At 34.4% G+C, this 57671-nt stretch carries 56 protein-coding genes and 1 pseudogene (2 of these 57 cut by a window edge); 39 read left to right on the top strand and 18 right to left on the bottom strand.

Features of this window, described 5'->3' with window-relative positions:
* From ACEN2N_RS10240 to purD, 7 genes are all read left to right on the top strand, one after another.
* A protein-coding gene (locus ACEN2N_RS10240) for a polysialyltransferase family glycosyltransferase (RefSeq protein WP_441824230.1) crosses the window boundary here: on the top strand, window positions 1-900 show its 3' portion. It extends 66 nt beyond the left edge of the window; the window shows 900 of its 966 coding nt (coding positions 67-966); its start codon lies off the left edge, out of view; its stop codon occupies window positions 898-900.
* Complete coding sequence (locus ACEN2N_RS10235; RefSeq protein ID WP_441824229.1) at window positions 878-2101, top strand: hypothetical protein; 1224 nt, start codon at window positions 878-880, stop codon at window positions 2099-2101. Before ACEN2N_RS10240 ends, ACEN2N_RS10235 begins: the two co-directional genes overlap by 23 nt.
* Window positions 2098-3399 (top strand): O-antigen ligase family protein, encoded by a 1302-nt coding sequence (locus ACEN2N_RS10230; RefSeq protein WP_441824228.1) that lies wholly within the window; start codon window positions 2098-2100, stop codon window positions 3397-3399. The genes ACEN2N_RS10235 and ACEN2N_RS10230 overlap by 4 nt, the downstream gene beginning before the upstream one ends.
* A 258-nt stretch (window positions 3400-3657) precedes the next feature.
* Window positions 3658-4749, top strand: coding sequence for a glycosyltransferase (locus tag ACEN2N_RS10225; protein WP_441824227.1), 1092 nt, complete (start codon window positions 3658-3660; stop codon window positions 4747-4749).
* Window positions 4750-4815: 66 nt separating this feature from the next.
* Entirely contained in the window at window positions 4816-6174 is a 1359-nt protein-coding gene (locus ACEN2N_RS10220; RefSeq protein WP_441824226.1) for a sugar transferase, read from the top strand.
* An 8-nt stretch (window positions 6175-6182) separates the two neighbouring features.
* A complete protein-coding gene (locus ACEN2N_RS10215) occupies window positions 6183-7160 on the top strand; it encodes a UDP-glucuronic acid decarboxylase family protein (protein WP_441824225.1) in 978 nt (325 codons plus the stop codon).
* A gap of 42 nt (window positions 7161-7202) precedes the next feature.
* Window positions 7203-8474, top strand: a complete 1272-nt coding sequence (gene purD / locus ACEN2N_RS10210; RefSeq protein WP_441824224.1) for a phosphoribosylamine--glycine ligase — start codon at window positions 7203-7205, stop codon at window positions 8472-8474.
* A 57-nt stretch (window positions 8475-8531) separates the two neighbouring features.
* On the opposite strand, the gene ACEN2N_RS10205 is transcribed toward purD, so the two are convergent.
* Window positions 8532-8753 carry a DUF6341 family protein gene (locus ACEN2N_RS10205; protein ID WP_441824223.1) on the bottom strand — a complete coding sequence of 74 codons (222 nt, stop codon included), beginning with the start codon at window positions 8751-8753 and terminating at the stop codon, window positions 8532-8534.
* A gap of 148 nt (window positions 8754-8901) precedes the next feature.
* On the opposite strand from ACEN2N_RS10205, the gene ACEN2N_RS10200 reads away from it, so the two are divergent.
* From ACEN2N_RS10200 to ACEN2N_RS10190, 3 genes are read left to right on the top strand one after another with little or no spacing between them, the layout of a single operon-like run.
* Window positions 8902-9723, top strand: coding sequence for a hypothetical protein (locus ACEN2N_RS10200; RefSeq protein ID WP_441824222.1), 822 nt, complete (start codon window positions 8902-8904; stop codon window positions 9721-9723).
* Window positions 9724-9762: 39 nt separating this feature from the next.
* On the top strand, window positions 9763-10365 hold the full coding sequence (locus ACEN2N_RS10195) for a DUF4254 domain-containing protein (RefSeq protein ID WP_441824221.1): 603 nt from the start codon (window positions 9763-9765) through the stop codon (window positions 10363-10365).
* Window positions 10352-11404: a glycosyltransferase family 9 protein gene (locus ACEN2N_RS10190; RefSeq protein WP_441824220.1), complete on the top strand. Its 1053-nt coding sequence runs from the start codon at window positions 10352-10354 to the stop codon at window positions 11402-11404. Before ACEN2N_RS10195 ends, ACEN2N_RS10190 begins: the two co-directional genes overlap by 14 nt.
* On the opposite strand, the gene ACEN2N_RS10185 is transcribed toward ACEN2N_RS10190, so the two are convergent.
* The 8 genes and pseudogenes from ACEN2N_RS10185 to ACEN2N_RS10150 all read right to left on the bottom strand — a co-directional run bounded on the left by ACEN2N_RS10185 (window position 11401) and on the right by ACEN2N_RS10150 (window position 21482).
* Entirely contained in the window at window positions 11401-12018 is a 618-nt protein-coding gene (locus tag ACEN2N_RS10185) for a TetR/AcrR family transcriptional regulator (protein ID WP_441824219.1), read from the bottom strand. The genes ACEN2N_RS10190 and ACEN2N_RS10185 overlap by 4 nt on opposite strands.
* A 273-nt stretch (window positions 12019-12291) precedes the next feature.
* On the bottom strand, window positions 12292-13347 hold the full coding sequence (arsS, locus tag ACEN2N_RS10180; protein WP_441824218.1) for an arsenosugar biosynthesis radical SAM (seleno)protein ArsS: 1056 nt from the start codon (window positions 13345-13347) through the stop codon (window positions 12292-12294).
* A 182-nt stretch (window positions 13348-13529) separates the two neighbouring features.
* The gene (locus ACEN2N_RS10175; protein WP_081819435.1) at window positions 13530-13865 is read right to left on the bottom strand and encodes an arsenosugar biosynthesis-associated peroxidase-like protein; all 336 of its coding nucleotides are present in this window, start codon (window positions 13863-13865) and stop codon (window positions 13530-13532) included.
* A 240-nt stretch (window positions 13866-14105) separates the two neighbouring features.
* Window positions 14106-14735 (bottom strand): annotated as a pseudogene (locus ACEN2N_RS10170) (metallophosphoesterase family protein); the annotation flags it as partial.
* Entirely contained in the window at window positions 14720-16060 is a 1341-nt protein-coding gene (locus tag ACEN2N_RS10165; RefSeq protein WP_441824217.1) for a sodium:solute symporter, read from the bottom strand. The pseudogene ACEN2N_RS10170 and the gene ACEN2N_RS10165, both read right to left, overlap by 16 nt.
* Window positions 16061-16102: 42 nt before the next feature.
* A complete protein-coding gene (locus ACEN2N_RS10160) occupies window positions 16103-17527 on the bottom strand; it encodes a SusD/RagB family nutrient-binding outer membrane lipoprotein (protein WP_441824216.1) in 1425 nt (474 codons plus the stop codon).
* A gap of 10 nt (window positions 17528-17537) precedes the next feature.
* Window positions 17538-20741: a SusC/RagA family TonB-linked outer membrane protein gene (locus ACEN2N_RS10155; protein ID WP_441824215.1), complete on the bottom strand. Its 3204-nt coding sequence runs from the start codon at window positions 20739-20741 to the stop codon at window positions 17538-17540.
* Window positions 20742-20792: 51 nt separating this feature from the next.
* Window positions 20793-21482, bottom strand: coding sequence for a TIGR04282 family arsenosugar biosynthesis glycosyltransferase (locus tag ACEN2N_RS10150; protein ID WP_441824214.1), 690 nt, complete (start codon window positions 21480-21482; stop codon window positions 20793-20795).
* Between the two features lie 373 nt (window positions 21483-21855).
* On the opposite strand from ACEN2N_RS10150, the gene ACEN2N_RS10145 reads away from it, so the two are divergent.
* Together ACEN2N_RS10145 and ACEN2N_RS10140 are read left to right on the top strand one after the other, a co-directional pair.
* The gene (locus ACEN2N_RS10145) at window positions 21856-23370 is read left to right on the top strand and encodes a Do family serine endopeptidase (RefSeq protein ID WP_441824213.1); all 1515 of its coding nucleotides are present in this window, start codon (window positions 21856-21858) and stop codon (window positions 23368-23370) included.
* A gap of 78 nt (window positions 23371-23448) precedes the next feature.
* Window positions 23449-24222: a patatin-like phospholipase family protein gene (locus ACEN2N_RS10140; RefSeq protein ID WP_441824212.1), complete on the top strand. Its 774-nt coding sequence runs from the start codon at window positions 23449-23451 to the stop codon at window positions 24220-24222.
* 8 nt (window positions 24223-24230) lie between these two features.
* Here the strand turns inward: ACEN2N_RS10140 and ACEN2N_RS10135 are convergent, their stop codons facing one another.
* Both ACEN2N_RS10135 and ACEN2N_RS10130 read right to left on the bottom strand, forming a co-directional pair.
* On the bottom strand, window positions 24231-26078 hold the full coding sequence (locus tag ACEN2N_RS10135) for an SLC13 family permease (RefSeq protein WP_441824211.1): 1848 nt from the start codon (window positions 26076-26078) through the stop codon (window positions 24231-24233).
* Between the two features lie 272 nt (window positions 26079-26350).
* Entirely contained in the window at window positions 26351-27400 is a 1050-nt protein-coding gene (locus tag ACEN2N_RS10130) for a 2Fe-2S iron-sulfur cluster-binding protein (RefSeq protein WP_441824210.1), read from the bottom strand.
* Window positions 27401-27794: 394 nt separating this feature from the next.
* Between ACEN2N_RS10130 and ACEN2N_RS10125 the strand changes: the two genes are divergently transcribed.
* The 25 genes from ACEN2N_RS10125 (at window position 27795) to ACEN2N_RS10005 (ending at window position 49964) form a co-directional block, all read left to right on the top strand.
* The gene (locus tag ACEN2N_RS10125) at window positions 27795-29264 is read left to right on the top strand and encodes a DUF5687 family protein (RefSeq protein ID WP_441824209.1); all 1470 of its coding nucleotides are present in this window, start codon (window positions 27795-27797) and stop codon (window positions 29262-29264) included.
* A 54-nt stretch (window positions 29265-29318) separates the two neighbouring features.
* A complete protein-coding gene (locus tag ACEN2N_RS10120; RefSeq protein WP_441824208.1) occupies window positions 29319-30038 on the top strand; it encodes an ABC transporter ATP-binding protein in 720 nt (239 codons plus the stop codon).
* Window positions 30039-30077: 39 nt separating this feature from the next.
* Window positions 30078-30782, top strand: coding sequence for a hypothetical protein (locus ACEN2N_RS10115; protein ID WP_441824207.1), 705 nt, complete (start codon window positions 30078-30080; stop codon window positions 30780-30782).
* Between the two features lie 337 nt (window positions 30783-31119).
* The gene (gene porW, locus ACEN2N_RS10110) at window positions 31120-33630 is read left to right on the top strand and encodes a type IX secretion system periplasmic lipoprotein PorW/SprE (protein ID WP_441824376.1); all 2511 of its coding nucleotides are present in this window, start codon (window positions 31120-31122) and stop codon (window positions 33628-33630) included.
* Window positions 33631-33633: 3 nt separating this feature from the next.
* Window positions 33634-34053 carry a bactofilin family protein gene (locus ACEN2N_RS10105; protein WP_441824206.1) on the top strand — a complete coding sequence of 140 codons (420 nt, stop codon included), beginning with the start codon at window positions 33634-33636 and terminating at the stop codon, window positions 34051-34053.
* On the top strand, window positions 34031-34258 hold the full coding sequence (locus tag ACEN2N_RS10100; protein ID WP_036150997.1) for an AtpZ/AtpI family protein: 228 nt from the start codon (window positions 34031-34033) through the stop codon (window positions 34256-34258). Before ACEN2N_RS10105 ends, ACEN2N_RS10100 begins: the two co-directional genes overlap by 23 nt.
* 3 nt (window positions 34259-34261) lie before the next feature.
* Window positions 34262-34654, top strand: coding sequence for a DUF6168 family protein (locus tag ACEN2N_RS10095; RefSeq protein WP_441824205.1), 393 nt, complete (start codon window positions 34262-34264; stop codon window positions 34652-34654).
* Between the two features lie 90 nt (window positions 34655-34744).
* Window positions 34745-35923, top strand: coding sequence for a F0F1 ATP synthase subunit A (gene atpB, locus ACEN2N_RS10090; RefSeq protein ID WP_441824204.1), 1179 nt, complete (start codon window positions 34745-34747; stop codon window positions 35921-35923).
* Between the two features lie 38 nt (window positions 35924-35961).
* A complete protein-coding gene (gene atpE, locus ACEN2N_RS10085) occupies window positions 35962-36156 on the top strand; it encodes an ATP synthase F0 subunit C (protein ID WP_027065438.1) in 195 nt (64 codons plus the stop codon).
* 90 nt (window positions 36157-36246) lie between these two features.
* Window positions 36247-36747: a F0F1 ATP synthase subunit B gene (locus ACEN2N_RS10080; protein WP_424004111.1), complete on the top strand. Its 501-nt coding sequence runs from the start codon at window positions 36247-36249 to the stop codon at window positions 36745-36747.
* An 8-nt stretch (window positions 36748-36755) separates the two neighbouring features.
* Window positions 36756-37295, top strand: a complete 540-nt coding sequence (gene atpH, locus ACEN2N_RS10075) for an ATP synthase F1 subunit delta (protein ID WP_441824203.1) — start codon at window positions 36756-36758, stop codon at window positions 37293-37295.
* A gap of 60 nt (window positions 37296-37355) precedes the next feature.
* Window positions 37356-38936, top strand: a complete 1581-nt coding sequence (gene atpA / locus ACEN2N_RS10070) for a F0F1 ATP synthase subunit alpha (RefSeq protein WP_441824202.1) — start codon at window positions 37356-37358, stop codon at window positions 38934-38936.
* An 82-nt stretch (window positions 38937-39018) separates the two neighbouring features.
* Window positions 39019-39882 (top strand): ATP synthase F1 subunit gamma, encoded by an 864-nt coding sequence (atpG, locus tag ACEN2N_RS10065; RefSeq protein WP_441824201.1) that lies wholly within the window; start codon window positions 39019-39021, stop codon window positions 39880-39882.
* Between the two features lie 132 nt (window positions 39883-40014).
* Complete coding sequence (locus ACEN2N_RS10060; RefSeq protein ID WP_441824200.1) at window positions 40015-41235, top strand: TCR/Tet family MFS transporter; 1221 nt, start codon at window positions 40015-40017, stop codon at window positions 41233-41235.
* A gap of 76 nt (window positions 41236-41311) precedes the next feature.
* The gene (locus ACEN2N_RS10055) at window positions 41312-42154 is read left to right on the top strand and encodes an alpha/beta fold hydrolase (protein ID WP_441824199.1); all 843 of its coding nucleotides are present in this window, start codon (window positions 41312-41314) and stop codon (window positions 42152-42154) included.
* Window positions 42154-42648, top strand: a complete 495-nt coding sequence (locus ACEN2N_RS10050) for an RNA polymerase sigma factor (protein ID WP_441824198.1) — start codon at window positions 42154-42156, stop codon at window positions 42646-42648. Before ACEN2N_RS10055 ends, ACEN2N_RS10050 begins: the two co-directional genes overlap by 1 nt.
* The gene (locus ACEN2N_RS10045) at window positions 42641-43201 is read left to right on the top strand and encodes a hypothetical protein (protein WP_441824197.1); all 561 of its coding nucleotides are present in this window, start codon (window positions 42641-42643) and stop codon (window positions 43199-43201) included. Before ACEN2N_RS10050 ends, ACEN2N_RS10045 begins: the two co-directional genes overlap by 8 nt.
* Window positions 43202-43281: 80 nt before the next feature.
* The gene (locus ACEN2N_RS10040; protein WP_441824196.1) at window positions 43282-43722 is read left to right on the top strand and encodes a hypothetical protein; all 441 of its coding nucleotides are present in this window, start codon (window positions 43282-43284) and stop codon (window positions 43720-43722) included.
* Between the two features lie 51 nt (window positions 43723-43773).
* Entirely contained in the window at window positions 43774-45234 is a 1461-nt protein-coding gene (locus tag ACEN2N_RS10035) for a lipopolysaccharide biosynthesis protein (RefSeq protein ID WP_441824195.1), read from the top strand.
* A complete protein-coding gene (gene dut / locus ACEN2N_RS10030; protein ID WP_441824194.1) occupies window positions 45231-45665 on the top strand; it encodes a dUTP diphosphatase in 435 nt (144 codons plus the stop codon). Before ACEN2N_RS10035 ends, dut begins: the two co-directional genes overlap by 4 nt.
* Window positions 45666-45683: 18 nt before the next feature.
* Complete coding sequence (locus tag ACEN2N_RS10025) at window positions 45684-46616, top strand: tetratricopeptide repeat protein (RefSeq protein WP_441824193.1); 933 nt, start codon at window positions 45684-45686, stop codon at window positions 46614-46616.
* A gap of 27 nt (window positions 46617-46643) precedes the next feature.
* The gene (locus tag ACEN2N_RS10020) at window positions 46644-47411 is read left to right on the top strand and encodes a DUF4292 domain-containing protein (protein ID WP_441824192.1); all 768 of its coding nucleotides are present in this window, start codon (window positions 46644-46646) and stop codon (window positions 47409-47411) included.
* A 4-nt stretch (window positions 47412-47415) separates the two neighbouring features.
* Window positions 47416-48639, top strand: a complete 1224-nt coding sequence (locus ACEN2N_RS10015) for a murein hydrolase activator EnvC family protein (RefSeq protein WP_441824191.1) — start codon at window positions 47416-47418, stop codon at window positions 48637-48639.
* 11 nt (window positions 48640-48650) lie between these two features.
* Window positions 48651-49496, top strand: coding sequence for an aldo/keto reductase (locus ACEN2N_RS10010; protein ID WP_441824190.1), 846 nt, complete (start codon window positions 48651-48653; stop codon window positions 49494-49496).
* A 150-nt stretch (window positions 49497-49646) separates the two neighbouring features.
* Entirely contained in the window at window positions 49647-49964 is a 318-nt protein-coding gene (locus tag ACEN2N_RS10005; RefSeq protein ID WP_441824189.1) for a hypothetical protein, read from the top strand.
* Window positions 49965-50068: 104 nt separating this feature from the next.
* Here ACEN2N_RS10005 and ACEN2N_RS10000 read toward each other — a convergent pair whose 3' ends face one another.
* Window positions 50069-50581, bottom strand: coding sequence for an acyl-CoA thioesterase (locus ACEN2N_RS10000; RefSeq protein WP_324024675.1), 513 nt, complete (start codon window positions 50579-50581; stop codon window positions 50069-50071).
* Window positions 50582-50641: 60 nt separating this feature from the next.
* Complete coding sequence (locus ACEN2N_RS09995) at window positions 50642-51613, bottom strand: SPOR domain-containing protein (RefSeq protein WP_441824188.1); 972 nt, start codon at window positions 51611-51613, stop codon at window positions 50642-50644.
* Window positions 51614-51705: 92 nt separating this feature from the next.
* Here ACEN2N_RS09995 and dprA point away from each other — a divergent pair, with 92 nt between their 5' ends.
* Entirely contained in the window at window positions 51706-52824 is a 1119-nt protein-coding gene (gene dprA / locus ACEN2N_RS09990) for a DNA-processing protein DprA (protein WP_441824187.1), read from the top strand.
* Window positions 52825-53005: 181 nt separating this feature from the next.
* Here dprA and trpS read toward each other — a convergent pair whose 3' ends face one another.
* Window positions 53006-53974, bottom strand: coding sequence for a tryptophan--tRNA ligase (gene trpS / locus ACEN2N_RS09985; RefSeq protein WP_441824186.1), 969 nt, complete (start codon window positions 53972-53974; stop codon window positions 53006-53008).
* A 70-nt stretch (window positions 53975-54044) separates the two neighbouring features.
* On the opposite strand from trpS, the gene ACEN2N_RS09980 reads away from it, so the two are divergent.
* A complete protein-coding gene (locus ACEN2N_RS09980; protein ID WP_441824185.1) occupies window positions 54045-54779 on the top strand; it encodes a lysophospholipid acyltransferase family protein in 735 nt (244 codons plus the stop codon).
* Here the strand turns inward: ACEN2N_RS09980 and ACEN2N_RS09975 are convergent, their stop codons facing one another.
* The 4 genes in view from ACEN2N_RS09975 to ACEN2N_RS09960 are tightly spaced (at most 31 nt apart) and all read right to left on the bottom strand, a layout consistent with a single transcriptional unit that may run on beyond the window.
* On the bottom strand, window positions 54780-55334 hold the full coding sequence (locus ACEN2N_RS09975; protein ID WP_441824184.1) for a DUF3575 domain-containing protein: 555 nt from the start codon (window positions 55332-55334) through the stop codon (window positions 54780-54782).
* A gap of 9 nt (window positions 55335-55343) precedes the next feature.
* Complete coding sequence (locus tag ACEN2N_RS09970; protein ID WP_441824183.1) at window positions 55344-56846, bottom strand: outer membrane beta-barrel protein; 1503 nt, start codon at window positions 56844-56846, stop codon at window positions 55344-55346.
* Window positions 56847-56877: 31 nt separating this feature from the next.
* Window positions 56878-57444 carry an RNA polymerase sigma factor gene (locus ACEN2N_RS09965; RefSeq protein WP_441824182.1) on the bottom strand — a complete coding sequence of 189 codons (567 nt, stop codon included), beginning with the start codon at window positions 57442-57444 and terminating at the stop codon, window positions 56878-56880.
* Between the two features lie 15 nt (window positions 57445-57459).
* Window positions 57460-57671, bottom strand: partial view of a hypothetical protein gene (locus ACEN2N_RS09960; RefSeq protein WP_441824181.1) — the final stretch only. Its footprint extends 214 nt past the window's final position; 212 of the gene's 426 nt are visible here — the last part of the coding sequence; the start codon falls outside the window, past its right edge — the gene reads right to left on this strand; the stop codon is at window positions 57460-57462.

Here is a 57671-nt window from a genome sequence, read left to right as displayed (position 1 = left end):
GAAATACATGGTTTTACTTTGTATACTGTTGGACTAACCAATGATTGGAAGAATAGTTTCAAAGACAACTTAAAGATTCGCATAAATTCAAAAGAACTTCTGAATCAAAAAAGAGTTTTATTGATTCAGTTTTTAAAGAATAATGATTTTAAAAACATATATCTTTCTAATGCAGAAGGTTACATTAGCAAAAATTTTATTCCGGTAATACGAAAAGAGATTCTTAGTGCAAAAGTGATTGCATTCCAACATGGTCTTTTTCCACTGAAATATTCTGTTTATAAAGAGATATCAAGAAATTTAATTAATTCAATAGTTCATAAATTTACTGGTATATTTCCATTGGGTTCAGGTTTTGGAGGTATAACCTTAGATAGATACTATGTGTATTCAGAACGAGAGAAACAATTTCTGGTTTCCAAAAGAGGTTGGAGTCCTGATGCTATTACGGTAGATATTAAATTTATAAAACCAGAGGTATATCAACAATTTGTTTTTCTTAAAAAGAATAAAAACGAAGAGACTCTAACAGCTGTATTTTTATTACAAGGTTTATTCGTAGCTGGTCTTTGTTCTGAAGACTATGAGTTGAAGTTAATAGAGGAAACAATTAATTATTTGTCAAAAAAGTATAATAGAGTTTTAATAAAAGAACATCCAGCTTGTGAAGGAAGATTAAAGAAGATTAATCTTCCAGAAAATGTCAGTGAAGAGTCAAATTTATTTGAGTCGTTTTCAAAAGCAGATGACGCTTATAGTTTTTTTTCTACAGCATTAATCGACGCTAAAGTTTTTAATTTAAAGACTGTAGGAATTAGTTCTAAGAATATTAAAGTAGGCAAAGAAATATATGATAATTTTGATTTAAACATTGATTTTGAAAAAGATATCGCTTCCTAAATTATGTGTTGGTTTACTTTTACTTTCACTTCCTTTTAATTTTATTGCTTTTAGTGGTCTAGGAAATGTTTATTCATCAACATTAACAATTTTCAGTTTATTCCTTTTGCTTATTGGTGTTCTATTTAACAGAATATTTTCTAAGAGAGATATTATTCTAAGTATTTTAGTTTTTACAACACTCTTGTTATTCACTATTGTAAATGTTGTATTTGATGTTGGGCAGGGACTTAAAATGCAATTGATTTTTGCCGTAATATATTTTCAAAGTTTTCTGGTTTTCATAATCTCTTATTACGCCTTAGACAAGGTGAAATTGGATTATGTGTTTAAGCTTTATTTAATTGTTGGATTGTTGTTATTTATTAGAATGGCAATGGAGGAACCTCAAAATATTTTTGGATTTAGCGTTGTCAGGGGGCAAAGAATAGAGGCTAATTTTGCTGGTGCTGTTAATAATTTTGCCTTGTTAATTGGGTTGTGTGTTATTATAAGTTTTTTTTATATTAAAAATAAAACGCTTAAAGTGCTTTTTTCGATTTCTTCATTATTTGTCCTAATCCTTACAATGTCTAGAGGAGCATTATTAGGTACAATTATAACTTTCTTTATTGTTGCTTTATATGATACCGACTCTAAAACATTAAAAAATTTATTAAGAATCAGTGCTGCAATAACTTTTATAGCAATAATTGGATTGTTCTATTTTGATAAAATAGACTTAGTAGTGACAACTGTTCAAGAACGTTTCTTAGGTGTATTTAGTGGAAAGGCAAGTGTAAAGCAATTTTCATCTGGTAGAGGGATAATTCTTTCTGATATTTATAACAATCATTTTATTAATTCTAGCGTTTTTGAATTTTTATTTGGACATGGAATGGGTAGTATTGAATTCACTGTAAATGGTGCTCTTTATGAATCTTCACATAATATTTTTATGGATTTTGCCTATCGAAATGGTGTATTGTTTCTTTTGTTATATATGTTTTTTTTCCTTTATCTATTATATAAGTTTATTCAATTTAGAAGTAAGGAGAATTTAGCTCTTTTTGGAATATTTATTTTTTTACATTTTGAGCTTTTGGTAAATCCATATTTATTTGCAGTTCAAATGGGTTGGATATATTCCTTTTTTGTAGCTGGATTTTTGGTTAAGCTAAAGGGGAAAAATAACAAAACTTTGGAAAGTTCAGTAGTATGAAATTTATAGGAAAACATATTGATAGTCCAGATTGTACTAAAAATCTTAAGGGTAATATTTTACCATTTATTTTGGGGATAATGCCCATTCTATCTATAGTTTTTGACGAAAAATTTGTACCGCTCTATATATTATCACTTTTGATTGTTTATTTTTTTGAAAATGACAAAAAAAAAAGATATACCCAGAATAAGCTTTTTTTATTACCGTTCATTGTAATGATCAGTGTTTTTTTGATATACACAATAGTTTCAAGTGATATTCTGCTATCTTTAAAAGTTTTAGAAAGACAAATTTCGTTTATCCTAATACCATTTATTATTTGCACATCTAATTGGAACCGACAAAGACTTGTAGTGTTTTTTAAAGTTTTTACTTTTGGCTTATCATTTTTTTGTTTGGTCTCATTTATCATACTTTTTTGGTTCTATATCAATAATTTAGATTGGATCAATACAATGAATCAAGTGCAGAAAAACAATACTTATCTGCTGTTCAAGTACCCTCATTTGGTAGATACTCATCCAACCTATTGGAGCTATCTATTAATTTTTGGTAGTATTATTACATTGGGAAATTGGTTTTTTAGTTTTTACGACAAAAAGTATACTGGATTTATTATGTTATTGATTTTTAATGTAACAATCTTATTATTAGCATCAAGAACACCTATAATTATAAATATCTTAGTTTTTATATATGCTTCTTTTTTATTATTTAAGAATAAGAAAAAAAATATCTCCAAGAAAAAAATTCTTTTAACTTTTATATGCTCTTTAATTATTTTGGTTTTCATAATTCCTAGAATAAATCTTCTAATGGTTAAAACGGCAGACACTCTTAATGATGATAGATTCTATTTATGGCCAATTGCAATTGAACAAATCAAACAAAATTATTATGTATTAGGTGAAGGGTTAGGTATGGGAAATGTAATGCTTAAAGAGTTCATTATTGAAAATGGTGATGTTCGTAAAAACTATACTTCCTTTGATTTACACAATCAGTATTTAAGGCATTTTTTAGATATGGGAGCCTTAGGTTTTTTTGCTTTATTATACTTTATATTTTTTCCAATAACTATTTTAAAAGGGTCATTGATTCAACCAATGTATTTCCAGATAATTGCAATGATTCTCCTTCTTTGTTTAGCTTTAATTACTGAGGCCCCACTATACCGTTTAAAGGGGGTTATGGTTTTCTCTATATTTTATCCTGTTTTTTTAGTTGTAAGTAATCTTCAAATTATTACAGACAATATTGTTCGCAATGAAGAGTTGGGGTTTAAAATAGATTGATACTTTCGCTTGGATAGTGTTTTGTAAATGGAAGTACCAATACTATAGTTTAACTAATTACTTGTAGATATGTTTCTTTGAATTAGGAGTTTATTTAGAAATGTTAAAAGAATTTATTGGCTTTCTAAAAAAAAACTATAATTTCTCTAAATTTTTGGTTGTAGCTTATGTATTTTGAGGCATAACCTTAGATTTGAAGATGATGGTTGAATTAGTTATTTTAACCCTTTTTAAATTCAGTCGAAAAAATTATAAATTTTGAAAATACTTCAAGTAAATAAATATTATCAACCAGATATTGGGGGAGTAGAAACCGTTGTAAAACAATTTGCCGAGAATCTAGGCGAAGGATTTGATGTAACCGTACTTTGTGTTAAAAAAAATTTTTCATTAAAAAAAGACATAGAAATTATTAATGACGTTAAAGTTATTAGATGTGCTTCCTTCGGTACGTTTTGGTCAATGCCTGTGTCTATATCATTTTTTATAACTTTTTTCAAGCTTTATAGAAATTTTGATATTCTTCATTTTCATGAGCCTTTTCCTTTAGCGTCATTACTTTCTTTTTTTATAGGAAAAAGAAATAAGATTGCCGTTACATGGCACAGTGATATTATCAAACAAAAATCGTTAAAAAATATAGTAGAAATTTTCCAAAAAAATCTTTGTAAAAAAGCCACAATCATATTTACTACTTCACCAAATTTATTAGAATACTCTAATATTTTGAAAAAATTTAGAAATAAAGTTTTTATTCTACCTTTAAGTATACCGGTAAATAAATACGTTAGCGATATAGATGATAACTACATTTTGTACCTTGGTAGACTGGCATACTATAAGGGTATTGAAGTTTTATTAAATGCACATGAAATTGCTAAAACAGATTTAGAATTATTGATTGTAGGTAGTGGTGAAAAGGAAATAACTGATATTATTTTAGAACATTGCCATAAATCGAGTAAGAAAATAAGATTTATCAATAGATTTGTATCCGAAGAGGAAAAGGAAGTTTTTTTAAAAAATTGTTCCTTTTTTGTGCTTCCATCTATTGCCGCTAGTGAAGCATTCGCTATTATTCAATTAGAAGCTATGATACAAGGGAAAGCGGTTATAAATACCAACTTGCCAACAGGTGTACCTTTTGTTAGTCAAGACGGTAAAAGTGGCATCACAGTTTCACCAATGGACCATCAGGAATTGGCTGATGCTTTAGATAAATTAGCAGAGAATATTGGTTTAAGGCAAAATTTTGGAAGAAATGGACATAAAAGAGTTCATGAACATTTTTCGGATGACGTAATTATAGAAAAACTAAGAAAGAAATATTTAGAGATTTTCAACTTGTAAATAAATAAAAGTTTAAAACTATTAAGGGTTTTAAATACTTAAGGTAATTACTTAAAATAAGATAAAATGGCGAAACTCTCTATTTTGAATTCATTAGAGCGCAAATTCATATTGTTATTGGGAGACTTATTAATAATTATTTCAAGTTTGAATGTATTCGTTTATTATGCAATAGATTATGTTTCTTTGAAGTTGAAAATTGGTGTTTTTGGCTTTGGTATAATTAGTTATTTACTTCTTTCTTATATTTTGGATTCTTATAACCTTCAAAAGACCTTAAAGAGAAAAGTAGTTGTTTCTCAAGCTTTATATATCACTGGATTATTTGTTTTTATTGTTTTTATATTTTCCGTTATTTTTTTCGATACGAGTTTTTGGAGAATACCTTTGTTGGTTTTTTTAATACTTACTCCTATAGAAATTGCTTTATGGAGACTATTTTTTGTCAATGTCTTTCGAGTGTTACCTACAACTAAAAACGTTCTGCTTATATACGATAAGGCAACGGAAATTGATTTTAGAAAAGTAGTATCTTCTATTGACGGGGATGATTTGGAAACTTTTTATCGTGTGAAACTAACTTATAATCTTGGGCAAGATAATGATTTAAGAAAAAAATTTCTTCATGCTACTGAGAAAGTGGATTCATGGATAATTAATACCAAAAATTATAATGAGATACCGAAGGACTTAGAAAAAGTTTTACTAAAGTCTATTTTGAGAGGTAAAGATGTAATTTCTTACACATCGTTCTATGAAAACACCTATGAAGCACTACCAATTCAATCTCATAATGATAGTTTTTATGAAATATTGCAATTTAGAAACCGAAAAATAAGATATGTACATACAGTATTCAGTTTCCTTGTAAACCTAATTTTATCAATTGTTGTTGGTTTAATTTGTTTGTTTTTTATTCCGATTGTTTGGCTTTTAAATATTTTTCTAAATAAAGGTCCTTTGTTTTACACTCAGAGAAGGGTTGGTCTGCATGGTAATGAATTTAAAATTTATAAATTTAGGTCAATGGTTATTAATGCAGAAAAGGAAGGTGCTAAAATGGCAGTAAAGAATGATGCAAGAATAACTCCTTTTGGAAAAATCTTAAGAAAATTTAGAATTGATGAATTACCTCAAATATTAGCAGTAATTAAGGGGAGCATGCAGTTTATAGGACCTAGACCTGAACGTAAAGTTTTTGTTAATCAGTTAAATTCCCTTGTTCCTTTTTATGGCACACGTCATTTGATAAAACCGGGTATTACGGGCTGGGCCCAAGTAAAATATAAATATGGTGAAAATTTAGAAGATTCGATTAAGAAGCTAGAATACGATTTATATTATATTAAAAACCGTTCTATTACTTTAGATTTGCGAATAATATTTAAAACGGTAACAACAGTTCTTTTTTCAAGAGGAATATAATCAGTAACATGAAAAAAATATTAATTACAGGTGCCGCTGGTTTTTTGGGTTCTCACTTGTGCGACCGTTTTATTGCTGAAGGTTTCCACGTCATTGGAATGGATAATCTTATTACAGGAGATTTAAATAATATCTCGCATTTATTTTCTTTAGAACACTTCGAGTTTCATCATCATGATGTAACTAAGTTTGTTCATGTTTCTGGAAAGCTTGATTATATTCTGCATTTTGCCTCGCCCGCTAGTCCTATTGATTATTTAAAAATTCCAATTAAAACCTTAAAAGTTGGATCCTTGGGCACGCTAAACCTTCTAGGCTTGGCGAAAGAAAAGGGCGCTAGAATTTTGGTTGCTTCAACTTCCGAAGTTTATGGTGATCCATTAGTTCATCCTCAAAATGAGGAGTATTTTGGTAATGTTAACCCAATAGGTCCACGTGGAGTATATGACGAAGCTAAGCGCTTCATGGAATCCATTACAATGGCTTATCATAGACATCATGGGCTAGATACTCGCATCGTTCGTATATTTAATACCTATGGGTCTAGAATGCGTTTAAATGATGGTAGGGTAGTACCTGCATTTATGGGACAAGCGCTACGAGGAGAAGATTTAACCGTTTTTGGTGATGGCTCTCAGAGTAGATCATTCTGCTATATCGATGATCAAGTAGAAGGTATATACCGATTATTATTTAGTGATTATACAGATCCTGTTAATATTGGTAATCCGCATGAAACTACTATTAAAGAATTCGCTGAAGAGATAATTGCTCTAACTGGTACCAAGCAAAAAGTAATCTATAAACCACTTCCTCAAGATGATCCTACACAACGTCAACCCGATATTACAAAAGCAAAAGAAATTTTGGGTTGGGAACCAAAAGTACAACGGTCAGAAGGATTAAAAATCGTATACGATTATTTCAAATCGTTGTCTCCAGAGGACTTACAGAAGAAAGAGCATAGAGATTTCTCTACTAAATAGAAAATTAAAAGAGCAAGAGGTATTTTTGCAAAAATTGACAAAATGAATATTTTAATTCTAGGATCAGGTGGTCGTGAGCATACTTTTGCTTGGAAATTGGCACAAAGTAATAAACTATCAAAACTTTTCGTGGCACCAGGAAATGCCGGCACAGAAAATATTGCAACGAACATACCAATTGGTGTAAATGATTTTGAAGCTGTTAAGAAATTAGTTTTAAAGGAGAATATTCAACTTGTTATGGTGGGCCCAGAAGATCCTCTGGTAAACGGAATACATGATTTTTTTCTTGGTGACCAAGAATTAAAAAAAGTGGCAGTTATCGGTCCTGAGAAATTGGCGGCTACTTTGGAAGGTAGTAAAGAGTTTGCGAAAGAGTTTATGATGCGTCATGAAATACCTACCGCTCAGTATAAAAGTTTTACGGCTGAGACTGTTGAAGACGGATTTAAATTTTTGGAAGAATTAAATCCTCCCTTTGTTTTAAAAGCTGACGGATTGGCTGCTGGTAAAGGCGTAGTTATTCTCAATGACTTAAACGAAGCCAAGGTTGAGCTAAAATCAATGTTGGTTGATCAAAAGTTTGGTGCAGCTAGTGAAACTGTTGTTATTGAAGAGTTTCTTGATGGTATTGAACTAAGTGTTTTTGTGCTAACCGATGGTGATAGTTACAAAGTGCTACCAACAGCAAAAGATTATAAAAGAATAGGCGAGGGTGATACCGGACTCAATACTGGCGGTATGGGAGCTATTTCGCCCGTTCCTTTCGCAAGTAAGATCTTTATGGATAAGATTGAGCAGCGAATTGTAAAACCTACCGTAGAGGGTCTTAAAAAGGATAATATGCCTTATAAAGGTTTTATATTCATCGGATTGATTAAAGTAGGTGAAGATCCTAAGGTTATCGAGTATAATGTTAGAATGGGCGATCCAGAAACTGAAGTTGTACTTCCCCGTATTCAGAATGATATGGTTGAACTGCTACAAGCGGTAGCTAATCAAACATTATCTGATATTGATTTAAAGTTAGATGATAGAACGGCTACCACAGTAATGACTGTTTCTGGGGGTTATCCAGGATCTTATGAAAAAGGAAAAGAAATTACTGGAATTGATTCTATCACTGAATCATTGGTATTTCACGCAGGTACTACACTCAAAGATGGTAAAGTAGTAACTAACGGTGGTAGGGTAATGGCAATTACTTCTTTTGGTACTGATTTTAAATCGGCACTAGCGCAATCATATAAAAATGTAGAGAAGCTTTCCTTTGAAGGAATGAATTATAGAAAAGACCTAGGTTTTGATCTTTAACGAATAATCTCTTATCAGTTTTAAAGATTAAAAACTGACAAGAGATTTAATTTGATATTATAAGTAAGAGTGAGAAGTGCTCGACTTATCCTCTACACCACTATCGTTATATTTCTTCAATTGAAGCATCCAATACACAAATGCTACAGACCCTATCAACATAAATATCCAGTTTAAGATATTTGATAAAGCCCAACTATCTGTAAAACGTAAAAAATCTAACGGTGCAAATAGTACATTTACGAACAAATCTGCGATACCTTCAAAAAATGATTTCATCTTATTACTATATTTACCAGCAAAAATATAAAAAGCTTAGATGATTTCAAGCATTTTTGAGAAAACAAAACCGGTGAATTTCATCATTCTTCTGGTTTTTTTGTTTCTTTTCTACTGGTCTGTCCAATTTTACCTCTTTGATTTATCGATGAGCAATGTAGAAATTGCCCCATCAATAGGTGTTTTAGCCATTTTATTATTCAGTGTTTTTATTGTGGACTTTGTCGTTAAGCGTAACAAACTAACCAGTACAAATTCTTTTGCAATTTTATTTTTCACATTACTTTTTGTGGTTTTTCCTGAGACGCTAGGTGATAATAATGCCATTTTTACCAGTTTTTTTCTATTGCTGGCCAAGAGGAGGTTATTAAGTATTAAGTCTTTAAAGAATATTAAGCTTAAGATTTTTGACGCCTCACTTTGGATCTGCATTTCAAGTGTATTCTATGAATGGGCTTTACTTTATTTGCTTTTGGTTTTTGCAGCAATATATATTTATGAACCAAAAAATATACGAAACTGGTTGGTAATCATATCGGTTGGCGTCTGTTTTTTTATGATACTGTACGGTATATTAGTTTTACTTGACAAGCCTAATTTTATTCTTGAACATTATGATTTTGCAATCAATTATGACGCTATATTCCCCATTAAATGGTGGACTAGCTTAAAAATGACATTGTATGCCTTGTTCAACATAGCTCTTGCTTTTTCTGCTTTCGTTCATTTAAGTAAGTCGGGTGTAGGTAAGGTAATCGTCATGAGACTTATTGCATTTTCTTTTGTTATAGGGTTGGTGGTTAATGTATTGGTTACTTCAGCAAATAATAACGCCGTGATAATCACCTTTTTTCCTTCGGTAATTTTTATTGTTAATTATTTAGAATCTATTAAGAAACCTAAGTTTCTAGAATTAATTCTTGTTTCTAGTATTTTAATACCCATTATAGTTTTTGTTGTGAAACTTTAGGTTTACCCTTTAAACTTTATCTTTGTAAAAAAGGCTCATATGTTTAGCGAATTCGCATTTAATATATTTAATACCAGTATTGAAAAATATCATATTGAAGATGATGTGTATCAAAGTTTTCATAATCCTTATTCGAAAGAAGAAATAGAGCACTTGTTGTATCGCAAAAACTGGATTGACACCGTGCAATGGCATTATGAGGATATCATTAGAAATCCGGATATTAACCCTGACGACGCCTTAGTTTTGAAACGTAAAATTGATGCAAGTAATCAAGACAGAACTGACTTGGTGGAGTTTATTGACAGTTATTTTCTTAATAAATACCAATCGGTAGAAGTTAAGGCAGATGCAACTATTAATACAGAAAGCCCTGCTTGGGCAATTGATCGTTTATCTATTTTAGCACTGAAAATCTATCATATGAAAGAGGAAGCTACTAGAGCAGATGCTTCTTTAGAACATAGGGAAAAATGCCAAGTTAAACTCGAAATCTTGATAGAACAGAAAAATGACCTTTTTATAGCTATAGACCAATTACTTGCAGATATTGAAAGTGGCAACAAGTATATGAAGGTTTACAAGCAAATGAAGATGTATAATGATGAGGAACTAAACCCCATCCTTCGTGGCAACAAATAAAACTGTTCACATATTGGTAATACGACTTTCCGCTATGGGAGATGTCGCTATGACTGTTCCAGTTATTTTGGGGGTTTTAAAAAAATATCCTCAGGTAAAGATTACGGTCTTAACAAAAGGATTTACAGCACCTATATTTGAAAATTTACCAAATGTCTCAGTTTTTAAAGCTGATGTAAAAGGAAGACATAAAGGCTTTTCTGGACTTTGGAAATTATATAAAGAATTAAAGGCTTTACAGATCCATGCAGTTGCAGATTTGCATAATGTTCTACGTAGTTCTATTCTAAAACAATTTTTTAAACTATCTACAATTCCTTTTATTCAAGTTGATAAGGGAAGGGCATCTAAGAAAGCTTTGGTAAATCCAGAGCGAACATCTTTCATCCCTTTACCAACTACTTTTGAACGCTATGCTGAGGTCTTTAGTAAGCTTGCGTATCCTATTGCAATAAGTGAGATGGAAACCTTGTCTGAAAAGCCAATTACTGATTCAGCAAAAAGTTTGATTAATTTTGAAGGAAAGATGCTGATTGGTGTTGCCCCTTTTGCAGCTTTTAGCGGAAAAATGTATCCACTACCATTGATGGAAAGGGTAATAGCTGCGTTGAATTCTACAAATAAATATCAGATTGTTTTATTTGGAGGAGGGAAAAAAGAGGTAGAAGTTTTGACAACATGGGAAACGCAGTTTGAGAATTGCTCTAATGCAGCTGGAAAATTGTCTTTTTCAGATGAATTGGGTTTAATCTCTAACCTTCAGTTAATGTTGGCGATGGATAGTGGTAACGCCCATTTAGCTGCAATGTTCGGCGTGCCAACCGTTACAATTTGGGGTATTACGCATCCGTATGCCGGTTTTTCACCATTTAATCAATCTGAAAATAACGCCCTTTTATCCGATAGAAAAAAATATCCTGCAATACCAACTTCTATTTATGGTAATAAATACCCAGATGGTTATGATAAGGTCATGGAAACCATATTACCAGAAACAATCGTTCAGAAAATAAGTGATATTTTAAATACTACGGTTTAAGAATTTACGGGCTTAGCTTCTATACTTTTAAAGTATTGACGTAACTGAGACAAAAATCTATATTTTTTTGAAGCAGGTGCCGCGGTTGTCATTAAGGTTCTTACTCCGAAATAAGAGCTCATTAAAAATGTAGCCGATGCTTCGCAATCTACATGGCGATCTAAATAGCCATTGAATTTTCCTTTTTGTAATGAAGTTACCAAGTTTACTTCCCAAACAGTAACTATCTCATTTAAGTGACGCATAATCACTTCATTTTTACCATTAAATTCAGTTAAGAAATTACTCAATATACAGCCGTAATCCATTTCATTATGCACAGCAGTTTCCATAGCATTATCGAAACATTTTGTAATTAAGGTAATTGGATTGTCATGCCCTTCAATAGGCTCTATTAACGTACTATAAATTTTACGGGCAAGTAAGTTTTGAATTATTTGAATGAAGAAATCTTCTTTAGAATCGAAATGATAGTAAAAAGCCCCCTTAGAAAGTTCAAGTTTTTTAAGAATATCATCTACACTAGTATCGTAATACCCTTGGGCATAAAACAATTCTAATCCGGTGTTCTGTAAACGTTGCATGGTTGCCATGCGCTTAAGGCTTTTGTTCATAATATTTAGATTTGGGTAAATCCGACCATGTGGTCTTTTTATAGAACGCCTGATCGCCAAACAACCTCAGGATTTATAGATTAAATGCATTTTATTTCGATAAACGACCATTATATCGGTGTAGAACACCTTTTTTACACTACTAAACAGACTAGGCGGTCAGTTCTGTAGGTTATGTATTGGGTTAATTTATAGCATTATAAGGTATTCAAAAACAAAAAAACCGTTCAATGTAAATCATCAAACGGTTCTTAAATTTCATCCCGGATTGTATTATGCTACAGTCCCCTGGCAGCTGCTACCGGCACCTGCCGTACAACCATAACAATGTTGTGATATAATAATGTTTCTATCGTTTAATAAATCTTCATTATAATCTTTAATGTGTTTTACTTTACTAGCTACTTTTAGGTCTAGCATTTGGTTAAAATCACAATCATACAACCAACCGTCCCAACTAATGGAAATAGTGTTTGTACACATTACATTTGCTACTGCAGAGGGGTTATAGGCTTCTACTAGTGAATACATATAATCTTCGTAATTCTCAGACGCTATTAAATAGTCTAAGAAACGTGCAATTGGTAAATTGGTAATGGCAAACAGATTATGAAACTGAATATCAAAATCTTCTTTTAAGGCTTTTTTAAAATCCTTTTCCAACGCTGCTTGGTCGCCTGGCAAGTAAGCACCTGACGGATTATAAACTAAATCCAACCTTAAATCGCTACCAGGCATACCATAGCCTCTTTCATTCAATTCTTGCAATGCCTTTATCGACTTATCAAAAACTCCGTCTCCTCTTTGTTTATCTGTTTTACCACGGGTATAGTGTGGCATTGAAGAAATAACATGAACATTATGTTTTTTAAAGAAATCTGGTAAGTGATAGTATTTCTTGTTTGCCCTAATAATAGTTAAGTTAGAACGAACAATGAAATCTTTAATTCCAGCTTTAGCAGCTTCTTCAACAAACCACTCAAAATCAGGATTCATTTCTGGTGCACCACCTGTTAAATCTAAAGTGTGGGCTCCTGTATTTTTTATGACCTCTAAGCATTGTTGCATGGTTTCACGAGTCATAATCTCTTTACGATCAGGACCAGCATCTACGTGGCAATGTTCGCAAACTTGATTACACATATAACCTACATTAATTTGCAAAATTTCCAACTTTTTTGGACGTAAAGGAAAATGTCCTATCTCGGCAATTTTGTCCTTAAAATAAGGCAATTCGCCATCAGCAAAGATTCCTCCATTTAGTATTTCTAATTGCTTATTGGAAACTGCTAAATCGTTTCCTTTCGCTTTTAATGATTTTGTAGCCATTCTTTTTTTGTTGTTGGTTGATGGTTGTCTGTTGTTCGTTTTATTACGAACCTAAAAACAATTCAACCTATTTTAATTTCCTTTTAATAGATAGCAATTTCTATTTCTTCTTTAATATCAAAATTGTTCTAAGGCGATGTAGAAAATAACTAACAACCGACAACGAACAACTATCAACCAAACTACATTGACAATTTATTATACTTATTCATCATTTGTACACCATGAACCAATGTTGCTCCACTTTCAATTGCAGCCCCAACATGTACAGCCTCCATCATTTCTTCTTTTGTTATTCCCTTTTGTAATCCGTCTTTGGTATAGGCATCAATACAATACGGACATTTAACAACATGAGATACAGCTAGTGCAATTAGAGACTTTTCTCTAGCACTTAGTGCGCCTTCTTCGAAAACCTTACCATAATAATCGAAAAATTTTGTTCCCAGCTCTTCGCTCCACTCTGTGATTTTTCCGAATTTTCTTAAATCTGCTGGGTCGTAGTACGTATTTGCCATCTTTTTTTGTGTTTTAGGTTTTATTGAATCTTTTTGTTCTTGGTTAAAATGAATCGTAATTCCCTGCCCCATTTTTTCTATTTCTGGGAGAATTTCCATGTTATCCCAAATGCCAGAGGTAAGGGTGTCTCCATAGGCTTCAGGTAAATGATTTTTATACATTAATTTTTGTGCGGTTTCGGCATCGTATTCAAATGATTGATGTGTGTAGCTTACTTCGCCATCAATAACATCCAAAAGCATATACCAAACTCTAGTTGTACCATCATTTGCTGGCATACCAATTACGCCAGGGTTTAGCCATAGCTTATCTTTTATAGATTGATGAAAAGGTAGACCGCAATGACCTGCTATGATGATATCACTTTTAGTCTCATTAAAACAGCGTTCTTTACTTTCGGTGGCATTTGACTTGAATACGAATTCAGAAGTATTTCCATAGTTTCCATGGACTACGGTTACTTTTTTGCCAGCATAATCAAAACTGATGTACTCTGGTATTTGCTTCATCCAATCTAAAGACTGTTGCGATAAGTGCCCCTTGGTATATGGAAACCACATTTTTGAGAAATCGTCGCAACGGCTACCACTCTTAAAATCGCAACCACAATCTTCGCTATCATTTGCTAGTTGCAATTCTACATTGCCAGCAATACTAAGTGCTCCCCAGTTTTGAAACAATTGAATAGTTTCTTCAGGTTGCGCACAGTAACCGGTTAAATCGCCGGTACTTATACAGTTCTCTGGTTTTACCCCAGCCTCCTGAGCAATAGAAATTAATTTTTCCAATGCTTGTAGGTTGCTATAAACCCCTCCAAAAAGCAATAGCTTTCCTTCTTTTACACCAATATGTTTTATTTCTTTATCCATGTAGGTATTATATAAACGAATAGGCAACAGATGATGCCCCAAAAATTAATCCAGAGTAAACTGGCGTATTTGCCAGTAGTAAATATCATATTTTCTGGAAACCAATTAAAAATTAAAAGGAAGCCAAATAACAATCCGACAAAAACACTTAAATGAAAACTGATTTTAGGAGCTTTGTCTTTCCAAAATATAAAAATAGGGGTCAAGCCTATGACCATAGTTCCGCTAATGGTAGTAGCAGATAATATCTCTGCATCTAAAAAAACAGGAATTGTACCTAACACTGCAATAGCAACCATAGACCAACGTCCGAATTTTAAAGTGTTTCCTAAGTTTAAGTCAAGAGCCAATAGTTTAGAGAATGAGGAAAAAGTAGAATCTAATGTAGAGGCTGCGGAAGTAATCATAATAAAATTGATGACCAACAATATTATAGTTCCAAAGGCTTTCCCAACTTGTACAGCTGCCTGCCCTTGCATTCCTTGAGATTGTGCGTAAACACCAATAATACTGAATAGGATTATACAGATGGCACCCAGTACGCTTGCCCACAAAAAACTTTTCAGCGTAACTTTTGGACTACTGATAAATCCTCTATCCGTCAAAACAGGATCATGAAAAGGATAGCTGAAAGATTGTAGAAGCGCTGCGAACAGTAAATTAAGACCTGTTTCAAATGACCAAACCCCAGTATTTGCAACTTCAGTTACAGATAAATCTGTTTCCTTTCCAAAAATTGCGAACAATATTACCGCTAAAAGTATAGAAAATAGCCCCATTTGGATAACATCGGTAAAAATTGAACTACTCATACCTCCTTTTAGTACATATGCTAATGTTAGTGCTGTAAATACTAAAATGGACAAATAGTAGGCACCGGAACCAATTTCGCCAAAGTAAGAACCTATGACCATGGTGTTACTCCACACTTCATTGAATAACCGGAATGCTATTAGTATAGAAAAGATGGTAACTGCTGTTTTACCAAATTTTGAGGATAAGAAATGATGAATACTCGTGTATTTACCATTTAGCCTCATTTTATAAATAACGATACCCGCAACTGCAAAGGATAAATAATACCCAGCATAAGCTACCCCACCAACAATGCCGAAATCCAATCCTAAATTTGCAGCATTAGTAATGCTCTTTGCAAAAATCCAAGAGATGATTAAGCTACCCATCAACATAAATGTATTGGGCGCCTTCTTTTTTTGGACTGCCTTAAAAAACTGGTTAGTGTCTTTTGCCCATGGGGAAAGGAAAAACAACACCAAACTAGATGCTATTATTAATCCCCATTGCCAAATTTTTACTTCAGTCATTTTTTTGTTCTTTCTTAACTCCTAACTCCTAACTCCTAACTATTACTCATCCCACCAAACAGGTACATTTATACTATTACCTTCCGTATTGTTGGAAGCAGTGGTATAATTAACACTATTTAAAGCTTCTTCTTCAGAAGGATAGGGCATGCGAATCGGAATTAAATTGTTATTTAAACTAGCCGATATCATTTTCAATTGCGGGAAACCGGTTCTTCTATATTCTACCCAACCTTCATAACCGTTTATGCTATTGGCAATCCATTTCTGTGTGATGATATTTTCTAATGCGTTACCATCGTCCAGTGCAGCATCAACCGTTAAATAATCCGCAGGTAGGTCTACTTGCCAGTAATCAAAAGCTAGAGTAACTCCTGTGTTATACAACGTTTCTGTATCGGCTGTTATAAGTCCTTTTTGTGCAGCTTCAGCCAAAAGGAAATGTGTTTCCATGCTTGTCATGAAATTGGCGTCTAACAAGCCTGTATTCTCTCTAAAAATTGTTCCTAATAAGGAATAATCGGCTAAGGAAACTCCGGCAGATGCATCTATTCCATTTAAGAGTCCGATGTATCCGTTATCTGTACTATTTGCAAATGGGCGGTAGAAACGATTAATACGCGGGTCGTTTAAACCGGTCAATATTTCGCCCATAGTTTCAGAAAGCACATAATTGTTGAAATCACCTATTCTTAATCGTGCTAATCTAAAATTATTCGGCTCACCATCGGTAAAGTTGAAAATGGCATTTTCACTATTCTCGTCAATGAAATTTCCTTCGGCAACTATGATTTGTAATTGGGCGGCAACATCTATTTTGCCCGAAACTCGCATTAGATATTTAATCTTTAGCGAATTTGCAAAACGAATCCATCCCTCTAAATCTCCATTGAACAGAATATCACCTTCTAGCGCAATTGTACCGGTATAGTTTTCTATAGCAGCAATACCTTTATCAAGGTTATCAAAAACACCATTTTCATCCATGTAAATAGATTCTTGAGAATCGTAGACCGGAGTAACGGTTTTTGTATCACCTTTAAATGCTTCAGAATAAGGAACATCTCCAAATAAATCTGTTAACCCTGCTGCCATGTAGGCTTTCATTATTCTTGCAGGTCCTTCATATACCGCAAAGGCGGTATTTTTTTGAGATAAATTCAGTATGATTTCATTGTCTCTTAGATTTTGATAGAATATTGGCCAAGGATTACCTCCTAGTTGAGGTGATTTCAAATCATGTCTATCAAATAAATTGAAATCAAGAGCAGTACTATATTGCCCTAAAAGATTACCTGCTGTAAAACCTTCATAAGACATTTGTTCCCCATAATCATAGATTACTTGCCTAAGCAATAAACTTGGCTGTACACTTACTGGTGCGTTTGTATTCGTATTAATTTCCTCAAAGTCCTTTGTGCAGCTAATGACCAACATTAAGACTAGAACGGTATATATATATTTCATCTTCTTTTTCTTAAAAATTAAATCCTGCTTTAAAACCTATACTTCTTGTTGTTGCGTATGACATATCTTCTACGCCACTTATAAATCCTTGTCCTTGCACCGCTAATTGCTCTGGGTCAAAATGCGGATTCTCTGTAATGGCAAATAGGTTTCTACCGATTAGAGATAAACTTAAAGTTGCATTTTGATTGAATACACTAAGATTTTCAAAAGTGTAACCAATAGATACTTGACGTAGCTTTAAAAAGGATGCATCATACGTATTGTTTTCCTCATGGTTTCTATCATAAAATTGTCGGTAGTAACTTTCTGCAGAAACCGCTACTGTATTTGGTGTGTAAACAGGATTTTCTTGAGTACCTATATTTACAACGCCTTTGGGCACAATTCCTTCTTCTGGTCTGAAAGCTGTTTCTGCCAGCTGACCACCAACATTACCCAATGCCCTAGTTCTGGAAACTATGATTCCGCCTTGTCGCCAATCGAATAGAAAACCTAAATTCCAGTTTTTATAATTGAATTGATTATTAAAACCTAGCATAAAATCTGGATTGTAATTCCCTAATTTTTGTAGTTCATTATCTGGAATATATCTGCCTTCATCCGTCAGGATAAAATCACCATTTTCATTTTTTAGATATCCTGTTCCATACAAATCGCCTACACGACCACCTTCTTCTGCCTGTAAAAATACCGTTTGGTTTTGACTGTCGTATATTCTGGAATATGCCAGTGTTAATCGACCTTCATCTTGTGGTAAGCTTTCTACGGTAGACCTATTTGTGCTAAAATTTAAAGTACTATTCCATTTTAAATTCTGACTTATTACTGGTGAAATACCGAGAATAATCTCCACACCTTTTGAACGTACTTCACCACCATTAACTACTTGTTGGGTATACCCTGATGAAATGCCTATAGGCAATGAAATAATCTGGTCTTTCGTTAATGCGTTATAGTACGAGATATCAAAACGAAGCTGATCGCCAAACAATCTTACATCTGCACCTACTTCAAAAGAAGAGGTTGATTCTGGTTGAAGATTTGCATTCGCGATAGTATTTGAATTGCTGAAGGTAGGCTGACCATTAAAAGGTGTTTGAGCAACAAAAGCCCCTGTTGTTTGGTACGGATTTGTATCATTACCAACCTGTGCCCAACTTGCCCGTAATTTTGCAAAAGAAATTGTTTTAGGTAACTCAACTACTTCTGATAGAATAAAGCTACTGGATACCGATGGATAAAAGAATGATGTATTATCTACTGAAAATGGAGTTGCCAATGCGCTAGACCAATCGTTTCGTCCTGTAACATCTAAGAAAAGGAAATCTTTATATCCGAATTTTGCCAAGCCGTAAAAACTGTTGATTCGTTTATTTGATTCAAACTCGAATACTTCTATAGGGGATGCGGCATTAGATAATCTAAAAATACCTGGTTGTGCTAAACTTGTTGTCTGCGATTGTGAGGTAAATGCTTTTTGGTCTAAACGATTTCCACCAAGTGAAACATCTACACTAAAATCATTAAATTTATTTGCATAGTTTAATAGAAAATCTGTGTTTACCTCTCTGTAGAACACATCATGCTCAGCATAACCACCATTTGAGAATCGATTAGAACTATAGGCTCTTTTTAATTGACGTAGTTCCCTGGAGTAATCCATTCCTGTTCTAATAGACGCTGTTAAATTTTCTGTGATATCGTAGCTAGCTGAAATATTTCCAAAAACCCGATCCCGGTTGAAAGAGTTGGTGTTTTCATTAAGGATAAAATAAGGATTGTCAAAAAACGTATAGTTATAAGAATACTGTTGTATGCCTTCTAAGCCAGGTTGCCAATAGTTTTTTAAATTTTCAATATTCAAGGAACGTGGTCCCCATGCTACCAAAGAATAATTTGCGTTTTCTGATCCGTAGCCATTAGAGGGTCGGTTGTCGCTATTAGAATTGATATAACTTATGGATGAATTGATGCGGATCTTATCAATAGGTTGAAAACTCAATCGTGTACTAATAGTTTGTCTATCTAAATTAACTCCTGGAATAATTGACTCACTACGAAGATCAGTAAAAGAAAGGCGATAGTTGCCTTTGTCAAATCCGTTTGATATAGCAATATTATTAATCAGGGTAGTTCCCGTTTCATAAAAATTCTTCAGATTATCTGGGTTAGATCTAAATTCTGTTGGAGTAATGGGAATGCCATTATAAAGAGCTGTATCTCCACCGCGCACTACGGTTCCATCTGCCAATGTAACCGGACTATCATATTGGGGAATTAAGTTACCGACATCTAAACGAGGTCCCCAACTGTAGGTAATCAAGTCATTGGTGCCACCACCTAATCCGTCTACAAAAGCAAACTCACCAGAATTACCTTGTCCGTATTCATTTTGAAAATCTGGTAGTTGAAAAGCGGAATCCACAAAAAAGCTGGTGTTGTAGCTTACTCCCAATCCTTTCGTATTCTTCCCGCTTTTTGTTTCAATTATTATGACTCCGTTAGAAGCTCTTGTTCCGTATAGTGCCGCAGCACTTGGACCTTTTAAAACGGATACTTCGGCAATATCATCAGGGTTTACCTCCATAGCTCCGTTACCAAAATCGATTTCTTGAAATCCCGCAGCAGCTTCACTGGTAAAATTAAAAACCGAGTTATTATTTATCGGTACTCCATCTACAATAAACAAGGGATTGTTATTAGAGAAAGAAGCTTCACCACGAATAGTAATTTTTGAGGAAGAACCAACGCCAGTTGCGCCTTGGTTAATAGTTACACCTGCTAATTTCCCTGAAAGGTTATCTAAGAAATTTACAGATTTTACCTCCGTAACTCCCTTGGCATCTAAACTTTGTACAACGTAGCCTAGTTCTTTTGTTTCTCGTTTCAACCCTAATGCGGTCAATACTACTTCGTCTAAAACTTCAGAAGAATCATTTAAAGTTATATTAATGGTTCGTCTATTGTTTATCGAAACTACTCGAGTTTCAAATCCTAAAACGGAAAATTCAATTTCGCCTGATAGGTTGGGGACTTCTAAGGAATATATTCCGTCTTCATCGGTAGTTGATCCAGTAACGGTGCCAGACAATAGAATATTTACGTACGGTATTGTATTTCCATCGGTATCGGTAACAATACCTGTAATTGTTTCTTGAGCATTGACCATGTTTATTATAAACAATGTCAACACTAGTACTAAGTGTTTCATATATAGCTTTGAACTGAGTTTTCATTTATCCAACTATTGGATAAAGGGGGTCTAGATAAATGAAACTACAGGAGAGCCTTTATTATAAAGAAAGCTGTTAGGAAATACAGCAGAGAAGTTCTGTTTAGTGTGGTATAGAATTTTGCTTCTTTTTAATAAACCTATAATCAACAGTAATATGGTTGACGATAGATCAGTAGAAAACGATAGTATAGACTTTAAATCTCTTTCGTTATCCAAATCTTGTAGAACAGGTAATTTTATTAATTCAGACGATTCTTCTTGTAACCACAATGAAATTTGGTGGTATAAGCTGAATCGTTGCCATGGTAAATTTTGAAATTCAGCAACTTCAAAGTTAGATTTTTGTAAACCTAATAAATAGAAACCGCCATCAATAGAAGGACCAATTACAGTCTTACCTAAAGCTAATTGATTAGCAGTATGTTTAAGATGTTGTGTTTTTAAATGGGGAGTATCATTACCAATGGTAATTAAATTAGAAAATCCTTTATCAAAAACAGTAGCAATAGCATTTGTAAAACGTTCGCCAAAAGTAGCGCCAACTTGATCTTTATCTGAAAAATGAAAAACAGGTAAACCTGTGTTTTTTGCCTTTTTAAGAGTGGTTTTGGTTAGTACATCAAATAATTGCTCACCTTTGGGAATTGACTTATTCGCCAAGTCTTCTTTGGCGGAATTGGCAAATACCAAAATTGCAGTAGTACCGTTTGAATTCAATTAAATTTTCTTTCTCGTTGTTAAACTTACGTAAAAATAAAGCAAAGGTTTTCTAAGTATAACTAATTTGTATCATTATAATAGACGAAATATCTTACTTTAAGTCAAAATGTCAGTTTTAGACCATGTGGTCGGTTTTAAACAATAAGGTTCATTATCTAACTTATATAATCACCTATAAACATGATATATAATAGGATAAAGTACTTCTTTTTGAGTATTTGCCCATGCTAATTTTATGCTTACAGACCACTTAGTCTAAAAAATCCCTTAAAATTTCAAAAAATTTTAGATTTTTTTAGCATTGACAGGCATAAACATGGCATAGCTATTGCGATTAGGACATCAGAAGAATTATAAAAATTTAATATATATGAAATCAGACACAAATACCAAAGGAGCTTGGAAAGTTTACTTCTTCTCAGCGATTATTGCACTTGCAGTGAGTTACGGAGTACTACATTTTAACAAACAAGAGTTGAAAGAATCTACAGGAGTAACCGTTGTAGAATCTGTACCAGGTGCACAGGCTTTATATACGAGAGATAACGACGGAAACATTAAACCCTTAGATTTTACAGAAACATCTGAAAAAGTTTTAGATGCTGTAGTGCATATTAAATCAACCCAAACAGGGTCATCTAATCAAGGGCAAGGTGCACGCGAATTGCCAGATCCTTTTAAAGAATTTTTTGGTGATATGTTTAAAGGACAATCTCCAGAAGGTACGCGTTCGCAACCTAGGGTTGGTACGGGATCAGGAGTTATTATTAACGACAAAGGTTATATAGTAACCAATAATCATGTAATTGACAATGCTGATGAGGTTGAGGTTACCTTATATAATAACCAATCTTACAAGGCTACCGTAATAGGTACGGATCCAACTACAGATTTAGCACTTTTACAGATTAAAGCTGACAATCTTAAAACTATGTCATTGGTAAATTCAGATGATGTAGAGGTAGGTGAATGGGTATTGGCAGTTGGTAATCCGTTAGGGTTGAACTCTACCGTTACTGCAGGTATTGTAAGTGCAAAGGCAAGAAGTATTCATATTAATGCCGATAAATTTGCCGTAGAAAGTTTTATACAGACAGATGCTGCTATCAACCCAGGTAATAGTGGTGGTGCATTGGTGAATTTAGATGGTAATCTTGTAGGTATAAACACTGCGATTGCTAGCACAACCGGTACATATACAGGATACGGATTTGCAGTACCTAGTAATATTGTTACCAAAGTAGTTGAAGATTTACTGAAATTTGGTAATGTACAACGTGGTATGTTAGGTGTTACTATTAGAACTATGGATGGTAACCTAGCGAAGGAAAAGAATGTGGACTTTACCAAAGGAGTATGGGTAGAGCAAGTTGGCGAAGATAGTGGTGCAGATTTGGCAGGTATTGAATCTGGAGATATTATTGTTAGTGTTAATGGAAAAGAAACTGGAACCTCACCTAGACTTCAAGAAATTATTGCGGGTAAAAGACCTGGCGATATGGTTGCAATTGTTGTAAATAGAAATGGTAAAGAAAAAGAATTGGAAGTAGAACTTCAAAATTCTCAAGGTGGTACCAATATTATCAAAAAGGAAGATAAAGAAGTTTTTAATCTTCTTGGAGCCGATTTTGAAAATGTAAATAAAGAAATTGCTAAGAAGTTTGGTTTAGATGGCGGTGTTCAGGTTACCAAATTATATCCTGGAAAGATTAAAAGTGAAACTCAAATGAGAGAAGGGTTTATTATCACACATATTGATGGTAAACGTGTAAAGGATGTTGATGATGTAGCATCTGCGCTAGAGGGTAAAAAAGGTGGAGTTATGTTAGAAGGTATTTATGAAGATGGCACTAAATATTATTATGCCTTCGGATTAGATTCATAGTCCGCTTTAATGACTAATTTTATGCCGAGCGGATAATAGTATCTGCTCGGCATTTTTTTTGAAATTAATTCTAGATAGATGCAAATAGGTTCTAAGTCCGTAGGTTTGGTGCTTTCCGGTGGGGGCATTCGAGGTATGGCTCATATTGGGGTTATAAAGGCAATGCAAGAATTTGGTATTGAAGCTAACGTTGTTTCCGGAAGCAGTATTGGTGCTTTAGTAGGCGCTTTGTACGCAGCAGATAAACCGGTTATTGATATGCTCCGTTTTTTTAAGGAGACTCCGCTTTTTAAATACAATTATTTCGCGGTCGCAAAACCGGGTTTATTGAACAGCGAAAGTTATATATCTTCCTTTAAACAGTATTTTCCAGAAGATAGTTTTGAGGCTTTGAATAGAGAGCTACACGTTGTAGCTACCAATTTGCAAAGGGGAGAAGAGCTTTTTATTGATAAAGGAGAACTGATAAAACCTTTATTGGCCTCTGCCGCATTACCTCCTGTTTTTAGTCCGGTGGAATATAATGGTGAACTATACGCAGATGGCGGAATCATGAATAATTTTCCTTCAGAGCCGGTTTTATCTAGAGTAGAGTATGTAATTGGCAGTAATGTTTCGGTAGTTTCTAAACTTGAGAAGAAGCATTTGAACAACTCATTTCAATTAACAGGCAGGGTAACGGGGTTGATGATTTACGCTATTAACCGACAAAAAATTAATAATTGCCATCTTATCCTCGAATCGCAAGAATTGGAACATATCGGTTTACTTGATCGAAGAGGTATCGAAAAGGCCTATGCAATTGGGTATGAGACTGCGGTGAGAAAATTTGAAACGATGTTTCCAGAATAGTTCATTGTCTACAGCATGGCACTTAACAATAGGGTGCCAACAAACCATAGTACTATTGATATCGTTCCCCCAATGACTAGAAAGTGTTTGAACTTATATATTCCCATACTATAAATTAGGGCATTTGTTTGATAACCTAGGGGAGTGAAAAAACTAAAATTCGCAGCGAACATTACACAAAGTATAAATGGTTTTGGGTCAAGACTTAATCCGCTAGCAAGTGAAATTCCTATTGGTGCCATTATAATTGCGGTAGCATTATTAGATACGACACTACTTAGAACCATGGTAGTTAAAAATAACAAACCAATAATAAATAAGGGTTGCTGACCCGACATTAATGTCAATAGCTCTTCGGTGATCCAAGTATCTGCTTTGGCATTGCTCATGGCGATACCTAACGGAATCATACCTGCCAGTAAGAATATAATTTGCCAGTTTATCTTTTCATAAATACGGTTCAGCTCTACGCACTTAAAAAGCAGCATGGCTAAAGTACCGGTGATTACACTTGTCATCACCTCAAAAACTCCCGTAGCCGCCATGGCAATCGTTACTACCAGAATTAAGATGGATAGATTTCTTTTAAACGGAGTAGCAGGCGTTCGACCCTCGTATTGGTTTAACACTGCCAAACTATTGCTATTTTCAAAATTCGAAACATATTCGGGCTTTGTCTGTATCAATAAACGGTCGCCAACATGTAGCTTGGTAAATTCATGATTACTTTGATGTAACCGGTTTTGAAGAATACGTAGTTTCTTTCGCTTATTTACTGCCAGAGGTATTGCTCTTGGCATTAACATCGTTTTTAATTCGGTTAAATTTCTTCCTAAAAATTTAGATCCAGGTAATAATAAAAGTTCTAGCAATAAACTTTCATCATTCTTGTCAGTATTCTTTGCAGAATCATTTTCTGAGCTGCCGACCTTCTTAATTTGAGTGTTTTTGGTGGATTTAAATTGATCTTTTTCGGCTACATCAATATCAAAATATCCTTCTCCGCGCATTTTTTGGAGATTCTCTAAGCTGCAATGTAAAAGAATAACATCGTTTGGTTTTATCAGTAAATCATGATTTTCAAGGTTTTGGTCATAGCCATATCTAGATAAGCGTAATACCGTAATATCTACTTCCTTATACATAAAGCTTTCGCCAATGGGTTTATCGACTAAAGGAGAATCTTCTTCAATAGTCAATGTCAAAAGATAGCGATCAAGATCATAGTTGTCTGAAAGCTCGCCATTATCAATTGGTAAAAAACGATAGAAAAGAGCAATAATACCCACAGAAATGCCTAAAAAAGTGATTCCCATGAGCGAAAACTCAAAAAATCCGAGTTTTTCGCCTGTGTATCTAACAGCAATATTACTGACCAATAAGTTCGTTGAGGTTCCCATTAGGGTACAACTACCACCTAAAATACTGGCAAATGATATGGGTAATAATAATTTACCTGGTGGTAGTTGATACTTTTCTCGTAGCTCGGCAACTATCTTTATAAAAACAATTACTACAGCAGTTGAACTTACAAAGGCAGAAATACTACCTGCAATGAGCATAATAGCAACTGTGGCTAATACGACAGGCCAGTTCTTTAAAATTTTGAGTCCCTTTGCGAGATAAGAAATTGCGCCGTTTTCCTCCAATCCTATTGCTAAAATCATCAGACATAAAATGGTAATGACCGCTTTGTTAGAAAACCCGCTGACGGCTTCTTCGGGAGAAACCAAACCTGTTAATAATAAGGCGGCAATAATACAGAAGGATATTTTATCCATCGGAAAAATCTCAAACGCAAACAATATAATTACAGCTGCGATGATGATAAATACACCAATGATTTCGATGGTCATAGCTAGTGAGAATTGAAAATGTTTTCAAAGCTATTGCAACGCCCCAGAAAGGATGACTCAATCAAATTTTATTTTGACTTTGGGTAAGAGAATAATGCAAAAAAGAAAAACGTCTTTGTGAACTACGTGTAGTATCTGTTGAATAGTTGTTCCTAAATAACAGATTGCTTCGTACCTCGCAAAGACGATTATATAAATTTTTTAATAACCAGAATTGAGAACTGGCTGTAAAAGTAAATTTTTACTTGTTTCCCCTTTGGGGATTAAGTGGATTACACATCATCATAATCTACCTTAATAGTAGGTGTAGTCGGGTGTGCTTGGCAGGTTAGAATAAATCCGTCTGCGATTTCCTTATCCGTTAAAATTTGGTTCATGACCATTTCTGCTTTTCCTTCAGTTACCTTGGCAATACAGCTACTACATACTCCACCTTGACATGAGTATGGCGCATCAATATTTTCTTTTAAAACAGCATCAAGAATCACTGTTTTCTTATCCATGGTAAACTGAAATTCTTCATCATCAACAAGAACGGTAATCGAAGTTTGACCATCTGCCTGTACAGGTAATTCTTCTTTTATTTCGGTAGGCGTAAAAAGCTCAAAATGAATTCTATCTTTTTCAACTTCATTCTCTACCAAAGTGTCTTGCACCAAACGAATCATCTCTTCTGGTCCGCATAAATAGTAGCCATCAAAATCAACATCCTTATGCTTATTTAATAATGCATAGTTTACCGTTGAGGTATCTATTCTACCAAATAAAGCCTTGTCTTCACGTGTCTGACTGTTGGTGAAGTATACAAAAAATCGATTGGCATATTCTAGTTCTAGTTTCACCAAATCGGTGTAAAACATAGTCTCTTCGTAAGATTTGTTTCCGTAAACCAAAACAAACTTGTTCTTCGGGTTACTATCTAAAACAGATTTTGCAATACTCATTATAGGGGTAATACCACTACCTGCGGCAAAGGCTGCAATGTTTTGAATGTCTTTTGTTGTTTTAAAAACAAAACGACCGTCTGGTTCCATCACCTCTAAAGTATCACCAACTTTTAATTCTGAGTTGGCGTAGTTAGAGAATCCGCCATTATCTACCTTTTTGATACCAATGGTGATTCCGTCTTTTTCAGGAGAAGAACTAATTGAATAGGCTCTTCTTAGCTCTTTTCCTTTAATTTCTTTTTTAATGGTAATGTATTGACCTGCCGTAAAAGTGAAAGTCTGTGCCAATTCTTTCGGAATTGAAAATGTAACGGCAACTGAAGTTGGCGTTAATTTTTTAATATGTTTTACCGTTAATGGGTGAAAATGCGACATATGTTGGTTTCTTTAAATCGAATTACAAAATTAAGCATGCTTTTGCGATAAAATATGACATTTGTCAAAAAAGTCGGTATTACTGCTTTTTGTTTAATTTTTTTATATTAATAAATAAGCTTTTGAATTAGAAAAAAGAGGCTTTTTATGCTATGTTCGTTATACTAAAATAGAAAAGGCTAATTCTTTCTCTTTCTTTTTAGATTAAGCAGTTTCAGAAACTTCAAATACCTTGAAAAGGATTTTTTGACGGGGAAGAAGGAAGGATTAATCGGTTAATTTTTTCTGGATATATAGTAAGGTATAAAATAAGAGCTTAATGAATATTTTGAATTTTGTTTGTAACAAACTCAAGATTTTTCTTACTTATATTCAGAATACTAAAACCAACCGAATGTTTAAACGTTTTTCTTCATTACAATGGAAATCCTTTTTTAGATCCTCTAACCTTGGTAAAAGCCTTGGGATAAAAATTTTCATGGGCTTTATGGTGGTATATCTGCTTTTATCGCTTGCAGTAACTGGAGGCGGAATGTACTTTCTTTTAAAAGAAATATTCCCGGATCAGAGCCCAATGTGGAGCATTAGCCAGTATTTCATTTACTGGATTTTAATTGAATTATTACTTCGGTATTTCATGCAGAAATTACCGGTGATGGATATAAAACCATTCTTGACTACACCGGTTAAGAAAAGTACCATTGCACATTATATTTTAGGTAGATCGGCAGCATCTATCTATAATTTATTGACATTATTCTTTATAGTGCCCTTTGCAATTGTATTACTGTTTAATGGCTACCCTGCAGTAAATGTTCTGTTATGGATCGTAGGCGTAATGGCAATTGTTTTGTGTATTAATTATGTGAACCTACTTGTAAATAAGAATGATAAAGTTCTTATTGGGATAGGGAGTATTCTTGTTCTAGGGTACGCATTGGATTATTTCGGAGTGTTCTCTGTTAAAGAGTTTTTTGCACCTGTTTTTCATGCGCTCTATGCATATCCAATTACGGTATTGATTCCGATTGCTTTAGCAGGAATAATATATTATGTCAATTTTAAATACCTACGAGATAAGATTTATCTAGATGCTAAGCTTCAATCGAAATCGGTAGAAGCAAATACGTCAGATTTAGCTTGGACAAAGCGTTTTGGAGAAATGGGTTCATTCTTACAGCTTGATCTAAAAATGATTTGGCGAAATAAAAGAACTAAATCTCAAGTGTATATTTCCCTGCTTATGGTGTTCTACGGGTTGGTGTTTTATACGCAAGACATGTACAGTAGTATGATGCCAATGAAAGCATTTGTGGGCATATTTATGACAGGTATTTTCTTAAGTAATTTCGGTCAATTTATTCCTGCTTGGGATAGTAGTTACTATAGTATGATGATGTCGCAAAATATACCTATGCGAAAGTATTTAGAATCTAAAGTATCTTTAATTACAGTAAGTGTTGTATTTATGTTTTTATTGACCTTACCCTATGTTTACTTCGGTTGGGATGCTTTGGCAATCAATTTTGGTTGCGCATTATATAATTTAGGGGTAAATATACCGGTCATTTTATATTTTGGGTCATTCAACAAAAAAAGGATAGAATTAGATCAGAGTCCGTTTGGGAATATGCAAGGCGCAAGTGCTACTCAGTTTTTGGTAATGCTTCCGGTAATGGTGGTTCCAATAATTATATTTTCCATCTTTTATTACATCTTTAATTTAGAAGTTGCAGTGGGTGGATTATCAGTTTTAGGCGTCATTGGTTTTGCCATGAAGAACTACTTAATCAATTTAATCACCGAGCAGTACAAGAAAAAGAAATACGGAATGATTGCAGGTTTTAAAGAAAAGGCTAGTTAAGGTTTTTCATTTAGCGCATTTCATTTCATCCTAAAAAATTAGAATAATAAAATTATGATTACAATAGAAAATTTATCTAAAAAATACGGTTCACAACAAGTACTAAATATCGAATCTTTAAATATACCAACAGGACAAAGTTTCGGTTTGGTAGGTAATAACGGTGCGGGTAAAACAACACTTTTTAGTTTGTTGTTAGATTTGATACAACCAAGTACTGGTCATATTATTAATAATGATGTTCAGGTAAACACCAGTGAAGATTGGAAACCATTTACATCATCGTTTATAGATGAAACTTTTTTAATAGGCTACTTGACTCCCGAAGAGTATTTCTACTTTATCGGCGACCTTCGAGGTCAAAATAAAGCCGATGTTGATGCATTGTTAACACAGTATCAAGATTTCTTTCATGATGAAATTTTAGGTCAGAAAAAGTACTTAAGAGATTTATCGAAAGGAAATCAGAAGAAGGCTGGTATTGTAGCTTCTTTTATTGGTAATCCAAAAGTGGTGATATTAGATGAGCCTTTTGCAAATTTAGATCCAACGACTCAAATTCGTTTAAAGCAAATCATTAAAGAACTGGCAGAACAGAAAGACGTCACCGTTTTAGTATCTAGTCACGATTTAATTCATGTAACCGAAGTTTGCGAGCGTATTGTAGTATTGAATAAAGGTGTATTAGTTAAAGACATTGAAACATCTGCCGAAACATTGAAAGAATTAGAAGTGTTCTTTGGTGCAGAAAGTGGTAATGTGGTTGTTGAGTAAATTGATTTTTTTAAGATTATATATACTTAAACTAGTTAAATGGCTTCTGATTTAGATTCGTTAATTGATTTTTACCAGTGGGAAATAAAAAGGGTAAAGTCACAAATAGATGAGCTTCTTAGATTACAATTTTATAAAGAGGTTGAGTTTGATTATGATGCCTTAGCTAAATTACAGAGGGAGTTAGACGTCTTATTGACTTTGAAAGATTCGAAGTACGCAAATATTAAAAGATTAAAAGAAAATATAGAATTTTATAAAACTGGTATTGAGGAAATAGGTAAGCATAGGGGTTTTAAAGAAATTTTTAAGATTAGAATACGCGAAAAGGAAAGTGAACTAGAAGCATTATTAAAAGCTAAAAATAAGCCGATTTCGTTCGAAACTCAATATGTAGATGACGCTTTGTATAAGTTATATTCAAATGAGATTCTTGCTTTCAATTTATACCTCAATGATAATAAACAAATTTACTTAAGTCTTAATTTGGTAAATACTAATGAAATAAGAGTAGCAGTTTATCTTGAGAATAAGGATGATTATTCATGGTATAAAAAATACTCTTTAATTAAAGATTTAAAATTTCTTGATTTTGAAGACGGAGGAATGTATTTGACAAGGAAAATACATAACTCAAATACCTTATTAGAAGTCAAAGAACTTATATCTAGAATTGTGATAGGCTTAAAGAATATTGGAGATTTTAAGAATGAAATCTATCTAGAACTTATCAATAGTAAGTAATCATCAAAATTTCATAGTAAAAACACAAAACCGACCACTAGGTCGATTTTTCATTTCTATGTTTTAAGGAGATCTAACTAAAATCCGATGAAGATGTATTTGATCAGATTATCTGCGGTTTTTAGATAAATACCTATTCATTAAAATCAAAACAAACTACCTGGTCGGTAAAATTTGGTTGTAGTAGTCTAAAAATGTTCCGAATACTTAAAAATAAATATGTGGTTTACCGATGAACGGTATAATAATCTGGCTGTTTTTAAGTTAAACATACATACGTAGATCAACTATTTTGAATCTTAAAAACAAACTTATTTTATCGGGTCTTTTGGCGAGTATGCTTTTTAATGCATGTTCTGTTAAGAAAGACAAGTTCGTAAACCGTAACTGGCATGCGCTCAATACCAAATACAACACCTTGTATAATGGTAATATTGCTTTTGAGCAAGGTCGAGAAACTTTAAACGAAACCTATCAAGATGATTATTTTGAACTCTTGCCTATAGAACGTTTAGAGGTTAGCGGCGAAATTAAACTCGACTCAGAAGACAACAATCCTAATTTTCTTATTGCGGAAGAAAAAGCGACCAAAGCTGTTCAACGCCATAGTATGGATATTAAGGATGAAGAACGAAACCCACAAATAGATGAAGCTTTTCTTTTATTAGGCAAGGCAAGGTATTTTGATGAGCGTTATATACCGGCATTAGAGTCTTTCAATTATATTTTAAATAAATACTCTGAAAGCGATAAGCTGAACGAAGCTAGTATTTGGAGAGAGAAGGTAAACATCCGATTAGAAAACGATGATCTTGCCATTAAGAACCTAAAGCGCTTAATGAAATACGAGCGTTTAAAAGATCAAGAATATGCCGATGCAAGAGCAATGATGGCGCAAGCGTTCATTAACCTTAATGCACCAGATACTGCTGTTCAAAATCTTAAAATTGCATCGCACTACACCACTAAAAATCCTGAGAAAGGCAGGTACTACTATATTATAGGTCAGCTATACAATCAACTAGGGTATAAAGACAGTGCTAATTATGCATTTGACAAGGTAATTGACTTAAATAGAAAGTCGCCACGTGTGTATATGATCTATGCAAAAATTGAGAAATTAAAGAACACCGAGGTTACCGCTGAAAACAAAGAAGAGGTTTTAGAATATTTGACCAAATTGGAATTGAATAGGGAGAATAGACCTTTCTTAGATGACATTTACAGACAATTGGCAGAGTTTCATTTAAAACAAGAATCTGATAGCTTGGCATTGGTCTATTTCAACAAATCGTTACGTGCTTCGCAAAACAAGCCAAAATTGAATGCGCTTAACTATGAGAATTTAGCGGAGTATAATTTTGATAAAAGTGTTTACAAACCGGCTGGTGCGTATTTTGATAGTGTGCTTACCAACCTTAATGAGAACACCAAGAAATTTCGTGGTATTAAAAAGAAGCGCGATAATTTAGAAGATGTTATTAAATATGAAGACATTGTGCAATATGCCGATAGTGTAATTACACTATATCAAATGCCTAAAGAAGAGCAATTGGCTTATTTCGGTAAGCATATTGAAGAATTGCAAAAGGCAAAAGATGCTGCACAGAAAAAAGAGAAAGAAAGAATTACCGATGGTTTTGCTGCGTTTAGCAATAGTAAAGGTGGTAAAGAAAACAAGGGTAAATTCTATTTCTATAATATTACCAGTTTAGGTTACGGTCAAAATGATTTTAAGAATCGCTGGGGAAATAGAGAATTAACCGATGATTGGCGTTGGTCAGATAAATCGGTGATAAATAAAGAGAATGTAGCATTACAAGATGCCCAAGGAATTAATGATAGTTTAAGTGTTGTAAGTGAAGATGAGAAATTCTCATTAGACTTTTACATGGATCGTTTACCTACAGATGTTGCTGTTATTGATAGCCTAAAGACAGAGCGTAATTTCGCTAATTATCAATTAGGATTGATATATAAAGAGAAGTTCAACGAAAACCTTCTGGCTGCTGGTAAATTAGAAGATGTATTGGCATCTAATGCAGAAGAACGATTGATTCTTCCTTCAAAATACAATTTGTATAAGATTTACGAAGAAGTTGATAGTCCGCTGAAAGAGGCAATGAAGGCAGATATTATTGCCAACCATTCAGATTCTAGGTATGCAGAGATTCTATTAAATCCGCAAGCGGTATTAGCTGATAATTCTGATAGTCCAGAAAAGCGCTATGAGAATTTGTTCAAACAGTATAAAGACCAAAAGTATTTACAGGTAATTACAGGGTCAGAGGAAAATATCAATAGATTTACTGGTGATCCTATAGTTCCGAAATTTGAAATGCTGAAGGCAAATGCAATTGGTAGACTACAAGGTTTTGAGCCTTTTAAAGAAGCATTGAATTATGTGGCACTGACTTATCCTAATAATCCGGAAGGTAAAAAGGCCGAACAGATGATTGCAGAGCAGCTTCCGAAGTTAGAGCCAAAAGAATTTTCACCAGAGACAGATTCTAAGGGAACATCAAACTGGAAAGTAGTTTTTCCATTTAAAAGGAATAATACAGAGAAGGCTTTGAAGTTGATGGAATTATTAGAACAATCTATCGTAGAACTTAGGTATAAAAATATAGTTTCTAGAGATATTTATAATCTAGAAGACCAATTTATAGTGGTACACGGATTTAAATCTAAAGATTTTGCCCTTGGGTATGCTGAGCTACTAAAAAACAATAAGGATTATCTAGTTGCTGATGAGAATTTTGTAGTTTTATCGGAGAACTATAAGATTATTCAAGTACACAAGAATATTATCGAGTATAGAAATACGCTTTTAACCCCAAAACCGTGAACAATGTTTTCAGACAAACAAAAACCTAGAACTATGAATGAAGTAGGAGGTCAACCTAACAGAATAGAGAAGAATACCAAAATTAAAGGAGATATAATTTCAGAAGCTGATTTTCGCATAGATGGTAAGCTAGACGGTAATGTAAAAACTTCAGGAAAAGTTGTTATCGGTAAAGATGGTTACATTCATGGTAAAGTAGAATGTGTAAATGCAGATATAGAAGGTAGTTTTAACGGCGAACTTTTAGTGTCTGACTTATTATCTTTAAAATCATCTGCAGTAATAGAAGGTACCGTATCTGTAAATAAATTGGCGGTTGAGCCAGGTGCTACATTTAATGCTTCTTGTACAATGGGCGGTGGTAAAGGTGCTAGCAGTGCAGGTTTTAAATCATCTAATAATGGAGCCGCAAAAGCCTCGTAATGACAATTCTGAACTTTTAAGAAATGCCGCAAGCTTATCTGGTGTTGCCATACAAATGGGTGTCACTATATTCTTGGGCAATCTTTTAGGGGAATGGTTAGATCAAAAATTTGAAAAAACGTTTTTAGAAGACACATTTACTTTACTTGCTGTATTTTTGTCGATCTATTTAGTCATAAAAAAAGTTATGGCGTTAAATAAATAAACGTTGTTAAAAAATATCATTTTATATATAGTCGTGTTCACTGTTGTGGGCGCGACTTCTTATTTTTTACAAGATTTGGCTATATCGGTCGCACCAACCTACTTTGGTTCGGTTTTGATAAAAGCCTACACTTTTCATTACTTGTTTTCATTAACCTTGGTCATCGTATTCTTAATTGCATCAAAAAACAATTCCTTTTTCGATCAGTTGGGTTTTATGTATATGGGTTTACTGGTTTTTAAGATTATGGTCTTCGCGATAGTATTTTATCCATACTTGTTGGGTGAACTCATTATGCCTCAATTATATAGAGCTTTACTGCTTATGCCGGTGCTGATTTTTTTATTTCTAGAAGTGTTTTTTATTTCGAAAATTATGCAAGAAAAAAGACTCTAAATTTTAAAGCTTTAAAATTGGGTGGTTTATGCAATAATTGACTACTTTTGCGCAAAATTTCTAGGAGCTAAATTTTTTGATAAAGAACTAATGATGCAAGTTTCAAATACGATTAAAACCTTATTACAACTTCTAATACTTTGTTTTTCATTGCAAAGTTTCGCTATATCTGATACCGAACAAGAAGGTACAGTTAGTACTAAGGAACAGGTAGATGAGTATATTTTACATCACCTTAAAGATTCTCACGATTTTCATTTATTCTCGTATTCTAATGATGCAGGCGAAAGAAAGCACGTAGGTTTTCCGCTTCCTGTAATTCTTTGGTCAAACAATGGTTTGGCAACTTTCATGTCATCAGAATTTCATCATGACGATAATGGGCAGGTTGTAGTTGAAAGAAACGGTTCTAAATTCGTAAAACTTCACAGTAAAATATATGAGTTAGATAATGGTGCAACATCAGTTAGTTTTGATGAAGAGCACCATGCAACAAACGCTCATAAAGTATTAGATTTCTCTATTACAAAAAGTGTTGTTGGTGTGTTGTTAGTGGGTTTACTTATGTTATTGGCCTTTTCTTCTTTAGCAAAACAATACGGAAAGAAAAAAATACCTACAGGTTTTGGTAGAGTGTTAGAGCCTTTAGTGCTTTATGTAAGAGATGAGATCGCAAGACCTAATATTGGCGAAAAGCATTACAGAAAATTTACAGGGTACCTATTAACCGTATTCTTCTTTATTTGGATACTAAACTTAATGGGGCTTACGCCATTCGGATTTAATGTAACTGGTCAAATTGCAGTAACAGCTTGTTTGGCAATATTTACTTTAATTATCTATACAGTTAGTGGAAATAAAGATTACTGGATGCACATCTTGTGGATGCCGGGTGTACCTGTTTTTGTAAAGCCTATTTTGGCTATTATAGAATTAGCTGGTGCATTTATAATTAAACCATTCTCTTTATTAGTTCGTTTATTTGCAAACATATCTGCAGGGCATATTGTAGTAATGAGCTTAATTGCCATCATGTTTACACTTAAGAAAAGTTTAGGTGTTGTTGGTGCAACTGGTCTATCTTTAGTTTTATCATTTTTCATCACCCTTATTGAGGTGTTGGTGGCCTTTTTACAGGCATATATTTTCACTGCGCTTTCTGCACTATTTATTGGTATGGCGGTAGCAGAACATGATCACGAACACGAGCATGATTCTCATGGTCATGAAGTGATAGATGCAGAAGATGTAAGAGGAGATTTTATTTAACAAGAGTTTTTTTAATTTAATTATATAAATCAATTAGTATGGTAACTTACAATTTAATTGGAGCAGGTTTAATCGTTATCGGAGCAGGTTTAGGTCTTGGTCAAATCGGTGGTAAAGCAATGGAAGGTATTGCTCGTCAACCAGAAGCGGCAGGAAAAATTCAAACAGCGATGATTATTGTTGCAGCACTTTTAGAAGGTTTAGCATTCGGTGCTTTGTTCTTAGGAAAATAAGAACACGAAAACCCAAAGACATCTTCCTGTAACGGTTGGTTACAGGAAATGTTTTTTTTAATTATTGATTTAGATTTTAAAGATTAAGATATGGAAGTTTTATTGAACGATTTTTCACCAGGTTTATTTGTTGTTCAAACAATATTATTATTAGCATTAATTTTCTTAATGGTAAAATTTGCTTGGAAACCAATTTTGAATTCGTTGAACGAAAGAGAAGCTGGTATAGAAGAAGCATTGGCTGCTGCTGATAAAGCACGTACCGATATGCAGAACTTACAAGCTGATAATGAGAAAATGTTACAAGAAGCTCGTGCTGAACGTGAGGGGATGTTGAAAGAAGCGCGCGAAATCAAAGAAAAAATGATTTCTGACTCTAAAGAGCAAGCAAAGATAGAAGGTGATAAAATGTTGAAGCAAGCGCAAGCTGCCATCGAAAGCGAGAAAAAAGCTGCTGTTGCCGATATTAAAAGTCAGGTTGCAGAATTATCTGTAGCTATAGCAGAAAAAGTTATAAAAGGAGAGTTATCTAACAACGACAAGCAATTGAAATTGGTAGATGCAATGTTGAGCGATATAAAACTTAACTAAAAGAAATAATGAGCGAATCTAGAGCTGCATTACGTTACGCAAAGGCAATATTGGACATGGCCAAGGAAAACAAAGCCTTGGATGCTGTTGAGAAAGATATGCGTTCAATCGCCGCTACTATTTCAGATAGTAAAGAATTAAGAGACGTATTGGCTAGTCCGGTTGTTTCGGGTACGATGAAGAAGAATGCCTTACTTGAAATTTTTAAGGGTTGTCATTCTATTACAGAGGGTACTATTAATATGTTGGTAGACAACAAGCGCTTAGGAATGCTAAACGAAGTTGCCTTAAAATACATTATCATTAATGAGCAATTAAAGGGTAAAGATGTAGCGTTTGTTACAACTGCTGTACCTTTAGATGCTGATATGGAGAAAAAAATATTGAAGAAAGTTACAGCACTTACTGGTAATGAAGTTACCATTGAGAGTAAAATTGACGAAAGTATTATTGGAGGTTTCATCTTAAGAGTAGGAGATTTACAATATGACGCTAGTATCGCCAATAAGCTGAATAATATTAAAAGAGAATTTTCAAATAGTCTATAATAACTATATATGGTAGTAGATGTTTACATCTATCACCTAATATCTTATATCTAATTAAAAATGGCAGGAGTAAAAGCCGCTGAAGTATCAGCAATTTTAAAGAAACAATTATCAGGATTTGATGCTACCGCTACTTTAGACGAAGTAGGTACTGTTTTAACTGTAGGTGATGGTATCGCAAGAATCTACGGATTAGCTAATGCTCAATACGGAGAATTAGTTGAGTTCGAAGGCGGACTTGAAGGTATCGTTTTGAACCTTGAAGAAGACAACGTTGGTGTGGTTCTTTTAGGACCTTCTAAATCAGTTGGGGAAGGTGATACGGTTAAACGTACTCAACGTATTGCTTCTGTAAAAGTTGGTGAAGGTATTGTTGGTCGTGTAGTTGATACTTTAGGTACACCTATCGATGGTAAAGGACCTATTGCCGGTGAAACTTACGAGATGCCATTAGAGCGTAAAGCTCCGGGTGTAATCTACAGAGAGCCTGTAACTGAGCCAATGCAATCTGGTATTAAAGCAATTGATGCTATGATTCCGGTTGGTAGAGGTCAAAGAGAACTTGTTATTGGTGACCGTCAAACTGGTAAGACTACAGTTTGTATCGATACCATTTTGAACCAAAAAGAATTTTACGATGCTGGTAAGCCTGTTTATTGTATCTATGTTGCCATAGGTCAGAAAGCATCCACTGTTGCCGGTATCGCTCAAGTATTGGAAGATAAAGGAGCAATGGCTTATACTACTATCGTAGCTGCTAATGCATCTGATCCTGCACCAATGCAAGTTTATGCACCGTTTACTGGAGCATCTATTGGAGAGTATTTCCGTGATACAGGTCGTCCTGCATTAATTATATATGATGATTTATCAAAACAAGCGGTTGCATATCGTGAGGTGTCTCTTTTATTAAGAAGACCACCAGGACGTGAGGCTTACCCAGGTGATGTTTTCTACCTACACTCTAGATTGTTAGAGCGTGCTGCAAAAATTATCAATGATGATGATATCGCAAAAGAAATGAACGATTTACCAGAGGTATTAAAGCCAATGGTAAAAGGTGGTGGTTCATTGACGGCTTTGCCAATTATTGAAACACAAGCGGGTGATGTTTCTGCTTATATCCCAACAAACGTAATTTCTATTACTGACGGTCAGATATTCTTAGAACAAGATTTATTCAACCAAGGTGTAAGACCGGCAATTAACGTAGGTATTTCTGTATCTCGTGTTGGTGGTAACGCTCAGATTAAATCAATGAAGAAAGTTGCAGGTACATTGAAACTGGATCAAGCTCAGTTTCGTGAACTAGAAGCATTCGCGAAATTTGGTTCAGATTTAGATGCTGCTACGTTGAACGTGATTGAAAAAGGACGTAGAAACGTAGAAATATTAAAGCAAGCACAAAACGACCCTTATACTGTTGAAGATCAAGTAGCTATTATTTATGCAGGTTCTAAGAACTTGTTAAGAGACGTACCTGTTGATAAAATAAAAGAATTCGAACGTGATTACTTAGAGTTTTTGAACGCTAAGCACAGAGATGTTCTTGATACGTTGAAGGCTGGTAAACTTACAGATGAGGTTACAGATACCTTGACTGCTGTTTGTAAAGACCTTTCGGCGAAATATAAGAAATAAAATAAGTACTGAGTACCGAGTGGTAAGCACAAAGTAATTGGGTAACACGTTACTTTGTGCTACTTACTAAATACTGAATAAAATGGCAAATTTAAAGGAGATACGTAATAGAATTTCATCGGTTTCTTCAACGATGCAGATTACCAGTGCCATGAAAATGGTATCTGCTGCGAAATTGAAGAAGGCACAAGACGCAATTACCGCGATGAGACCTTATGCCGATAAACTAACCGAATTACTTCAAAATTTAAGCGCAAGTTTAGAAGGTGATTCTGGTAGTGTTTATGCCGATAATCGTATGGTAAACAAGGTTTTAATTGTTTCCGTTACTTCTAACAGAGGTCTTTGTGGAGCTTTTAATACTAATATTCTAAAGCAATCGGTTAATCTAGCAGATAATGTTTACGCTGGTAAATCAGTTGATTTTATTGCTATTGGTAAAAAAGCAAATGACTTTTTAGGAAAACGCTTCAATGTTATCGCTAATCACAGTGGTGTTTATGATGACTTAACTTTTGATAATGTCGCTGATATTGCTGAGAGTTTAATGGCTCTTTTTACTGCTGGTACATATGACCGTATTGAAATTGTGTATAACAAATTCAAAAACGCGGCAACTCAAATTGTAATGACAGAGCAATTTTTACCTATTGTTCCGTTAGAAGAAGTTGAAGTAACTGCAAGTGCAGATTATACTTTTGAACCTACGAAATTAGAAATCATTGAACAATTGATTCCTAAATCTTTAAAGACACAATTGTATAAAGGTATTAGAGATTCATTCGCTAGTGAACACGGTGCACGTATGACCGCAATGCACAAAGCAACCGATAACGCAACAGAAATGCGTGATCAATTGAAATTAACATACAACAAAGCAAGACAGGCTTCTATTACTAACGAGATTTTAGAAATTGTTGGTGGTGCAGAGGCATTAAATAACTAGAACTTCATTTGTATTTGATGAATTGCATTTTGAATTCATTAAAAGCTTGAAAATATATTGATTTGAAAACCCCATCTAAAAGTGGGGTTTTTGCTTTTAGTTTACTTTTTTTACCCGACTTTTGTCTTGACCATGAAATCAAACAAAACCGCTTTACTTTTTATTTTCATTACCATCTTAGTTGATGTAATTGGCATCGGTATTATTCTTCCTATTATTCCAGATTTGATTATGGAGTTAACAGGTGAGGGTAATCACATGGCTATTATATACGGTATGTGGCTGACTACGGCTTTTGCAGGTATGCAATTTTTGTTTTCACCGGTGTTAGGCGAAATATCCGATAGATTTGGAAGAAGACCTATATTACTTCTTGCGCTTTTAGGATTAAGTGTAGATTACATGATTCACGCATGGGCGCCAACAATTACCTGGTTGTTTTTAGGGCGATTTTTGGCGGGAATAACGGGTGCAAGTTTTACGGTGGCGTCTGCATATATAGCTGATGTAAGTACGAAAGAAAATAAGGCAAAGAACTTCGGATTAATAGGTGCTGCATTCGGAATCGGATTTATAATCGGTCCAGGTATTGGTGGGTTTTTCGGGGAGATCAATATCCGACTTCCATTTTACATAGCTGCAGGCTTAACATTTGCCAACTTCCTTTTTGGGTATTTCTTTGTTCCAGAATCTTTAGCTCCTGAAAATAGAAGGCAGATTAATTTTTCAAAAATGATTCCGGGAGTTTCTTTGTTTGCATTACGAAATTATAAAGGCATCTTGTTATTGATATCTGCTTTCTTCTTGGCAAATCTTGCCGGCCAGGCCTTGCCATCAACATGGTCATATTATGGTATTGAGCGATATGATTGGACTCCGAAACAAATTGGTCTTTCACTTATGGTGGTAGGTTTACTTGTGGCCATTGTACAAGGGTTTTTAGTGGGTAAGATTGTAAAGAAGTTCGGAAAACGTAAGGTGATAATTTTTGGGTTTTTATTATGGACCGTAGGTATGTTCTTATTCTCATTCGCCAAAGAACCATGGATGTTATATGCATTCTTAATTCCGTATGCGTTAGGTGGTATTGCCGGTCCGACCGTGCAAGGGGTAATTTCAAATCTGGTATCTGAAAAAGAACAGGGTATTTTACAGGGATCCATAACAGGTTTGGTAAGTATTACCGCTATTCTCGGTCAATTTATCTTTGCACCGGTATTTTACTATTTTATACGTCCTGAAGGGACTATCTATTTTCCTGGCGCACCATATGCTTTAGCTGCAGTATTTCTTTTAGCGGCGTTTATATTAGCATCCACAGCTATAAAAAGGATGGATGTAGAGCCTGAATAAAACTTTTTTCAGTTTAAAATGTAACATTTTTTAATTTTTGAATCTAAAGGGGGAATATCATAAAAAAACTCTTACGATGAAAACAATTAAAAATTTACTATTCACATTACTCATTTTTTTTTCACTTTCCATTGCTGCACAAGACAAACCTTTTGATGTTAAAGTAACAGGTGAAGGAGACCCAATTTTATTGTTTCCAGGATTTGCCTGTACTGGTGATGTGTGGAATGAAACCGTAAAAGAGCTAGCTAAAACTTACGAATGCCATGTATTCACTTTTGCCGGCTTTGGAGATGTACCTGCTATTGAAAAGCCATGGTTGCCGAAAATTAAAGACGGAATTATAGAATACATTATTGAAAAGAAATTAGATAACCCAACTTTAATCGGTCATAGTTTAGGTGGAGCATTAGCATTGTGGATGGCTGCAGATGGCAATTCATATAAAGAATTAATTATCGTAGATGCCTTACCATCAACGGGTGCTTTAATGATGCCAGATTTTAAGAGTGAAGATATGGTATACGATTCCCCATATAATAAACAACTAGTAGCTATGGGCGATGCTGATTTTGAAGCTATGGCACAGCAAATGGCGAATAGTATGGCCAAAGAAAAATCAAACCAAGAATCCATTAAAAAGTGGATGGTTCAGGCCGATCGAGAAACCTATGTCTATGGGTATACCGATTTATTAAAGTTAGATTTACGTGAAGATTTGGCTAAAATTAGTTCGCCGGTTACGATACTGGCGGCAACCGAGCCTTATGGTATAGACATGGCGAAATCTACTTATGACGTACAGTATAAAGCGCTTGCAGAATATTCCATTGAATTTGCTAATGGTTCATCGCACTTTATCATGTACGACCAACCACAATGGTTTATCGAGAATCTTAAAAAGGCATTGAATAACTAATGGGCTCTAAAGAGAATACATACAAGAAAATTTATCAACAGAACTACCCTAAGGTCATTCGTTTGTGTTTAGGGTATACTGTCGGTAATGATGCACTTGCCAAAGATTTAGCTCAAGAAACTTTTATTAAGGTTTGGCAGAATTTAGACGGATTTAGAAATGAAAGCGGACTTTCAACTTGGATCTACCGAATTTGTGTGAATACCTGTTTGGCGGAAATACGACTGGAGCGTAAGAAGGATAAAAACCTGCAAATTGATAATCTTCAGGTTAGCGCTTCTAATGATTACTCGGCTGAAAAAGAAGATATGCTGGTTCAGCTTTATAAATGTATCGATAAATTAAGCAGCATTAATAAAGCCATTATTTTACTAGAATTGGAAGGATTGCCTCAGTTAGAGATTTCAGATATAATGGGTATCAAGCATGAAGCCATCCGTACTAGAATACATAGAATAAAACAACAACTTACAAAATGTGTCCATAATGAATAATTTTGAAGATTTACAGAATAAATGGCAGAGCCAATCGGCGGTTAATGCCACCGAAGACGGATTTCAAGCGCTTTTAAAAAGTGTAAAATCCATAGAACAAAAACAACGAACAGGTAATATTGTTCAAACCATTACAATCATCATCTTAATTGCATTTCTAATCTACGTTTCAGGTTACAAAAGCGCGTCGTTTATGCTTGGTATAGGTTTAATGATCGGTAGTTTAGTGGTTAGAATTGCTATTGAGATGTATAGCTTAAAAAAGCTGAGAAGTATAAGTTTCAGTAAAGAATCAAATACTTTTCGGAACGATTTAACCAGTTATTATAGTTTTAGAAAATATACTCATTACCTAATTACGCCATTGGCTATAATTATTTATACCGTTGGGTTTATTATTTTATTACCGTTGTTTAAAGCTACGTTGTCACATGGGTTTTATCTATATATTTTATGTTCATCTGTAGTGTTTTTAGTGGTGTTTTCGGTGTTTATCTACAAGCAGATACAAAAAGAACTATCTAAATTGAAAGAATTACAAATGAAAGATTGATCGCCAAATTGTGATAGCGATGTTAAATGAGTCGTTAAACCCATATTACTTGCTATCTTTATATGGATAATATGGGTCTAATGAAATATGTAACTAATTCTTTTTTACTTTTCTGTCTTTGTCTTACCAGCTGTACTTCGCAAAAAAAATTACAGACAGAAACTCCATTTGAAATTGGTGACGCCAGTTGCCAACAATACGTTGGCGGACGTGAAGAAAGCGGTTCAGGCACCGAATTAAGAATTCCGGTTGCTAGTTTTCAGAAAGATACTATAGAACTTGATGAAGTTTATTTTCGTGGTAAGCAAGTCAAAGCATTTGTAAATACAATTGATGATCAAGATATGATTGTTGTTAGAATTTCTAATGAAATGTCAGATTCATCTGAAACGATGAGTTTGAATTTAAATTCAGATGAGGCGGTTATTAGTTATATTGAAAATGGTGAAACAAAATTTACCAAGATTACAGGTATAAAACAAAAGCAACCGTTAATTTATAATGGTATCCCTAAAAACTAACTTTGTAACTAGGCTTTTAATAGGTACTTTTATCCTCTGAATTTATAGTGTTTGAATCCACTCAAAAAACTTTTTAAACAAACGGCAATCTATGGCTTGGCAACTGTCTTGCCAAGGATGATTTCGTTTATTCTTGTGCCAATTTATACTGATGTAATGGCGCCAGGTAAGTATGGCGAGGTTACACTTATTTTTTCTTGGTTTGCGATTTTCAATGTTTTTTTGGCGTACGGAATGGAAACTGCTTTTTTCAGATTTTACAAGGATTCTGAAAACAGAAAGAAAGTAGTAAGTACTTCATTAATTTCAATAATGGGCTCCACAGCATTATTGGTTTTAATAGGTGTATTTTTTAAAGAGAAACTATCTGCAGCATTAAACATAAACCTTCCTTTCATGAATTATGTGTTGGGAATTTTGGCACTAGATGCCTTAGCTATCATACCTTTTGCTTGGTTAAGAGCGAATGAAAAACCCATGCGATATGCCTTTGTAAAAATTTTAAACGTATCACTTAACTTAGGTCTTACTTTGTTTTTCTTGATTCTATTGCCAAAAATATCGGATGGAACTTCTGAAGGATTTTTACAATCCCTCTATAAGCCAGATAATGAGATTCAATATATTTTAATTGCAAATCTCATTGCAAGCGGAGTTACGTTATTGTTGATGATTCGAGTGTATATTCGTAGACCTTATGTGTTTGATAAGGAACTGTGGAAAAGAATGGTTGGTTACGCAATGCCCGTTATGGTTGCCGGTGTAGCTTTTACTATTAATGAGGTATTTGATAGGTACTTACTTTCTGAGTTATTACCTGTAGAAATAGCGAAAAGTGAAATGGGAAAATACTCCGCATGTTATAAACTGGCGCTATTTATGACACTTTATGCAACTGCTTTTCGAATGGGTATTGAGCCTTTTTTCTTTAGCCATTCAGATACGAAGAATCCGCAAAAAGCATACGCTCAAATTACCAATTATTTCGTAGTGATAGGAAGTGTAATATTATTGACAGTTGTCGTTTTTTCTGATGTTCTAAAACAATTTTTGGTCTTGAATGATGCTTATTGGGAAGCTATGCCAATTGTTCCGATAATTGTATTAGCAAGTTTCTTTCTAGGTATTTACCATAATCTTTCCGTTTGGTATAAGGTGACCGACCGAACAAAATTCGGAGCATATATTTCATTAATAGGTGCGGTTTTGACCATAATCGTAAACTTAATTTTTATTCCTCATTTTGGGTATATGGCATCTGCCGTGGCAACTTTATTGGCTTATGGTACCATGATGTTGCTTTCGTTTTATTTCGGACAGATGTATTATCCTATTCCGTATAACTTCAGAAAAATTAGTTTTTATTTAGTAATCTCCATCTTGTTTTCTATTCTTTCATTTTACATATTTGATAGAAACCTCTTTGTAGGTATACCACTGTTAATTGTATTCTTAGGTTTAGTGTATAAACTAGAATTTGAGAATCTTAAAAAATTATATTTAAATAGATGAACATAAAAATCATAAATAAGTCGAATCACGACTTGCCGCATTACGAAACAAATGCATCTGCAGGTATGGATCTAAGAGCAAATCTTACCGATCCTGTTACGTTACAACCTTTAGGCAGAGCCATTATACCAACTGGTCTTTTCATTGAATTGCCTGTAGGTATTGAGGCGCAAGTTCGCCCTAGAAGTGGTCTTGCTGCAAAAAAAGGAGTAACTGTACTTAATGCTCCTGGTACAATAGATGCTGATTATAGAGGCGAAGTCGGGGTGATATTGATAAATCTTGGTAGTGAAGATTTTATCGTTAAAAATGGAGAACGTATCGCGCAAATGGTCATTGCAAAACATGAACGCGCAGAGTGGAGTGTTGTCGATAGCTTGTCTGAAACCGTTAGAGGCGAAGGCGGATTTGGTAGTACTGGTGTAAAGTAATTCCTAATTACGGTAGATATGAAGAACTTGATTTTAATGGGCTTGCTTGTCGGTGTTTGTAACACACCCATGCAATCTTATGCCCAAGAAAATCAAGAATTGGATGTAGAACAAAGCGCAGAGGTCTTTTTAGAGGAATACTCAGATACTTTTCAAGAGAATTTTTTCGAAGGGTTAAAGCAAATGGGAATACGTAATTATGACCGAGCTATAACTTACTTCTTAGAATGTAAACGTCTACAACCTCAGAATACGGTCGTCTCTTTTGAGTTGGCTAAATTTCATTTGTATGATAAGCAATTTGTAGTTGCTCAAGAATATGCGATAGAGGCGCTTAACGGTGAACCAGAAAATTACTGGTATGCAGAAACCTTGGTAAATGTTGTCGATGCAAGAAAATCTGTATTAGAAGAGGTAAAAGAAGAGTTACCCTGGGACAATGTTGTGCTTCGAGGTAATTTAGCTGAAATCTATTTTCTAAAAGAAGATTATGTAACTGCAAAATCTATTTTAAAAAGTGTAAAGAATTCTAAAAAATATCAATACCTAGAGCATAAGATAACAGATTCAATCGCTAAACAACAAGAAAAACCAACCACGGTTATTGTATCTAAAAAAGCAGAGAATACAATTGATTTAAGCAGTACTGACGGGTATAAAGTAAAAATAGAAGGCTTATTAGCTTCAGCTGGCAATCATGATGAATTATTACATTTGACCGAAGATGCAATAGAACGTTTTCCATCTCAGCCGTACTTTTATTACGCCAATGGTGTCGCTTTAAATCTATTAAACGAACATACCGATGCTATCGATATTTTAGAGACGGCATTAGATTATCTTATAGATGATATTCCGCTTGAGAATAATATCTACAAAGAGTTGGCTACCTCATATATGGCGACCGATAATACCTCGAAGGCAAATATGTACCTTAGTAAAATTAAATAAGGATTTTAGATGATGAAGTTTTTGAATATGATGAAATCAAGGCAGGCCATTGTAATTATTATGATTGCATTAATGGCTTCTTGTAAGAGCACTAAAGTAATTACTGGTGGTACCGTAGATGAAAAAATGACATCTAAGTCGGTTATAAAAGCGCACTATCAAAACGAAGCGGGTTTTAAGACATTAGCTGGTAGGGTTAAAATAGCCTATTCAGATGGTGAATCTTCTCAGAGTGTTTCGGTAAGCTTACGAATGGAAAAAGACAAAGCCATTTGGATGAGTGCACCTCTAGGTATTGTAAAGGCATATATTACGCCTGATAGAGTGTCTTTTTATAATAAATTGGAGAACGAATATTTTGACGGGGATTTTTCTTATTTAAGTAATTTATTAGGCACCGAAGTAGATTTTTCAATTTTACAGAACCTACTAACTGGGCAAGCAATAGTAGACTTAAGAAAAGAAAAGTTTGATATCGATATTTCTGAAGAAGCATATCGACTTACGCCAAAATTGCAAGCATCGTTGTATAAAATGTTATTCAGAATCGAACCTAAAAATTATAAGATGGATTTGCAGCAAATCTCTCAACCTCAAGAGAAGCGTCTGTTAGAAATCACCTATAAAAATTACCAGAGTTTAGATAAAGAAATTTTGCCTAATGAAATAATGATAAGAGCAATTAGTAAGGACAAGGTGAATACTATAGAACTAGAATTCAAGAACTTAGAATTAAATAGTCCTGTAAATTTCCCATATTCCATACCTAAAGGTTTTAAAGAAATTGAACTGTAAACATATGTTGTTCAAAATAAGATATTGTCTTTTTTTAATAGTGCTATTCAGCTCTGTGTCTATATTTCCACAAACGAGTGAGCAAAAAGCATTAGAGGAAAAGCGTGAGCAACTTCAGTCAGAAATACGAAACATTAACCGCCTGCTTTTTGCCGAGAAAAAAGAGAAAGGTAATGTCTTAGATCAAATGGAGGCGTTAGATAAAAAAATTACAGTACGTCAGCAACTTATACGAGTTACCAATCAGCAATCTAACTTATTGAACAGGCAGATCAATACTAACATTAGAAATATAGGAAAGTTAAAGAACGAGCTGCAAGAGGTAAAAGACGAGTACGCGAAAATGATTCAGAAATCATATCAGAATAAATCGAAACAAAATAGATTAATGTTCTTGTTGTCTTCTGAAAGCTTCTTTCAAGCGTTTAAAAGGCTTCAATATATGAAGCAGTATACAGACTATAGAAAAGAGCAAGGAGCTCAGATATTGACCAAAACAGAAGAGCTTTCACGTTTAAATTCAGATTTGAACGAAGAGCGAAAAGTAAAAGAGGTTTTATTGGCTCAGAATAAAAAGGCGAAGGATCAATTATTTGGTGAAATACAGACTCAAAAAGCATTATTGGGTACTATTCGTAAGAACGAAAGTAAATATGCCAGTGCAATCGAAACGAAAAAGAAAGAATCTAGAAAAATAGATCAGCAAATTGAAAATCTGATTAGAAGTGCTATTGCTGCCTCGAATAAAAAATCGGGCAGTACTACAAAAAACTCAAGTAAGTTCGTGTTAACTCCAGAAGCGACCGTTATTGCCAATAACTTTTCTGCCAATAAAGGACAACTGATTTGGCCCGTAGAAAAGGGAATAAAGAGCCAGGGATTCGGAGTGTACGCTGATCCTGTCTACCCGGGGATTAAGCACCAAAGTAACGGAGTAATTATTGCGACGGATGAAGGCTCAAAAGCACGTGCCATCTTTGAAGGAGAAGTAATCGCTATTTTGGCTGTGCCTGGCGGTAATAAAGGGGTGCAAATTAAACACGGTAATTTCATTAGTACATACTACAACCTTTCTGAGCTGTATGTGAAAAAAGGTGATAAAGTTGCCAGTAAAGAAGAACTTGGTGTGGTATATACCAATAAGAATAATGGTCAAACAAGACTTAAATTTTATCTTTACCAAGACACCTCTCGTCTTAACCCAGAAGAATGGGTGTATAGACTTTAAAAGATAATCCTATGAAAAATCTACCTGTTATTACAGATATTAAAGGGAGTTTTGAACTGCGTAATGGAGTTAAAATGCCGTATTTGGGTTTAGGAACGTACCAATCAGATAATGAAGAAGAAGTTGTAGAGGCTATTAAAAGCGCACTTCAATTGGGGTATCGTCATATTGATACTGCAGCTGCCTATAAGAATGAAGAGGGTGTAGGTAAAGGTATTCGTGAAAGCGGAATAGATAGAGATGAGATATTTTTGGTGACCAAGGTTTGGAATAGCGATCAAGGGTATGAAGAAACACTGAAAGCTTTTGACGCAAGTTTAGAACGTTTGGGTGTTGACTATATAGATTTATACCTTATTCATTGGCCAGTAGCAGGTAAATACAAGGAAACTTGGAGAGCTTTAGAGTATTTATACGCTCAAAAGAAGGTTAGAGCTATTGGAGTTAGTAATTTTTTAAAACATCATTTAGAAGATGTAATGAACAATTGTACGGTGGTACCTATGGTAAACCAAATGGAATTTCATCCGTTCTTGGTACAGCAAGACCTTATTGATTTTTGTTCTGATAATGGAATTCAATACGAGTCTTGGTCTCCTTTTATGCAGGGCAGGGTTTTTGAGTTGGATATTTGTTCTGATTTAGCCAAAAAGTACAATAAGAGTGTAGCTCAGATTATTCTGCGTTATAATCTTCAAAAAGGTGTTGTTGCTATCCCGAAATCTGTACATGCCAAACGAATAGCATCTAATGCCGATATATTTGATTTTGAGTTGTCTACCACCGATATTACTTATCTAGATGGTTTGGAAACAGGAGAACGCTCTGGTCCCGATCCTGATAACTTTAATTTTTAGCAGTTAATTTTGTCAATATTATTTTTCTGATATTCAAATAATATGATTTCTTTAATTCTTCGTTATCATATTGATTTTCATTATATTATGTAAGTGCGTGTGCTTTTTTTTGTCGAATTTTACTGTGTTAATCAGTCAAACAGAGCCATTATGCATAACACAATTACGTTAAATTCGGAGTCTACTCAAAATCAATTAGAGAAGAATACTTCTCCTAAATCACCAAGTTTTAATCTAAACTGGTCGCTTAAACCAATAGTCGTTTATGTTGCATTCTTAGCTACATGTTTGACTTTAGCCTACGGCGGATTAGTAGTTTATGCCATCGCCTTTTTCATAATAGGAAGCATTGGTCTGGCTGCACTTTATATTTGGAATAATGCAAACAAAATTGAAATGGACCTTTCTTTTAAGGTTGATATAGAACAGTCGGAATTGGAAAAGGATTTGTACCGAGAAGTGGTTTAATATAATTACGAATTAGATATGCTAAAATATAGACAGAGCTCTTGGCTGACATATTTTAGCATAAAAAAATAATACGAAATCGATTAGTATTTTGGCAAACTATCTTACTTCGTAAACAAAGCTTTAAGTTCCGTTGCATTATCAGGTGTCATTTTACCCGCCAATACTAAACTCAATTGTTTTCTTCGTAGTGCACCTTCAAAGCGGGTAATTTCTAGGGGAGTTTCAGGCGTTAATTCAGGTACTTCAGTTGGTGTACCTGTTTCATCAACGGCAACAAAGGTATAAATAGCTTCATTTGCCTTAGTGCTCTTGCCGCTGTAGCGGTCTTCTATCCAAACATCTATATAGACCTCCATAGAGGTGTTGTATGCCCTAGAAACGGCTGCTTCGACGGTAACAACACTACCAAGTGGTATTGCCAAGTTAAAAGCTACATGATTTACAGAAGCGGTAACGGTAATTCTGCGGCTGTGTCTACCGGCAGCAATACTAGCTGCACGATCCATACGTGCCAATAATTCGCCACCAAATAAATTTTGAAGTGCGTTGGTCTCACTTGGGAGAACCAAATCGGTCATTGTTGTACGAGATGCTGCAGGAGTCTTTGCTTCCATTAAATAGAAATTTTGCGCAAAGATACGGGCATCAAGGGTACTTATAAAATGTGTGTAGGTTTATTTTTCGGTTAATAGCCAAGCATCTTTAGACTGCGTACGTTTAATTTCACGTAAAGCATTCAAAGCATCGTTTGCATTGGTATAACTATCGAAGGTTACCATGTGCAGGCCATAAGCATTCGTGCCATAATAACCGGCATTAAATCCGTTAGCTTTTAGCTCCTCGATTTTTCTATCGGCATTACCCTTAACTCTAAAAGCACCTGCAACGATAAAATGAGTTGCAGCTCCTTTTTCAACAGTTGCTTTTGCTGTAGAAATTGTAGTGGCTTCAACAGTAACTGTTGGTAATTCTAATGGCGATAGATCAAAGAAGGTTGCTTCTTGTATTTGCTTGTTTACAAACTCTTCAGCATTTTGTCTAGCAACTTGCTCGTTTGTATTTTTTTGTTGGTATGCACGATAACCGGTTACGCCTGTAGAAAATGCTAGCATTAGAATGGCAGCATATTTTAAATAAGGTCTAAAACCACTAGTTTCTCTACGTTCAGGACTAATTACGAACGGTATTTTTTCTTCTAATTGTACAACTTCTTCCTTTAATACCTCTCTAGTAACAGGTATAGAGTTAAAATTTGAAAGTCCGAATGAAGAGGTTAAATAGTTTGTTTCATTTGCAGGTTGAAACAATATTTTATCTTCATGGTTTCTAGCTAAAGAACCAATATTTTTTAACTGTAATGATGTTTCTTGAATCAAAACTTCTTGCCAAGTTTTTACTTGGTTTTCAATTTCGACCAATGCAGTTTCATAAGAAACTTTCTCTGCATTTGATACATAAGAAACCAAAAGCCCATCGTTCGAGATTAGCTGTCTATTAAAAACAATAGATTTATTTGGTGCGCTAAACGTATTGGTAACCACGTTTATTTTGGCAGAATTTTTTTGGGTAAGGAATGCTCCAAATCCTGGGACAACAACACAGTTGTACCTATAAAGTAAATCGCTTATATAGTGTTCTAAAACCATCTGATCACAAATATGAAGAAAATAAAGAGGTATAAAAACTCCTTTCGTAACTTTTTATTAACATATTTTTTTCCCTTATTTGTGAATAAGAAATGAGAACTACACAACATACTGCTGATGAACTTGTTGCAATACTACGGTTACAACATGTTCCAAATATTGGAGATATCCTCGCGAAGAAATTAATTTCCCATTGTGGGAGTCCATCCGCGATTTTCGAAGATAAAAAGCAAAATCTTTTGAAAATCGATGGTATCGGTACCCATACGATTAAACATTTATTCGACTTAGAGCATTTGGAAGCTGCCGAGTCAGAATACAATTATGTACTCAAAAACGATATCAGCTGCACGTATTTCTTAGATGAAGATTATCCTAAATATTTAAAGCATTGTATTGACGGACCTATACTTCTATTTCAGAAAGGAAATATTGATTTGCAGAATCGTAAATTAATTAGCGTAGTCGGTACTCGTAAAATTACGAGCTACGGAATGGCTTTTTGCGAGCAGTTTATTGAGGAAGTAGCTCCTTTAGATCCAGTTATAATTAGTGGTTTTGCTTACGGAGTTGATATTTGTATTCAGCGGGAAGCTATAAAACATGGTTTACAGACCATAGGATGCTTAGCGCACGGACTAAATCAAATCTACCCAAAGGTGCATGCAAAGTATCAAGCTGATGTTTTAAAGAATGGCGGATTCTACACTGAATTCTGGAGTACCAGTAACCCCGAACGTGAAAATTTTTTAAAACGAAACCGAATTATTGCTGGTGTAAGTGAAGCTACGGTTGTTGTTGAATCTGCTGAGAAAGGTGGTAGTCTAGTAACAGCTGATATCGCCAATAGCTATAATAGAGATGTTTTTGCAGTACCAGGTAGAACCACTGATAAATATAGCGTTGGCTGTAACAACCTAATTAAACAGCAAAAAGCACATGTAATGACATCGGCGGCAGATTTAATTTATTTGTTAGATTGGGATATAGCAGAGAAACAAAATAAGACCATTCAGAGACAGCTTTTTATTGAATTAGATGAGGTTGAACAAAATATTTACACCTACCTGCAGAATAACGGTAAGCAAATTTTAGATAGCATAGCCTTAGATTGTAAGCTGCCTATTTATAGAACTTCTTCTACCTTGTTGACTATGGAAATGAAAGGTGTAATACGACCTTTGCCAGGAAAATTATTTGAAGCAATCTAGTATTTTACAAACCACTCGGTTTGTTTTTTAAATATTCTAAATCTAGAATGAATTAAGTAATCTTTTTGTCGATAAAATACCATTCCAAATCGGGAAAATCGCTTTAGAATTGGTCCAAATAAAAACAAAAAACCGACCACTAGGTCGGTTTATAATATTTGAGGTTTTCTGAGGCTGATAATTAATATCCAAGTTTTTCACGAACTCTTCCTAGCACTCCGTCAGCTACTTTTCTTGCTTTTTCTGCTCCCAAGGCAAGGGCATCGTCTATTTCATTAAGATTATTAATATAGTATTCAAACTTCTCACGAGGCTCTATAAACTTATTTACGATTACTTCATAAAGTGCCTGCTTTGCATGACCGTAACCATAATTTCCGGCTAAATAGTTGGCGCTCATTTCTTCTATTTGAGGCTGGCTAGCTAGAATTTTATATAAAGCGAATACATTATCATTGGTAGGGTCTTTCGGATCTTCCATAGGCGTACTATCCGTTTGAATTCCCATAATTTGTTTGCGTAATTGTTTATCCGTCTGAAAAAGACTGATCAAATTACCCTTGCTCTTACTCATTTTAGCACCATCGGTACCTGGTATGTACATGGTTTCTTCTTGAACCTTGCCCTCTGGTAAAACAAAAGTTTCACCTAATTGTGCATGAAAACGAGAAGCAACATCGCGCGTCATTTCAATATGTTGCATTTGATCTTTACCTACAGGTACAATATTGGCATCATATAATAGAATATCTGCAGCCATTAACATAGGGTAGGTAAAGAGTCCGGCATTTACATCCTCTAACCTATCAGCTTTATCTTTAAAAGAATGAGCAAGGGTTAAACGTTGGTATGGAAAAAAGCAGCTTAGGTACCAAGCTAGTTCTGCCGTTTGTGGTACGTCGCTCTGTCTATAAAAGACGGTATTTTCAATATCCAATCCAAAGGCGAGCCAAGTTGCGGCAACAGCATAAGTATTATGACGTAACTCTGCGCCATTTTTAATCTGTGTCAACGAATGCATATCTGCAATAAAAAGAAAAGATTCGTTAGCCGGATTATTTGCCATTTCTATTGCTGGCTTAATTGCTCCTAGAATATTTCCTAAATGCGGAGTTCCGGTACTTTGTATGCCTGTTAAAATTCTTGCCATTTTCTATATTCTAAGAAAGCAAAGGTAAAACAAATACAAAAAAACTATCGTAAATAACTACTTTTGATTTATGCTTAAATTGGTTAAATACGTCGGTCAAACTATATACCGAATTTGGTTTTATGTTCTAGTGGCTATTCCTATTCTACTCTTTTTTCCATTACTGGTAATTTTTGCTTCACGTGAAACCTGGTATCCACAGTTTTTTTGGATGGCTAGAAACCTCTGGGCTAGATTTATACTGTATGGTATGTTTTGTTTTCCGAAAGTAACCTACGAGCAACGTTTGGTGAAAAAGAAAAGCTATATGTTGGTGGCTAACCATACGAGTATGCTTGATATTATGCTGATGCTAGTGGTAAGTAGAAACCCATTTGTATTCGTGGGTAAGAAAGAGTTGGTTAAAATACCTTTATTCGGATTCTTTTATAAACGTGTGTGTATAATGGTAGATAGAGATAACACCCAAAGTAGAACTGGTGTGTATAGAAGAGCGCAAAAGAGATTACAGCAGGGCTTGAGTATTTGTATTTTTCCTGAAGGTGGTGTGCCCGAAGAACATGTGGTTTTAGATAAGTTTAAAGATGGTGCCTTTAAAATGGCCATTGCTCATAAAATACCGGTGGTGCCCATAACTTTTTTTGATAACAAAAAACGGTTTTCTTTTACGTTTTTGAGTGGAGGGCCTGGTAAATGTAGGGCTAGAGTTCATTCTTTTGTGGAAACTCATTCTATACGGCCAGAAGAAACGGCAGAGCTAAGAACAAGCGTTAGAGAAACGATACTTAGCGATTTAACCAAATAGCTAGAACCTGTAACCAAGGTTAATACCACCTTTACCGATAATGGTAAAATCTCTATCGTTCTTAAATAGATTGCGACCAATACCTGCATCTATTTCTACGATAAAACCTCTTTTAGTCAGTAGTTTTACGCCGGTACCAATACCTAATGCAAAATCGACAACATTTTCTTCGTATCCAGAACTTGAATAATAAGAATCTGTTGGTTCATCATAATAAGAACCATACGTGTAATCATCAACAGAATTCAACATACCAAAAGCTTCTACGAAGAAACCAGAAGCATATTTTTTTCCAAAATATTGACGGTAGTACGGCGATACATAATAGTTGACGTCAATATTTTCGTCGTCATATGCAAATAGTACATCAACACCTATAGCAGACTCTTCGTTCAGCAAATATTGATAATCTATCTCAATGGCGCCTAAGATCAAAAAGAGGCCGTTAATTTTTAATTCTTGATGTTCTTCTGAAGTTATAATTTCATCTTCTACATCTTGAGAGTAGATAGAAATACTGAAAAGGCAAAGACAGCTTAAGATGTACTTTTTCATATGTATGATTTAAAACTGAAATGTGAGTCCGCTATAAACTCCAACGGAATAGGGTCTAAAAGTACCGTTTACATCAGAAAACGTGTTCAGTTGATATTTAAAAATCGGTTCTATATTAAATCGCACTTTTTGTGAAAAATTGTAATTAACGCCAAGCCCCATGTTGGCACTAAAGTTTAGGTCGTTAATATTATTGGCTTCGCCGATTTCTGTGGTCAATTCGCCAGAGGTTAATGAAACCGTATTATCAATTAAAAATAAAGAACTGACACCACCAATAAGGTTTACTCCGAATTTCTTGTCAATCAGTGCATAATTTAATTCTACGGGCAATTCTATATAACCAAATTGTTGCGACATGTAACCTTCTCTTGTCGGACTTTTTGCTGTAACATCTAAAGCAGAACTTATGGTGCTGAACTTGTCTGATGCAACTACTTTACTCGAAATGGTAAGTGTATTAGATGTTTCTGCATAATCAATAGTGGTTAATTGACTGTTTTTAGAGGCAAGCCCTGAGGAAGATGAAAAAGCAACATCTTCTGTATCATACCCATAATCTACTTTATTGATACCTGAGCGTATGGTCAGCTTTTTAGTTACGGCATAGGCTAAAGAGACTCCGTAACTCATATTAACGTTTCCTGATTTCGCGTTCGGACTGAAAATAGAATTAACTGGGGAGCCTTCACCAAGCGCATTAAAATAAACGGGAGCAACATTTGGACCAGCAGACCATCTATTATTTGCTACTTTCTCCACTTTTAGATCCTCTTGATCTTCAATTTCCTCAAAAATAGATTTCTTCGCGTTTTCTGGCGTTTCGTCAGTATTTGTATTTTGAGCAATAGCAGTTTCATTAGTCAATTCGGTCGAACCTAATTGTTCAAAAGAATTGTTAGATTGCATAGTGCTGTTTTTATCATTAACATTAGCATCAGTATGTAATGAATTTTTTGTGCTGTTTTCTTTTATAGTAATGTTCTCAGCCAGTAATGCATCATTTGTGGTTGACTTGCTTGGCGTAATCGGTTTTTTGTTATCAGCGACCGAGTTTTGATTTTTACCGTTGTAATTATCAAGTGTTTTGGCTGTTGGTTTAATTATTTTGCGAGATTCCTGCTGCGTTGATTCTGTATTATTTTCAACACTGCTAGCACTATTTTTAACTGAAATTTCTTGTTCAGCAACTTGATTTTTGTTGATATCTATAGAATCAATAAAAGTGTCTTTTTCAGTATTTAACTGAGAGTCATTGTTTATTTCTGATTCGGTATCAGTATCAACCAAAATTTCGTTCGATAGTTGGTTATCTGAAAACGGATTAATTACTAACAAGCCAATGGCTATAGCGGCGGCTATACCACTTAGTGACCACCAAATAGGAATCACCCGCTTCTTTTTCTTTTTGTCTAATGACGCATCAATCGCCCGCCAAACTTTATTGTCTGGGTTTTGCTTGAAGTCCGAGAGCTTATCTCGAAAAATGTCGTCTATATTTTTCTTCTGCATCTAGTACTGTTTCTGTCTATAACCTTGTAGATTATAAAAAGTGTGTTGATATTATAATTAAGACACTTACAATTGATTGTGTCACTTTGGTTTCTATTTTTTCTTTTAATAATGCACGTGCCCTAGCAAGATTAGATTTTGAGGTACCGATAGTGGTACCTAATATTTCACTAATTTCTTTATGCGTGTGCCCATCCATTACATATAGGTTGAATGTTGCACGGTATTTATTCGGTAATTCTTGTATGTAACTTAAAAGCGATTGTAAACTGATATCGGCATAAGCATTATCTACCGTAACTTCTTCTTCTGTATTATCTGTAACTACGTTTAAATACTCTTCTTTTCTATATTTTTGTAACGCAGTGTTTATGGTAATTCTTTTCATCCAACCTTCAAAAGAACCTTTATTTTTAAACTGACCTATTTTATCATAAATGGTCATAAAGCTGTCGTGCAAAGTATCTTCTGCCTGAGTCTTAGATTTAGAGTACTTTAAACATATGCCATAAAGAGTTGTGGCATAGGCTCTATATAATAGTTCCTGTGCTTTACGGTCTCCTTTTTTGCAATTATGAATGAGCTCTTCTAGACTCACAAATGGTTGGTTGTTTTAAGGGTTGTTTACTGGAACGACAATTTCTAAATATTCTGCCTCTCCTTCACTATTATCGCCGGTATAAAATTTAAAGGTATAGGGTTCGGTATAAATTACCTGAAAGTTGAATGACGCTGTCTCTTGAATTAATTCTTCCATACAATCATCAATATCTGTTCGTACTGCCCCAATGGCAACAACACTTCTCGTGGTCAGGGAATCTTTAA

The sequence above is a fragment of the Maribacter spongiicola genome, assembly GCF_052119685.1.
Classification (GTDB): Bacteria; Bacteroidota; Bacteroidia; order Flavobacteriales; family Flavobacteriaceae; genus Maribacter; species Maribacter spongiicola_A.
Note: the sequence above shows the minus strand (reverse complement) of the source record. Positions and strands in the feature narration are given on the sequence as shown.

Coding starts and splice junctions, on each gene's coding strand:
- atpG (WP_441824201.1), top strand. CDS start 39,019: ATGGCAAATTTAAAGGAGATACGTAATAGAATTTCATCGGTTTCTTCA.
- ACEN2N_RS10015 (WP_441824191.1), top strand. CDS start 47,416: ATGTTGTTCAAAATAAGATATTGTCTTTTTTTAATAGTGCTATTCAGC.
- ACEN2N_RS09995 (WP_441824188.1), bottom strand. CDS start 51,613: ATGGTTTTAGAACACTATATAAGCGATTTACTTTATAGGTACAACTGT.
- ACEN2N_RS10185 (WP_441824219.1), bottom strand. CDS start 12,018: ATGAACAAAAGCCTTAAGCGCATGGCAACCATGCAACGTTTACAGAAC.
- ACEN2N_RS09975 (WP_441824184.1), bottom strand. CDS start 55,334: ATGAAAAAGTACATCTTAAGCTGTCTTTGCCTTTTCAGTATTTCTATC.
- atpA (WP_441824202.1), top strand. CDS start 37,356: ATGGCAGGAGTAAAAGCCGCTGAAGTATCAGCAATTTTAAAGAAACAA.
- atpH (WP_441824203.1), top strand. CDS start 36,756: ATGAGCGAATCTAGAGCTGCATTACGTTACGCAAAGGCAATATTGGAC.
- ACEN2N_RS10135 (WP_441824211.1), bottom strand. CDS start 26,078: ATGACCATCGAAATCATTGGTGTATTTATCATCATCGCAGCTGTAATT.
- ACEN2N_RS10055 (WP_441824199.1), top strand. CDS start 41,312: ATGAAAACAATTAAAAATTTACTATTCACATTACTCATTTTTTTTTCA.
- ACEN2N_RS10125 (WP_441824209.1), top strand. CDS start 27,795: ATGTTTAAACGTTTTTCTTCATTACAATGGAAATCCTTTTTTAGATCC.
- atpE (WP_027065438.1), top strand. CDS start 35,962: ATGGTAACTTACAATTTAATTGGAGCAGGTTTAATCGTTATCGGAGCA.
- ACEN2N_RS10020 (WP_441824192.1), top strand. CDS start 46,644: ATGATGAAATCAAGGCAGGCCATTGTAATTATTATGATTGCATTAATG.
- ACEN2N_RS10120 (WP_441824208.1), top strand. CDS start 29,319: ATGATTACAATAGAAAATTTATCTAAAAAATACGGTTCACAACAAGTA.
- ACEN2N_RS09970 (WP_441824183.1), bottom strand. CDS start 56,846: ATGCAGAAGAAAAATATAGACGACATTTTTCGAGATAAGCTCTCGGAC.
- ACEN2N_RS10140 (WP_441824212.1), top strand. CDS start 23,449: ATGCAAATAGGTTCTAAGTCCGTAGGTTTGGTGCTTTCCGGTGGGGGC.
- ACEN2N_RS10195 (WP_441824221.1), top strand. CDS start 9,763: ATGTTTAGCGAATTCGCATTTAATATATTTAATACCAGTATTGAAAAA.
- ACEN2N_RS10230 (WP_441824228.1), top strand. CDS start 2,098: ATGAAATTTATAGGAAAACATATTGATAGTCCAGATTGTACTAAAAAT.
- ACEN2N_RS10025 (WP_441824193.1), top strand. CDS start 45,684: ATGAAGAACTTGATTTTAATGGGCTTGCTTGTCGGTGTTTGTAACACA.
- ACEN2N_RS10220 (WP_441824226.1), top strand. CDS start 4,816: ATGGCGAAACTCTCTATTTTGAATTCATTAGAGCGCAAATTCATATTG.
- arsS (WP_441824218.1), bottom strand. CDS start 13,347: ATGGCTACAAAATCATTAAAAGCGAAAGGAAACGATTTAGCAGTTTCC.
- ACEN2N_RS10175 (WP_081819435.1), bottom strand. CDS start 13,865: ATGGCAAATACGTACTACGACCCAGCAGATTTAAGAAAATTCGGAAAA.
- ACEN2N_RS10100 (WP_036150997.1), top strand. CDS start 34,031: ATGGAGCCGCAAAAGCCTCGTAATGACAATTCTGAACTTTTAAGAAAT.
- ACEN2N_RS10115 (WP_441824207.1), top strand. CDS start 30,078: ATGGCTTCTGATTTAGATTCGTTAATTGATTTTTACCAGTGGGAAATA.
- ACEN2N_RS10215 (WP_441824225.1), top strand. CDS start 6,183: ATGAAAAAAATATTAATTACAGGTGCCGCTGGTTTTTTGGGTTCTCAC.
- ACEN2N_RS10005 (WP_441824189.1), top strand. CDS start 49,647: ATGCATAACACAATTACGTTAAATTCGGAGTCTACTCAAAATCAATTA.
- porW (WP_441824376.1), top strand. CDS start 31,120: ATGCTTTTTAATGCATGTTCTGTTAAGAAAGACAAGTTCGTAAACCGT.
- ACEN2N_RS10205 (WP_441824223.1), bottom strand. CDS start 8,753: ATGAAATCATTTTTTGAAGGTATCGCAGATTTGTTCGTAAATGTACTA.
- trpS (WP_441824186.1), bottom strand. CDS start 53,974: ATGGCAAGAATTTTAACAGGCATACAAAGTACCGGAACTCCGCATTTA.
- ACEN2N_RS10165 (WP_441824217.1), bottom strand. CDS start 16,060: ATGACTGAAGTAAAAATTTGGCAATGGGGATTAATAATAGCATCTAGT.
- ACEN2N_RS10130 (WP_441824210.1), bottom strand. CDS start 27,400: ATGTCGCATTTTCACCCATTAACGGTAAAACATATTAAAAAATTAACG.
- atpB (WP_441824204.1), top strand. CDS start 34,745: ATGATGCAAGTTTCAAATACGATTAAAACCTTATTACAACTTCTAATA.
- ACEN2N_RS09980 (WP_441824185.1), top strand. CDS start 54,045: ATGCTTAAATTGGTTAAATACGTCGGTCAAACTATATACCGAATTTGG.
- ACEN2N_RS10200 (WP_441824222.1), top strand. CDS start 8,902: ATGAGCAATGTAGAAATTGCCCCATCAATAGGTGTTTTAGCCATTTTA.
- ACEN2N_RS10000 (WP_324024675.1), bottom strand. CDS start 50,581: ATGGAAGCAAAGACTCCTGCAGCATCTCGTACAACAATGACCGATTTG.
- dut (WP_441824194.1), top strand. CDS start 45,231: ATGAACATAAAAATCATAAATAAGTCGAATCACGACTTGCCGCATTAC.
- ACEN2N_RS10080 (WP_424004111.1), top strand. CDS start 36,247: ATGGAAGTTTTATTGAACGATTTTTCACCAGGTTTATTTGTTGTTCAA.
- ACEN2N_RS10105 (WP_441824206.1), top strand. CDS start 33,634: ATGTTTTCAGACAAACAAAAACCTAGAACTATGAATGAAGTAGGAGGT.
- ACEN2N_RS10060 (WP_441824200.1), top strand. CDS start 40,015: ATGAAATCAAACAAAACCGCTTTACTTTTTATTTTCATTACCATCTTA.
- ACEN2N_RS10050 (WP_441824198.1), top strand. CDS start 42,154: ATGGGCTCTAAAGAGAATACATACAAGAAAATTTATCAACAGAACTAC.
- ACEN2N_RS10010 (WP_441824190.1), top strand. CDS start 48,651: ATGAAAAATCTACCTGTTATTACAGATATTAAAGGGAGTTTTGAACTG.
- ACEN2N_RS10155 (WP_441824215.1), bottom strand. CDS start 20,741: ATGAAACACTTAGTACTAGTGTTGACATTGTTTATAATAAACATGGTC.
- ACEN2N_RS10045 (WP_441824197.1), top strand. CDS start 42,641: ATGAATAATTTTGAAGATTTACAGAATAAATGGCAGAGCCAATCGGCG.
- purD (WP_441824224.1), top strand. CDS start 7,203: ATGAATATTTTAATTCTAGGATCAGGTGGTCGTGAGCATACTTTTGCT.
- ACEN2N_RS10145 (WP_441824213.1), top strand. CDS start 21,856: ATGAAATCAGACACAAATACCAAAGGAGCTTGGAAAGTTTACTTCTTC.
- dprA (WP_441824187.1), top strand. CDS start 51,706: ATGAGAACTACACAACATACTGCTGATGAACTTGTTGCAATACTACGG.
- ACEN2N_RS10160 (WP_441824216.1), bottom strand. CDS start 17,527: ATGAAATATATATATACCGTTCTAGTCTTAATGTTGGTCATTAGCTGC.
- ACEN2N_RS10040 (WP_441824196.1), top strand. CDS start 43,282: ATGAAATATGTAACTAATTCTTTTTTACTTTTCTGTCTTTGTCTTACC.